The sequence below is a fragment of the Collinsella vaginalis genome, assembly GCF_900176655.1.
In the GTDB taxonomy this organism is placed as follows: domain Bacteria; phylum Actinomycetota; class Coriobacteriia; order Coriobacteriales; family Coriobacteriaceae; genus Collinsella; species Collinsella vaginalis.
The window spans coordinates 330,191-387,650 of sequence record NZ_LT838842.1 but is presented as its reverse complement, the minus strand read 5'-3'; the positions used below and the strand labels follow the sequence as shown (position 1 = coordinate 387,650).

Sequence of the window (57,460 nt, the reverse complement as noted above, 5' to 3'; positions counted from 1 at the left end):
AAGAACGGCGGCGACACCACGAAGCTGTCGGTGGACATCGCGATGCGGCCGGTCGGCTCAAGTGCGGCGACGCCGGCGTCGTTGCCGGCGAGCAGCTCAGGTGAGCCGAACGCGTCCAGGAACACCTCATCGATGATGCGCTTCATCATCTGGCCGCCGGAGCCGTGCCCCAGCAGGACCGTGCTGTCGCTCATGTCTCTCCTTCCGAACCCGTCGGCGCAGGGGCCGCGCGGGTCGATATCAGCGCTCGTGGAACCGGTGGTAGGCGGCGCAACTGCCCTCGCTCGACACCATGCAGGGCCCGACGGCGTGCTCAGGCGTGCAGGTCTTGCCGAACAACGGGCAGTCGTTCGGGGTGATGCGCCCGCGCAGGACGTCGCCGCAGCGGCAGCCGCGCGGCTCGACCGTGGGCTCGACCTCGACGTCGAACCGGCGAACCGCATTGAAGTGCGCGAACTCATCGCGCACGCGAAGCCCGGAGCCCGGAATCTCCCCGAGGCCGCGCCAGGTGGTGTCACAGGGCTCGAAGACCTGGTCAACCAGGGCGCGAGCCACGGCGTTGCCATCGCGCGACACGCCGCGGCGGTACGCGTTCTCGATGCCGGGCTCGTCCGTCACGATCATGCGCACAAGCTCGGCGACGCCCTCGAGAATGTCCACGGGTTCGAAGCCGGTGACGACGCCCGGGGTGTGGAACTCGTCCACCAGGAACCGATAGGGCGGCACGCCCGTGATCGTGGATACGTGCCCGGGGAGGATGAAACCGTCGATGGCCGTCTCGGGGTCGTTGGCGATGGCGCGCAGCGCGGGCCCAGTAGTCTTGTGCGCGCAGTACACGGAGAAGTTCTTCAGATCGCGCTCGGCCGCTTCGAGGATGCAGGCGGCGATGGCCGGCGTGGTGGTCTCGAACCCGACGCCCATGAAAATGACCTCGCGGTCGGGGAGGCCCTCGGCGATGTCGAGCGCATCGAGCGGCGAGTAGACGATGCGGATATCCCGGCCCTCAGCCTTCATCCGCGCGAGCGTGGTGCTCGAGCCGGGAACACGCATCATGTCGCCGAACGTGGTGATCGTGGCGTTCTCAAGTCGAGCGAGGGCGATGGCATGGTCGATGTCGCTGTTAGCGGTCACGCAGACCGGGCACCCGGGGCCGGAGAGTAGGCGCAGACCCGCAGGCATGATCGATCGGAAGCCGTAGCGTCCAATGCTCACTGTATGGGTACCGCAGACCTCCATGAGGTTGATCCGGCGGTCGCCCGCCAGGGTGTGAATGCGCTCGATGAGCTCGCGGGCGAGCGTAGGGCCGCGAAACGCGGAGAAATCGATGGAGCGGGTGGACGCCCCAGGCACGGCAGCCGCGCTCATGCCAGGGCCGCCGCATCGTCCTTGCTGGGGAGCTCGTACACGAGGACATCGGGCATCTCGCGAAGGAGCTCGAGCGTCTCGTGCGCTTCCTCGGGGTCGATGACCTGGATACCGAAACCGGCATGGACGAGCACGTAGTCGCCCACCTGGGCCTCGGGCACGAGACGAAGCGACGCCTCGCGGGTGACGCCGAGCATGTCGACGGTGGCACGGCGGGATGCGTCGATGCTCTGGATCTTACCGGGAACTGCGAGACACATGGATACCCCTCTTCATGGCTTGACCGGAAAGATGGTACCGCTCCGGTGCAATTACGCCAAGGACGGATGGGGCCGTGATACGGGTGTCATGGCGCGGTGCCCGAGGGGTGTTATGGCGCTGGCGTCCGCAGGCAGTGTCCTGAGCGCGGATCGCACCGACCCGATGGCGGCTCGCAGAAGGAGCGTCATCGGGCCGGCGCGCTGGCAGCATGCGGGGGTCGTTTAGAGATCCCGGTAATCGATGAGCTCGAGGTTCGTGCGCTCATCCAACCAGGTGCGCAGGCCGGGGTCGATGAGCGCGTCGACCTCCTTGGTGCGATCGGTGGTGAGCGATGAGTGCTCAAGGATGAACCGGTCGAGGTAGCCGGGGTGGCAGACGAAGATGACCGTCTCACCATCCGCCATATCCCCCACCGTTTGCCGGATGGCCTCGGCGGGCTCGTAGCCGGGCTGCATGGAGTGCATGACCATGCGGACCGAACCCTCACCGCAGGCTATGGTTGCCGTGGGGTCGAACGAGGGCTCGTGGAACCGGAACCCATGGCTCAGGGCGACGTCCTCAATGGCCCGGTTCAGGCTCTCGGACATCACGGCGTGGGCCTCGAAGTAATCGGGTTCGCGACCGACGATCTGGAGGAAGCGCTCGAGCTGCGCTTCCGCCTCGATCACGGCCTCATCGTAGTCTACGAAGTCGAGGCCCTCCTTATACGCCGCGCGGAAGGTGCGGCTGCTCTTGAAGCGGCCCCGCTCGTCGAGCAGGCTTCCCACGCGCTTGGGGTCGGCGCAGGGCTCGCCCAGGCAGACGTTGGTGTGCTGGCCGATTGCGATATCGGCGCCGGCAAGCAGGCTGGCGCCGTGCTCGGCCTCGGGCATATTGGGCATCACACCCACGGAGCGAATGAGCCCCTCGTGCACGGTGCGGGCGATGCCGAGGTCGACCGCATAGGAGTACCCCACATCATCGGCCCTGATCAGCAAACGTTTCATAGTGCGTCCTCCAGACGGTTGGGTGCGTTATCGAGTGCCTTGACCATCTTAGGCCCGAGCCTTTGCAGCCGCCTGAGCGTCAGCCTCGAGCTCCTCGTCGGTGAAACCGAAGAAGTATGTGATGACGGCGGCCGAGACGAAGGCGACGGCGTTGGCGATGATCGCCCACATGATGTTTGTGGAGCCACCGGCGAAGTAGCCGATCAGGCCGAGAATGTTGGTTGCCCCGAGGACGTATACCGTGACATGGAAGATGCCGGCGATGAGCCCACCCAGCGCGCCGCCGATCACCATGCCGGCCATGGTGCGCGGGTATTTGAAGCCGCAGCCGTAGAGCGCGGGCTCGGTCACGCCACCCACGATGCCGGAGAGGGAATATCCGAGGAGGGCACCCTTCTCATCGCGCTCGCGGATGCGCAGGAAGGCGCCGAAAGCCATGCCCCAGGTTGCGAACTGGGCGATGCCACCGGCCACCATGACGGCGGAGTCCGATCCGACGGTGAGGAGCTGAGTGATGCCAAGGGTCAGCAGCACCTGATGCATGCCGGTCATGACCAGGAACTCCCAGAGACCCGCGATGATGACGATGGCAAGGATAGTGACGATGCCGCCTGTGTTGCCGAGGCCGAACATGAAAGCGCCCAGCGCATTACCCAGCACGGAGCCGAGCGGCGCCAGCGCCACAAGCGCGACGGGCACCATGATGAGCATCGTGAGGAAGGGCACGAACACCGTGGAGAGCACGTCGGGGACGATACGCTTGAAGAGGCGCTCGAGCTGCCAGAGGACGGGCATGCACAGTAGGATCGGGAGCACGCTGTTCGCGTAGTTGTTGAGCAGGGCGGGCATGCCGAAGACCGAGGTCGTGGCCGCACCGGTCTCAGCGGCGGCGCTCACGAGCGAGACGAGCTCGGGCGCGAGAAGGACGCCGCCGAGCATCATGCCGAGCTGCGGGGACGCGCCCAGCTGACGAGCGGCCGACCATCCGAGGGTGATGGGGATGAAGTAGAAACCGGCGTTATAGAGCCAGTTGTAGAACAGGTTGTAGACCTCGCTGTCGGTGGCCCAGATGTTCAGCATGTCCGGCCCGGCGATGACCGCGACCGTGCGGAACATCGCGGCGCTGAGCATGATGGGGATCAGCGCGACCATCGACTTCGAAAGGTAATTCAGGATGTTGCGGCCGATGACCTGCGGCGTGAGGGGCTCGCGCGGTCCGTCACCCAGGTCCTCGTCGATGACCCCCTCGCCTGAGACGCCGAGCTTGAGCGCCGCCTCGTAGACCTTCGGGACGTTCTGGCCGATGATGACCTGGTACTGGCCGCCCGACCACTGGGCGCCGAGTACGCCCTTGATGGCTTTCACCTGGTCGTCCTGCGGGATTGACTGGTCTTTGAGGTTCAGGCGCAGGCGCGTCATGCAATGCGTCGCGCTCGCGATGTTGTCCGCGCCGCCCACGGCCGCGAGGACCTCCTCGGCGATTTTCTGGTTGTCTGCCATGACTCCTCCTTCTGCATGGATTCCGGACGTTGGATTTCGCAGCGCGAGGGGCCGGCGCGCGCATCGCGCGGTCCGATCGGTTTGGGCTTCTTGGTTTGAGGGAGGCGGGTAGCCTGCTCGCGGCAAGAAAAAAGCTCCAGACGCACTACGGGCTGAGACGGTCCATGACCGTCTGCAGGCCGGTAATGCCTCTCGGAGCAAGCCGCGAGTAACACCCAACGTGTGCGACAGTTTGTGACAGGCGCGCACCGCGTGCAAGGATGGGTTGAGCGCTTTCGGGTGAGCGGTTGATTTGGCGCGGTGGACGGTAGATGAGGGATGGGGGCGCCACGCCGTATCGTGCGCATCGGCGTCGGCTCCGGCTCCGGAAGCGGGCGGTTCCCTGCGCCATGGCGCGTATCCCAACGATGCTCCTGCAGCAGCGTGTCGAGCGACGCTGGCTGTCCGAGGCGCTGTGCCTACGTCGGCGTGTCGAGTGGCGCAGCCTATCAGAGGTGCTGTTCCACGTGCCGCTGCAGACAGATCCCTAGGGCGTCGACTGCACCGCCACGATCCGGTTGATGTGCATGATCAGGTAGACCAACTCCTCTTCGGAGACGGTGCGTTCGAATGCCTCTTCGATCATGTAGCCCATCTCCGTCGCGCAGGCCGCGATCTCGGGATACTGCTCGGAGAGCGGCCCGAAGAGGCCCGCGTTGCCGGAATCGATCGGCCGGTCGTCCTCAACCCGCTTGAGCAGGTAGCGGATGTGCGTCGCGAATCGGGAGAAGGCGAAGGACCGTCGATCGACGGTGATATTGAAGCGCTCCTCGATGAGGTGGGTGAACCGCTCGAGGAGCTCGTCCTCGGCCTTGCTCGCGGCGTTTTGCCGCTGGCTGGGGGTCACGGCGGCGTTCAGAAGCGAGAGCGCGAAGCCGGTGGCTTCGTTTGCAGGCAGGCGAACGTCGAAGGTCTTCCGGATGCCGCGAACCGCGATCTCACCCAGCCGATATTCAAGGGGGTGCTGCTGCTCGATATCGAAGGAGAGCGGCATGGGGAGGATCAGGTGCTCGCGGGCGCGTTTCAGGGCGAACTGCGTGTGGTCGGCCAAGGTGATAGGGAGGTTGGGGCTGAGATCGTAGGAGAGCTGCTGGGTTGCGAGGTCGGCGAGTTGCGCCGCGAACTCGAGGACGGTGGGGTCGACCTCGTCGATGAGGGCGAGGTACTTGTCATCGATGTCGTAGAAGGTTCGCTGCACGTCGGCGAGGCTGACCTCACGGGGGAGGTCGCCGAACCCAATGCCGCGGCCGAGTGCGATGAGCTGGCGGCCTGCCGCGTCCTCGCAGATAGCTGCATTGTTGTTGATCCGCTTGACCACGCGCACGCTACATTCCTCCCTTCAGCTGGTGCCGAAGATACCACATCGATAGGCGCCGGACGGCGCGCGACGCACCTACTCGCCGGTCCACAAGTGCCCGAGGAAACCTACTTTCGACCGCGCCCTCATGCAGAATGCCCCTGCAACCGTCTCGAGATGACGTTTCTCTGCCGTTCTATGTATGCGCCCAGGTTTGAGAGACGCGACTCGGGGCCTGCAGCCGGCGAGCGGCTCTGAGTCCATTGTGCCGATTAAATCATGGCGTCGATTGAGCGCCGTCACCAAATAGGTCGCGACCCCTTTACGCAAAGATCCGCTGCAATGGCCAAAAACGCCGCGAAACAGTGATCCTGCCCCTCCGCATAGCTCAGCGACAAGGGATCTCGATCCTCGAACGCTGCGATGCGCTTCATATGAATAACCATGGTTGTGCAAATGCGGGGCAGAGGGCGCTGCAGGACGTCGCACATCACTGTTTCGCGGCATTTTTGGCCAGGGGAGCAGAATGCTAGAGCGCGGCAGCCCATGAGGATATTCCTGCGAGGCTCGAGAGGGGCCTGGGCCCACGCAGGGCATCCAGAGCGACCTCAGAATATTCCACGCAGATCGAGAGGGCCCTCCGCCTAGAGGCGGGCACGCGCCACGGCCGCCTGACCGTAGGCGATGCAGCCGTCGTTCACCGGGATGGCGTGGGGCATGAGCACGGTAAGACCGGCATGCTCGAGTGCCGTGGGAACACCCATGGCGAGCATGCGGTTCATGAAAACGCCGCCGGAGAGGGCCACGGTCCTGACCCCCGTCTGCGCGGAGACGAGTTGCGCAACCTCAACGGATGCGCCAGCTACAGCCTGGTGAATGCGCCAGGCGATCTCATCGCAAGAACGACCCTCGGCCAGGTCATCCAGCACTGAGCGAACAATCGGTGCCGGATCGATCTCGATGAGGCGTTCGCCCACATGCTCGCCCACGCGGGCCCGCACGTCTGCAGTCGCTGGATCGTCTCCGGGTAACTCAACCTCAGCGAGGTCAAAGCGATAACGTTTCGAGGTCCCGCTGTCGAGCGCTGAGCCTCGTCCCATGACGTTCATCCAGCGCCAGGCCGCCGCTTCCAGGCGGATCGCAGGCTCTCCCTCGTAGGTGGCCTCCCCGCAGATGCCGGCGAGCGCGGCGAGCGCGTCGAGCAGGCGCCCCATGCTGCTCGTGAGCGGACTGTTGATCTTGCGGTCAACCATGCGCTCGATGATGCCGACGACCCCCTCCCCTAGGTCGCTCGCAAGCGCTGAAGCGCCGGGATGGTCCGCAAGTCCGCAGCCCATAAGCAGGGCAAAGGCGTTGCGGCGGGCGTCGCGCACCGAGGACGCCCCGCCGGGCAGGCGCCAGGGACGCAGCCGTGCGACTCGCTCGAAACCGGTGAGATCGGCCAGGAGCACCTCGCCGCCCCAGACCGTCCCATCGGCGCCCGCGCCCGTGCCGTCAAACGCGAGGCCGATCACCTGTTCCCCGTCCGCGAGCCGCCCGTCCGCGACACCCTCGGCGATCACACTCGCGATGTGTGCGTGATGGTGCTGGACCTCAACCAGGGGCAGCCCATTTGTCATGGCCTCTGCACGGGCCCATTGGCTCGTGAGGTAGCTCGGATGCAGGTCGCAAGCGAGGACGGTGGGCTCGATGGCGAAGAGCTCCGCCAAGCGCCGGCGCGCCTCATGCCAGGCGGCCAGCGTCGCGCCGTTCTCCACATCCCCTATGTGCTGCGATACGAAGCACTGCGTCCCGCGCGTGAGGGCGACGGTGGCCTTCTGCTCCGGGCCGCAGGCGAGGACGCTCGTACCGGCGTCGTCTGACGGTGGCAAGGGGAGGGGCTGCGGCGCGTAGCCACGGGCCCTCCGAACCGGCATAACCTGCACGCCCACCACGCGCACGACCGAGTCGTCGTAGCGGGTGAGGATGGCTCGGTCGTTGCCGAGGAGGGCGTCGGCGATGCCGGGGGCCACCAGGTGCTCCCAAGCGGTCGCATCGTCTATCTCGATCGGCTCCTCGCTGATGTTGCCGCTGGTCATCACCAGGGCGTCGATGCCGCGCGCGCTGGCTGCGGCGAGCAGCAGGTGCTGCAGCGGTGTGTAGGGGAGCATGACGCCGAGCTCGGGCAGGCCCGCGGTCACCGCGGGCGCGATGCGGGGTGCGTCCTGCGGGCACGTTTCCGCCGCGCGCAGCTGCAGCAGGACGATCGGGCGCACCGAGCCCTCGAGGAGCCTGCGCTCCTCAGCGTCCACCTGGCAGATGGAAGCCGCCATGTCCGCGTCGCGCATCATCACGGCGAGGGCCTTGTTGCTCCGGCGCTTCCTGCGGCGCAGCTCGCGCACGGCCCGCTCGTTGCCGGCGTCGCAGGCGAGGTGGAAGCCGCCGAGGCCCTTGATAGCCACGATGCCCCCCGTCGCCAGCAGTGCCACGCACCGCTCGATGATCGCGTCGCTCTCAGCACGGGTGCGCCCCACAGCGGCCACGGCGGACGGGGACGGAACAGCGGATGCCGCGCGCCCGCTGCCCGGGGCGTTGGGGCTGAGAGGAAGGTTCTCCGAGCCTGCGGGGGATGAGGGCTGGTTCTTGGCGCCGGGCTCACGGTTTGCGACCCGCTCCGTATCGGCCGCGTTGGTCACCGGTCGCCCACCTGCGGCGTCGGGCTCCGTCTCGCTGTCAACCGCCTCCGTCCGCTCTCGCCATGTGATGTGCGGCCCGCATTCAAAGCAGGCGTCGGGCTGCGCGTGGAACCGCCGGTCGAGGGGGTCGGCGTACTCGGCAGCGCAGGTGGGGCACATGGGGAAGGCGGCCATGGAGGTCTTCGGCCGATCGTAGGGCAGGTCGTCGATGATGGTGAAGCGCGGACCGCAGTTCGTGCAGTTGATGAACGGGTAGTGGTAGCGTCGATCAGCGGGGTCGAAGAGCTCGCGCAGGCAGTCGGGGCAGGTGGCGATATCCGGGGAGACGAGGGTGGTGTGCGCCGTGTCGTCCGTGGAGGCGACGATGCGGAAGACAGGCGCCGGTTCCTGCACGGTTTCGGCTCCGGGCCCCTCAGTTGCAGCGCCGCATTCGGCGACTCCCTCCGCGCTGCCGTCCGGCTCGCTCGCCGCAGGGCCACCTACCTGGTCTTCTCCTGCGTCGCGGCCCTCCGTTCCTTCGCAAGTCGCGTCTGCCGCGTCCATCCACGCAACGAGGACGCGCTCAATACGCGACGCGGCGGGTGCGTGCGCCGACAGGTCTTCCACGAAGGAATTGATGGCTTCCCTAGCCCCTATGGCCTCGATATGCACGCCATCGCCGGCGTTCAGCACCCATCCGCCCAGGTTGTGGGCCACGGCCTCGCGGTACACGAACGGCCGCATGCCGACGCCTTGGACGACGCCTGTGATGTGGATGCGCGCTCCCGGCATCTGCGGCTACAGCCCCAGGCTGCTCTCGGTGGCGGCGCAGGTGAGCTCGCCGTGGGCCACGCCGCGGAGTCCCAGCAGGCGGTCGGCCAGCTCGTAGACGCGCTCGCCCCGTCCCTTCAGAGCGAGGATCTCCAGGCAGTTGTGGTGGTCGAGGTGCACGTGCATCGTGGAGACGATCTCCGCGGTGTAGTCATGCTGGACCTCGTCGAGCCGACGCGTGAGGTCGCCCGTGTGATGGTCGTAGATCATCGTGAGCGAGCCGATCACCTCGACATCGGGGGTGCGCTGCTGCTCCTTGACGAGGGAGGCGCGGATGAGGTCGCGGATGGCGCCGGAGCGGTTGGCCCCGTCGCCGCGGCGGGCGGTCTGGGCGTCGAAGGCTCGCAGGAGGTCCTCGGGCATGGTGATGGAGAACCGCACCAGGTCACCGCCGGGCGCGGCCCCTGAGGTCCCATCTGGTGCGCCGTCGCCGGGATGCGCCGACATCGCCTACACCAGCTTCACAGAGCCCACGGAGTTATGATCCGCCTCGATGGCGTCGGGGTAGCCGGCGAGCGCCTCGTGGGCTTCATCGAGGGCTGCTATGGCCGCTTCGAGCTTGTCGCCGATGCGCTCCATGTCGTAGTTCTCGGTGGCGTGGAGCAGCAGATGGCTCCACTCATGGGCGAGCTGGATCGTGTCGTCGATCTGGCGAACGCTCATCTCGAGCTGGCCCATGTTCATACCGATGTCATGCATGACGTCCTCCTCGCATCAGGTGGCCGCACAAGGCGGCGCGATGTCGTCAAGTATATGGCAGCGGAAGCAGGGGGGGCAAAGGCAAACCTGGCGTGCGAGCGCACTCGTTTGGCGTACAGCCTCACTCGATTGGCACGCAGTCTCGCCCGTTTGGCGTGCAGGACCGCTCGTCTGGCATGCGGTTTCGCTCGATCCTTCCCGTTTTCTGTCAAAACTTCAATATAATAACCCCTCATTTTGACAGAAAACGGGAAGGATCCTGCTTGCGGGGCGCCTATCCCGCTGTGTCTACGCACAACAAAGGCGCCCCTTGCGAGGCGCCCCGGGAAAGGAAGGCATATTCAATGATCGGCGCCGCGGCCTATGAAACCCGGCGCCGGATGAGCACGTGTTAGAGCTTGGGCTCGATCTCGGCGACGAGGCGGGCCTTGGGCATGGCGCCCACAACGCGGTGGATCTCCTCGCCGTTCTTCAGCAGAACCAGCGTGGGGATGGACATGACGCCGTACTTCATGGCGAGGTCCTGGTTCTCATCCACGTTGCACTTGGCGACCTTGAGGCGGCCGGCGAGATCGTCGGAGATCTCCTCGACGATGGGGGAGACGGTGCGGCAGGGTCCGCACCACGGCGCCCAGAAGTCGACGAGGACCGGCAGGTCCTCCTTGAGCAGTTCATCAAAGTTCGAGGCGGTGACCTCAGTGACGTTGGCCATGGTGTCCTCCAGTAGACGGCTCGCGTAGGCGAGCGGTGTTGCGATCGCTTGCGTTATACCCATGAGATCCCAAAGCTTGCAGAGGGCGGTAGAATGTGGTCCAAACGAGGAGGGGGCACGGTATGTCCATATCTTCCGTAGAACGAAAACGGGCGCTGGCCGATGCCGCCATCGAGGAGGTCCGGTCCCTCGAGAGCCGCGGGGTGGTGATCAGCGGCAACGGGTTCTCGCCAATCCTCCTGGTGAAAGGGGTGTTGAACGAGTCTGAGCGCGGGGGCGGACCTCTGCTTGTCGGCGCCGACGGCGTCGCGCTGCGGGCGGCGCTCGCAGCGATCGGATGGGAGCCTGAGGATTTCTGCGGTCTCTCCTGCGTGTCGGATGAGGGCGACGGGACCGCCGCGCATCCGGGTGAGGGGTTGAGCCCCAAGCTGTTCCGCGAGGCGGTTGAGGCGCTGGACCCCGAGGCAGTGGTGCTTCTCGACGCGGCAGCGGCCGACCTCATGCGTGAGGCCTACGCCGATGACCTAGCGATGGTCGAGGACTTCAACGCGGCGATGCTGCAGCCCGGGATTGTGATCCCGGTGCTCGGCCGTCGTGTGCTCGCGCTCAGCGGATTCGAGGCCGGACTCGATGACCCGCACGAGAAGCAGGTCTCCTGGGCGTATCTGAAGCAGCTTCCACCCCTTGGGTCGCCGGTCTAACGGAGCGCGACCTCTCCGCTCGGCGATGGGAACGACTGCCCTACGATAACGCAGCGCGTGGCCGAGCAACCTTATCGCGCGCGACGGCTCGGGGCCAGGGCTTACCGTAGGATCTTCTCCATGGCCTTGCCACGGGCGAGCTCATCGACGAGTTTATCGAGCTGGCGGACCTTGCGCATGAACGGGTCCTCGATCTCCTCGACCCGCACCCCGCAGATGACCCCGGTGATGAGGTCGGCGCGCGGGTTCATGGCGGGCGCGCCGTCAAAGAATGCGCCATAACTGGGGTCCGACGCGATCATGTCCTCGATGGCCTCCTCGGTGTAGCCGGTCAGCCAGCAGGTGACCTCGTCCACCTCGGCACGCGTGCGGCCGCGGCGCTCGGCCTTCTTGATGAGGAGCCCGTACACGTTCGCGAAGCTCATTTCGGCGACGGATTTGCGTGTCATGCTGTTCCTTTCAGAGAATCTGTCCGCTGCCTGCGGTGTACCCGCTTCTCTCCTTCTGAGACGGGGTTGCATGGAGCCAATCCTGGACGGTGCGATGACCCAGCGGGAGAAAGCCTGCTGCATGGGAGACGGGCGCGCGGACCCGCCCTAGCCGTTGACGAAGGCCGCGGCAACGTCGTTGATAGGGGGGGCAGTCGCGTGGGCCCGCCCCGTCTCCTGATCCGCCTCCCACCCATCGTCTTGTTATAAGACATGACAGGTGTCTTGTCAGTTTGAGGCGACCGTGCCATACTGCGTGCGTTTGCAACAACGTGAGAGGATTGATCATGGAGCATGGGGTCGCGACGGCAGGGGATCGGCTGGAGCGCGGCACGGATCCGCTGGCCCACCTGAAGCGCGCGGTCGAGGAACTCAAAGCCACCCGCGATGCGGTGATCCTCGCCCATTACTACGTCGCGCCCGAGGTCCAGGAGCTCGCGGACTACGTGGGTGACTCCTTCTACCTCGCCAAGCTCGCGAACAGCCTGCCCGCCGAGACCATCGTGCTCGCCGGCGTGGCGTTCATGGGCGAGAGCGCCAAGCTCCTGAACCCGGAGAAAACGGTCCTGCTCCCCGAGCCCGCGGCCGATTGCCCCATGGCCCACATGGTGCAGCGCCGTACCATCGAGGAGGCGCGGGCCGCCTGGGGGAACGACCTAGCTGTCGTCTGCTATGTCAACTCCACGATGGAGGTCAAGAGCTGGAGCGACGTCTGCGTGACCTCGTCCAACGCGGTGAAGATCTGCTCTGAGCTGCCCCAGCGCCACCTGCTGTTCATTCCCGATCGCAACCTCGGCCGCTACGTGGCCGAGCAGCTGCCAGAGAAGCACGTGATCCTGAATAAGGGCTTCTGTCCCCGGCATCAGGCGATCTCGCTGGACGAGCTCATCGACCTCAAGGAGGAGCATCCCGGGGCGCTCATCCTCGCGCACCCCGAGTGCACTGAGGAGGTGCTCTCCGAGGCCGATTTTATCGGATCCACCGCGGGGATCATCAGCTACGCGGAGGCGAGCGAGGCACGCGAGTTCATCATCGTGACGGTGCGCGGGGTCCTGCACGAGCTGGAGCGGAGGTGCGCCGGTCAAGGCAAGCGCTTCTACTTCACGCGCACGGTCCCCACCTGCGTGAATATGGACATGATCACCGTCGAGAGCCTGGTGAGGTGCTTGGACCGAGGCACCGGGGAGGTTGAGGTCGACCTCACGGGCGCGGCACGGGAGCGGGCGCGCGCGGCGCTCGACAGGATGCTCGAGCTCGCGGCCCGCTGAGGTCGGCGCAAGGGAGGAACCATGCATGAGGATCTAGGCTGCGATGTGCTGATCGTCGGTTGCGGGGTGGCGGGGCTCTACGCCGCGCTCAACCTCCCGCGCACCTGCGCGATCACGATGCTCTCCAAGGGAGCGCTTGAGGAATGCGATTCGATGCTCGCCCAGGGCGGGATCTGCGTCCTGCCGGATGACGCCGACTACGACGCCTTCTTCGAGGACACGATGCGCGCGGGCCATTATGAGAACCGGCGGGAGAGCGTCGAGATCATGATCCGCTCGAGCCCCGCGATCATCGCGGACCTCGTGCGCCTGGGCGTGGCGTTTGAGCGCGATGAGAGCGGCGGCCTCGCGTTCACCCGCGAGGGGGCGCATTCGCGGCCGCGGATCTGCTACCACGCCGACACCACGGGGAAAGAGATCACGACGCGCCTCCTCGACGCCGTGCGCGCCTTGCCGAATGTGCGGATTCTCGAGCGCGTGGCCATGGTCGACCTGCTTGTTGCGGGTGGCCGCTGCGGCGGGGCCCTGGTGCGCCTGGTTGCACCGGAGGAGTCCACGCGTACGGCACCTGAACTGCGCGAGGACGCGGGCGCCTGCTTCCGTGTGCGTGCGCTGCGGACGATCCTCGCCTGCGGCGGGATCGGGGGGCTCTACGACCGATCGACCAACTACCCACAGCTCACCGGCGATGCCTGCATGATCGCGGCTGAGCGGGGCGTCGCGCTCGAGCACCTCGACTACGTGCAGATCCATCCCACAGGGCTCTATGGGGAGGGGCCCGGCCGCACCTTCCTGATCTCTGAGAGCTGCCGCGGGGAGGGTGCCATCCTGCTCAACCGAGCCGGCGAGCGCTTCACCGACGAGCTCCAGCCGCGCGACGTGGTCGCCGCCGCCATTCGTGAGCAGATGCGCATCGACGGCACGGACCACGTGAGCCTCTCGTTCGAGCGGGTCGCATCCGAGGTCATCCTGAGCCACTTCGGGACCATCCGCGCCCATTGCCTGGAGGCGCTTGGGCTCGATATTCTCCACGACCCCATCCCGGTGGTGCCCACACAGCACTACTTCATGGGCGGCATCTCCGTCGATGCGGACGGGGCCACGAGTATGCCCGGGCTCTTCGCGGCGGGCGAGACCGCTTGCAACGGCGTGCACGGACGCAACCGCCTGGCGAGCAACAGCCTACTTGAATCCCTGGTCTGGGCCCGGCGGGCGGCATGGCGGATCTCGACAGGAGCATCGCTGCCGCTGCCTCTTCCGTCAGGGAATCACGTTGAACAGGAGTTTGCATGGACCCGGTGACCTTTACCCTCGCAGCCGACGACCTGATCCGCCAGGCCCTGCGCGAGGACATCAGTTTCGAGGATGTCTCCACAGCTGCGGTCTGCCCCGAGCCCCGGTCGGCCACCGTCGAGCTGATCGCAAAGGAGGGCGGCGTCATCGCAGGCCTCGCCGTCTTCGAGCGGACTTTCCAGCTGCTCGACCCCGACGCCCGGTTTGTAGCGACGGTGTCCGATGGGGACGAGGTCGCCGCCGGCGACGTGCTCGGTCGGGTGGCGGGCGACGTCCGCGCTCTGCTCTCCGGGGAGCGCGTCGCCTTGAACTACCTGCAGCGCATGAGCGGGATTGCCACGGCGACGCGGCGGATGGCGCGTGCCCTCGAGGGGACGGGGGCCGTGCTCGTGGACACCCGCAAGACCTGCCCGAACATGCGGATCTTCGAGCGCGAGGCCGTGCGTGCGGGCGGGGGCCGGTCGCACCGGTACAACCTCTCGAGCGCCGTCATGCTGAAAGACAACCACATCGACGCGGCGGGCGGTGTCACGGCGGCCATCCGCGCCGCACGGCAGCACGCGTCCTTCACCTGCACGGTCGAGGTCGAATGCGAGTCGCTCGCGATGGCGCGCGAAGCTGTGGAGGCGGGCGCCGACATCATCATGCTCGACAACATGGATCTCGATGCGATGCGGGCCGCGGTCAAGCTCATCGGCGGCCGGGCGGTCACAGAGGCCTCGGGCAACGTGGACGAGGGGAATGCGCAGGCGATCGCCGAGACCGGGGTGGACGTGATCTCGTCCGGCGCGCTCACCCACTCGGCGGGTATCCTTGACCTATCGTTGAAGCATCTGCGGATGCAGGGTGCGTGAGGAGGCACGGTCGCGATGAAGGGCGTTGAGCGCAGGGCTGCCATTCTGCAGGAGCTGCATGCCGCGAGCGGGCCCGTTTCGGGCAGTGCCCTCGCACGGGCTGTGGGCGTGAGCCGCCAGGTGATCGTGCAGGACATCGCCCTGCTGCGGGCGAACGGCGACGATGTGGTTGCGACGGCCCGCGGCTATGTGCTGCGCGAGGGACCCGGGCCGCGCCTGCCCACGCGGCTCATCAAGGTGCACCACACCACCGACCAGGTGGAGGAGGAGCTCAACTGCATCGTGGACCTCGGTGGCGCCGTGCAGAACGTGATGGTGAACCACCGGGTGTACGGGGCCATCACCGCCGAGCTCGACATCCGCTGCCGGCGCGATGTGGGCCGCTACCTCGCCGACATCAACAGCGGCAAGAGCGTCCCGTTGATGACGGTTACGAGCGGCTACCATTTCCACCGGATCACGGCCGATACCGAGGAGCGCCTGGACGAGATCGAGGAGGCCCTCGATGCCCGCGGATTCCTCGCGGAGGTCCTGCCCTACGAGCGCGACGTGCGATAGGGGGGGGCGCATGGACTGTACCTGTCACTACGATTCCCCGCTCGGCGGCATCACCCTCGCGAGCGACGGCGAGCGCTTGGTCGGGCTCTGGTTCGACGGGCAGAAGTACTTCCCCGAGACCCTTGGAGAGTGGCCCCGCGAGGAGATGCTCCCCGTCTTCGAGGAGACCACCCGCTGGCTCGATATCTATTTCAGCGGGAAGGAGCCTGACTTCACGCCGCCCCTTGCCATGAGGACGACGCCCTTCCGGCAGGCCGTGTGGGAGGTCATGCTGACCATCCCGTTCGGAGAGACGATGACGTATGCGGAGATCGGCCGGGAGGTTGCCCGGCCCCGCGGCCTTGAGCGAATGTCCGCGCAGGCCGTCGGCGGGGCCGTGGGGCATAACGCGATCTCGCTCATCATCCCGTGCCATCGCGTTGTGGGCACGAACGGGAGCCTGACGGGATATGCCGGGGGCATTGAGAAGAAGGTCCGTCTGCTCGAGCTGGAGCGGGCGGACCTTTCGAATCTCTTCGTGCCGAAGCGTGGCACGGCGCTCTAGCGTGGCCACAGCTGCGATGCCGCCCCGCTTATGCTATCTGCGCCGGTGATCTCATCGAGTTCAAGCTCCCTGATGACCCGTGCCAGGCTGCCGCTAACAAAGGCCCGGAAACGTGGTTAATCGAGCTCGGTTGAGATCTGCCACATCATGCCGAACTTGTCCTCGAGGTTGGCGTACGCCGGGCTCCAGAAGGTCTCCTGCAACTCCATGGTGATCTTGCGAGCATCTGCGGACAGGGCCTCGTAGAGCTTCTTCGCCTCGTCGACGCTGTCGACGATGATGGCGGCGGTCATGTTGTAGCCGTGCTCGTACTCGAACTGCGGGTTCTCATCCGAGAGCATGATCCGCTGGTTGCCAACCTTGAGCTGGGCGTTCATAACGAGCTCCTGCTGCTCCGGAGGGCAGTTGGGCATCTTGTCCTTGAACAGGGTCATGTCGATGAGCTCGGCGCCGAGCGCCTCGGTGTAGAACTTCACGGCTTCCTGGCCGTTTCCATCGGTCACCAGGTACAGTTAACGGCTTTGATCATGGGCGCCTCCTTTGTCTGGGGGGTGTGACGTGTGTCGAGATTCCCGAACCCCGTCATACGAGGTTCCCCCTACTGAGTACCCAAAAGGCCGTCAGGTTGCAGGCGTCCGCCGAACCGTATGGGCGAACCGGGCTACGCCTCGAATGTCTTCACTTCGCGCCAGAGCGAGAGGGCAAAGACGATCTCCACGGCGGTCAACGTGCCTGCGACGGCGAACCCGCCGAACAAGTTCCCCAGGATGAGGGAGAGGATGGGGACGATGACCGCGAAGAACTGGTATGACCGCGACTTGTACAGCCATGAAAATGGCAAGAGGTGAGCGCCAAAGACCATCGCGTGCACCATGATCATGCTCTCGGGGGTCGCGTTATATGCCCAGATGACGATCAGCAGGTACAGGACCTGATTCATCGTGAATAGAAATCCGAGATGACCCAATTCATTGTCGTTTGAGAAGATGTTGACGCCGAGCCCCCTCCCTATAAGCCAGGCAAGGGGCATGAGCGGGGCTGAGCAGCAGAATACCAGGAGGTTCTTGAGATCGAGGGGGATGTCCATCGATGCGACGACGGCGATCAAGAGCCAGATGACGGTGGATGCCGCGATAAACGGCAGGCCTTTTTTCTGACGAACGATAATATCGTTTCGTAATTCATCAAGACTCATTATTTAACCTTTCCTATGCTATTTTTCTGCACCAGATAAGCAATATGCATGTAGGTGAAGCGTATCCCACTACTCACCTGTGCATTGTTTGCCTTCTGTAAGCTCCGCCGACCGGTCGGCTTTCGCGTGCCGGCGTGCAGCAAGCGGACCGACGCGGCTACGACCTAGTCAGCAGCGCCACCGTCTCAACGTGCGGGGTGTGTGGAAACATGTCAACCGGCGTGAAGCGCTCCAGGCGGTAGCCGCCCCGCGCCAGCACTGCGAGATCGCGCTCCTGCGTGACCGGGTTGCAGCTGATGTAGACGATACGGCGGGGGCCGAGGGCGATGCCGGATTCAAGGAAAGCCTGCGTGGAGCCGGCGCGTGGCGGATCGAGAACCAGGACGTCGACGTGCTCCTCGTCGGCGGCCGCCCGGCGCAGGTAGGCGGTGGCATCCTCGGCTACGAACGTGGCGCGCTCTTCGAGGCCGTTGATCTCGGCGTTGCGGCGCGCGTCGGTGATGCCCTGGGCGTTGCGCTCCACGCCGATGAGCTGGATATCGACACCGGCCTGATGGACAGCTTGGGCCGCGCAGAGCCCGATGGTGCCGCTGCCGCAGTAGGCATCGAGCAGGACATCGCCCTCCTGCAGGTCCATGTTGTCGATGGCGAGCTGGTAGAGGACCTCGGTCTGGGCGGGGTTGGTCTGGTAGAACGCCCCAGGGGATATCTCGAAGGTGCAGCCGAGCAACCGGTCGCGCATGCGCGGCGGGCCGGCGAGCACGCGGGTCTCAGCACCTAAGATGGCGTTCGTCGCACGCGGGTTCACATTCTGCGCGATCGAGGTGATGCGCGGATCTATGGCGCGTAGGCGCTCGATGAGCGCATGCTGATGAGGGATGTCGCGCTGGGCGGTGACCAGGGTGAGCAGACCCTCGTCGGTGCGCCAGGCCAGACGGAGCACGGCGTATCTCAGGAGGCCGCGGCGGCGGTCCTCGTCATAGGCGGGGATGTGGCAGGCCTCGGCTGCCTCGGTGACCCGCGTGAGGATGTCACGAGCGCCCGGCGCCTCCACGGGGCAGCCGGGGATGTCGATGATTCGGTGCGTCCCCCGTGCGAAGAGGCCGTGCCGCACCGTGCCTTGGGGACCGGGGGCGAACGGCGTTGTCGCTTTGTAGCGGAAGCCGCGCGGGCTCGGGAGCTTGCCGTCGCCCGCAAGGCCGCCCATGCCCACGACGGGATCGATGGTGATGTCCCAGCCGGCGCTCGTGAACAGGGGGCGGAAGAGATCCTCCATGGCCTGCTGCTTGCGGGCGAGTTGCTTGTGATAGGGGAGGCCCAGCTGCTCGCAGCCACCGCAGGCGCGCATGACGGGGCAGGGGCCGTCAGTGCTCATCTGTCGTTTCCTTGGTGTCATGAGGACATTGTAGCGGTTGACGTGCACCGGAGATATGACGGACGCGCTCTCAAACGTTCGCATCCAGGTAATTCGTACGGTCACGTAGCCAATCACCGTCTGCCTGCACACGTTGGGCGAAAAGGCACGGGGGTTCCCTGCTGGGCCAGCTAGGCTGGACCTACCGATATGCCGACTGCCCACACGGGGCCCCTGGTCCGATGCGGGCGCGAAGGAGGTTACCATGGGCGCACCCAAAACCGGCAATGTGAGGAACGTGGTGCTCGTAGGCCAAGGCGGGGTGGGCAAGACCTCGCTCGCGGAGGCCATGCTCCACCTATCCGGCAAGACCGCCCGCCTGGGCGGTCACGACGGCACAAAGCCGACCCTCGACTACGACGTCGAGGAGGTCAAGCGCGAGTTCTCCATCTCAACCGCCATCGCGCCGATCGACTGGAAGACGGTCCGCATCAACGTCCTCGACGCCCCGTGCTACCCCGACTTCATCGGCGACGCCTACGCGGCGATGAGTGTGTCCGAGGCGGCGATCTTCGTGGTCGACGCCGCAGCGGGACCGCAGCCCACCACCGTGAAGCTCTGGTACGCAGCCGAGGACCTGCGCCTCGCACGCTCGGTGTTCATCAACCGCATCGACCGGCCCGACGCCGACTACGATGCCTGCATGGCCCTGCTCCGCGAGCGCTTCGGCATGCGCCTCGGCGCGGTCACCCTGCCTTGGGGCACGGGCGATGACTTCAACGGCATCATCGACATCGTCCGCATGAAGGCGCGTCGCTGCGAGGGCACGAAGCAGACCGAGTTCGAGATCCCCGAGGAGTACCGGGCGCAGGCGGAGGCCGCGCACGAGACCCTGACCGAGCTTGTCGCCGAGGCCGACGACGACCTCATGGAGAAGTACCTCGAGGGCGAGCAGCTCACCCAGGAGGAGATCGAGGGTCTCATGGCCACGGCCATCGCCAAGCGCCTCTTCGTCCCCGTCTTCGTGGGCAGCTGCATCAAGGAGCAGGGCGTCAACTCGCTTATGGACGATATCGCCTCCTACTTCCCCGCGCCCACCGACCACGGCGAGATGCCGCTCATCGACGGCAGCACGCTGAAGATCTCCTCCGAGGACGATCGCCCGGTGGTCTTCGTTTTCAAGACTCTGAACGACCCCGTCCAGGGCCGGCTCTCCTTCATCAAGGTGATCACCGGCACCATCGAGCCCGGGCTCGAGCTCGTGAACGCGCGCACGCGCAAGGGCGATCGCCTCGCGCACCTGAATGTCATGTGCGGCCGCGAGATGACCGAGGTCGGTCACGCGTACGCCGGCGACATCGTGGTGGTTCCCAAGCTCTCCGCCGAGACCGGCGACACGCTCTCTGTGTCCGGCAAGGTCGAGGCCGCTGCCTTCCAGTTCCCGAACTCCCAGTACCGGATCGCCATCGAGGCGGAGAACCGCGGCGATGAGGAGAAGCTGTTCACCTTCATCGACAAGGCATGCCAGGCAGATCCCACGATGCGCATCGAACGCGACGAGGAGACGGGGCAGACCATCATCTCGGCGGTGGGCGAGGCTCAGGTGAGCGTCCTCTTGAGCCGCCTGGAGGACCGCACCAAGGTCGAGGCGCACATCGTGCCGCTCCGCATCCCGTACCGCGAGACGATCCGCCGCGTCGCGAGCGCCCAGGGCCGTCACAAGAAGCAGACGGGTGGCGCCGGGCAGTTCGGCGACTGCTACCTGCGCGTCGAGCCGCTGCTCGACGGCACCGACTACGAGTTCGCCGACGAGGTCGTGGGCGGCCGCATCCCGCGCGCGCTCATCCCCGCGGTCGACCGCGGTGTCCAGGAGACCATGCGCGAGGGCGTCATCGCCGGATACCCGCTCACCGGCATCCGCGTGGCCTGCTACGACGGCTCCTATCACCCCGTGGACTCCAACGAGATGGCCTTCCGCGCTGCCGCGCGCATCGCGCTCAAGAAGGCCTGCGCCGATGCGGATCCGGTGGTGCTCGAGCCCATGCGCGACATCACGGTGACGATTCCCGAGAGCTATGCCGGCGCGGTCATGGGCGACGTCTCGGCTTCACACGGCCGCGTAACCGGCATGGATTCCAACGAGCGCGGCGAGACCGTCGTCAAGGCAACGGTGCCCTATGCCGAGCTCACCGACTACGCCACGCGCCTGCGCTCGCTCACGCGCGGCAACGGCGACTTCGAGATGGAACCGGCTGGTTACGAGCAGGTCCCCTATGACGTTCAGCGGCACCTGGTTGAGTTCTATGAGGAGAGCCGCGCTCAGGGCAGGTAGCCGATTTCGCGCATCCTCCATCTTCATGCGGGTTTCGTGCGCTTCGCGTGTGCGGAACCCGCCGTCTCCTAATCTCTACACCGGGAATGTAGGATTTGGAAATCCTCATCGACACCCCTAGGGACAGGGCCCGGTGCCGTCGCGGAAGTGACTAGGCTGTAAGCAAATGTGACTCGTAGTTCACAATATGCGTGTTACCATAGATAGTTATTCATAGACTAACCCATTGCGATCGGGAGAATGGACGAAGATGGCGCGTACAAACAGCAGGAAGACCTACGACGCGGAGACGCGTCGCCGTGCGGTGAAGGTGCTGGCCTCCGGGTCGGGTCACCGTGCGCTCGCCGGTGCCCTGGGCCTTCCCGAGGCAACGGCGCGTCAGTGGGCCCGGGCTTATGCGGTGGGCGGAGCGTCCGCGGTGATGAACGCGGGGAAGACGCATCGCATCTACCCCTATGAGCTCAAGCTCTCTGTGGTGAAAGACCGTTTCGAGGGCGGGAAGTCCGTCCGCGATGTGATGATCAAGTACGGCGTCCCGAGCGAGTCCTCGGTCAAGACCTGGTGCCGGCAGTACAAGGAACGTGGCGCCGACGCGCTCATCGACCGCCCGCGCGGCCGCAAGCCGAAGAATCGCGCTGTCAGCTGAGCGCACCAAACGAAGCGATACATCTGAAGGGGCCGCGTCCGGGGTGTCATGGACAGCGGCCCCTTGTGCTTCTCGGAACCTTTTCGGTGCGTGCGAATACCCTGCATCTTCAATGATATGATGGGCGATGTTCGCACGGTTACCGAGGAGGATTCCATGCTCAACGCAATTGAGATCAGCCCTGATGTCTGGTGGGTCGGTGGTATCGACTGGAACGAGCGCTCGTTCCACGGCTACGCCACCGAGCGGGGTATCACCTACAACGCCTATCTCATCATGGATGAGAAGGTCACGCTCATCGATACAGCCAAGGCGACGTTTTCCGATGAGTTCATCCAGCGCATCAGCCAGGTGGTTGACCCCTCCAAGATCGAGGTCGTCATCGCCAACCACGTCGAGATGGACCACTCGGGCAGCATCCCGGTGATCCAGAAGTACGCCCCCAACGCCACGATCTACGCGAGCGCCCCGGCCGGCGTGAACGAGCTCCGCGCCCACTTCGGCATCGAGGTCGAGGGCGTGAAGACGGGCGACACCCTCTCGATCGGCAAACGCACGCTCTCCTTCGTTCAGACGCCCATGGTGCACTGGCCCGACAACATGGTCACCTACTGCGCCGAGGACCAGATCCTCTTCTCCAACGACTGCTTCGGCCAGCACTTCGCCACCACCAAGCGCTTCGATGATGAGGTGGACCGCTGCGAGCTCTTCCGCCAGGCCAAGAAGTACTACGCCAACATCGTGCTGCCCTACGGGCCCCAGGCGCAGAACGCCCTGAAGGCCGTCGCCGGCCTGGACATCCGCCTGATCGCCCCGAGCCACGGGTGCATCTGGCGCAGCTACATCGCCGACATCATCGAGAAGTACCAGGCGTGGACCACGTACCAGCTTGAGGAGAAGGCCGTCATCGCCTTCGACTCCATGTGGCACTCCACCGAGCACATGGCCCGCGAGATCACCGACGCCTTCATCGCCGAGGGCATCCCGGCCACGCTCTACGACATCAAGGCGACCGAGTCCTCCGACATGATCCTCGAGATGATGGACGCGCGTTACATCGCCGTGGGCTCGCCGACCTTGAACTCCAACATGCTGCCCACCGTCGCCGGCTTCCTCGCCTACATGCGCGGCCTCATGCCCCGCAACCCCGAGCGCATCGGTCTGGCCTTCGGCAGCTACGGTTGGGCGCCGCTCGGCCCCAAGCAGGTGTACGAGGCGCTCGAGACCTGCAAGTTCAATCTCCCCGAACCGGTCATCACGCAGCAGTGGATCCCCGATGAGGCGAAGCTCACCGAGCTGCAGGAGACCGTCCGCCGTGTGATCGAGCAGAACAGGCAGGCGTAAGGTCCCAGCTCACCGCTTGGCGAATCGAATCTCACAGGGGTGGCCGGGCGGCCACCCCTTTTTGCAAACCGCGCCCAAATTCCCCTAGCCGACGTGGGGCGAGCGTGCGATAGCTGGGTGAAGAGGGCTGCAGCCCGCAGATATGGTGGTGGGGCGCGGATAGGCGTGGGCCCGGCGCGCGAGCTTTTTGCCTGCCCGCCACCCGAGGTGTCCGCGCCCCGTGATACCATCCATAAATGCATCACAAACGGCCGGTGCGTACAGAGGGGTATTTATGGCCATAATAGGAATGTTGATCGCCGTGCCTTTGGTCGCGGCGGCGCTGTTGCTCGTCGCGCGGGATGATTCCCAGCGCGATCCGATCGCCATCGTGGCGGCGATCATCATCGCCATGCTCGCAGCGCTCACCGCGGTGACTTACCTGAACGCGCCGGCGTTCTTCGAGGTCCCCGTATCCGTCGCTGAGTTGGGCACCTACGCTGCCGCCATCATCGATGTGCTGCTCGGCTTCATCATCCTGAGTTACGCGATCCGCTACCGCAACGCCTGGGCCCTGGGCCTCGGCGCCGTCCAGCTCGCCACAGCGATCTGGTGCGGCGTGCTCGCCTTCGAGTCGACCGAGCACGGCGCGACGCCGCTCTACATCGACAACCTCTCGGTGATCATGGTTCTCATCGTGGGTGTCGTGGGCAGCCTGATCTGCGTCTACGCTCTCGGCTACATGAAGGACTTCCAGGCCCACCAGGGTGAGGGCGCCCCCGATCGCCGTCATCAGTTCATGGCGCTCATGTTCCTGTTCCTCTCGGCCATGTTCATCATCGTCCTCTCCGACAACATGGACTGGATGCTCGCCGGCTGGGAGATCACCACGGTCTGCTCCTTCCTGATGATCGGCTACGCGCAGAACGAGGAGTCCAAGAAGAGCGCCCTGCTGCAGATCAACCTCAACATGATCGGCGGTATCGCCTTCCATGTGGCCATCATCCTCATGCACGGCGCCGGCGTCCCGCTGTCCCTCTCCGCGCTGCCCGCGTTCGCTGCCATCGTCGGCACGGAGCGACTCGTGCTGCCGCTCATGCTGCTCGCGGTGGCCGGTCTCGTGAAGGCCGCGCAGATGCCCTTCCACTCCTGGCTGCTCGGAGCCATGGTGGCCCCCACCCCCACCAGCGCCCTGCTGCACTCCTCGACGATGGTCAAGGCCGGCGTCTTCCTCCTTGTGAAGCTCGCCCCGCTCTTCCTCATGGTCCCCGTCGCCTCGCTCATGGTGGTCTTCATCGGCGGCGTGACCTTCCTGCTTTGCAGCTTCATGGCGATCTCCCAGAGCAACGCCAAACGCGTGCTCGCCTACTCCACGATCGCCAACCTCGGCCTCATCTCCGCATGCGCCGGCGTGGGCACCCCGCCCGCCGTCTGGGCCGCGGTCTTCCTCATCATCTTCCACACGGTATCCAAGTCCCTGCTCTTCCTCTGCGTGGGAACCGTCGAGCACCGCATCGGGAGCCGCAACATCGAGGACATGGACGGCCTCTTCAGCCGCCTGCCGCGCCTCACGCGCTTCATGATGCTCGGCATCATGGGCATGTTCGTGGCGCCCTTCGGCATGCTGATCTCGAAGTGGGCCACGCTGGTCTCCTTCGCTGAGACGGGCAACGCCCCCTTCCTCGTCATGCTCGCCTTCGGATCGGCCGCGACCTTCTTCTTCTGGGCCAAGTGGCTCGGCAAACTCGCGGGCGTGCCGCAGCGCGCTGAGAACGAGGAGGGCGGCGTGCATCGCACCGAGTGGGCGGCCATCGGCTCCGTGGCCGTGCTCCTGCTGCTCAGCTGCGTGGCCCTGCCCCTGCTCTCACAGGGTGTGGTCGGACCTTACCTCGCGGGCGTCTACGCCGAGGCACCGAGCCTCATCGATATCGACAACCTGGTCATCATGGTCGTCATCGTGGTCTTCATCGCCATCGTGCTGCTCACACCCTGGGGTCGCGCGACCAAGAAGAAGCGCGTTGAGGTCTACCTGGGCGGTCAGTGCACCGATCCCGATACCCGTCGCTACCACGGTTCAATGGGTCGTACGATGACCTCCTCCAAGCGCAACTGGTACATGGAGGACATCTTCGGCGAGCCCCTGATCACGCGCATCGGCGTGATCATCAGCTCGGCTGTGCTTTTCGTGGCCTTTGCCGTCAGCCTTATGCTGAGCCCGGCGCTGCTCTCGGTCCCGATGCTCTTCAGCGAGCGTAACGTGCTGCTCGTGGGGCCCGGCCTCCCCGGCATCCTGATCGGCATCGTGTGCTTCGCGATCGCGGCTCCCATCATCGGCTGCCTCCTCGACGGTCTCGACCGCAAGCTCTCGGCGCGCATGCAGGGTCGCGTGGGCCCGCGCCTGCTGCAGCCCTACTACGACGTGCGCAAGCTGCTCCAGAAGGAGCAGGCGAGCGTGAACGCCGTGGATGAGGCCTACATCACCTGCGCCCTCATCTCCTGCACGGTGGCCGGTGGCATGTTCGTCTCCGGTTCCAACCTGCTCATGTGCGTCTTCCTGGTCACTTTGGCGACGCTCTTCGTGGTCATCGCGGCCTACTCGGCCCGCTCGCCCTTCGCCGACACCGGCGCCGATCGCGAGTGCCTGCAGGTCATGAGCTACGAGCCCATGCTGCTGATCATGACCATGGGATTCTTCGCCGCCACGCAGTCCTTCGACGTGGTCCAGCTCACCCGCCTGCCCGCGCCCATCGTGACGGTCCTGCCGCCGATCTTCGCGGGCCTGCTGTTCATCCTCACGATCAAGCTTCGGAAATCCCCGTTCGACCTCTCCTACAGCCACCATGCGCATCAGGAGCTCGTCAAGGGCATCACCACCGAGATGAGCGGCCGCACCCTCGCCAAGGTGGAGATCATGCACTGGTGTGAGAGCGTGCTCTTCCTCATGTGGGTCGGCATGTTCTTCATCTGGGACAGCCCCCTCTCCGGCGTGGTCGCGCTCGTCGTGGTCGCCGCTGTGTGGTTCTTCGAGATTTGGATCGATAACAACTTCGCGCGTGTGAAGTGGCAGACCTGCCTGAAGCTGGCCTGGCTCGTGGCGCTGGTGGCGGGTCTTGTGAACCTGTCATATGTGCTCCTCACGCCGTTCATCTAAGGAGGTGCCGACCGTGGGATACTCTTCCAAGTCACCCTGGCTGATCCATTACGACGGATCGAGCTGCAACGGATGCGACATCGAGGTGCTCGACGCCCTCACCCCGCTCTATGACATCGAGCGCTTCGGGATCATCAACACCGGCAACCCCAAGCATGCCGATATCTTTCTGGTCACCGGTTCGGTGAACCACCAGAACATCGGCGTGGTCCAGCACATCTACGAGCAGATGCTCGAGCCGAAGGTGGTCGTCGCCTGCGGTGTCTGCGCGTGCACGGGCGGTGTGTTTCGCGACTGCTACAACGTGCTCGGCGGCGTGGACAAGGCCATCCCGGTGGATGTCTACGCGCCCGGCTGCGCCATTAGGCCCGAGTCCATCATCGACGCGGTGCTCGAGGGCGTGAAGGTGCTCGATGCGAAGGCCGATCGCATGCGCCGCGGCCTGCCCGCGGTGGACCCTGAGACCGCGCCCGCGGTTTCCGGCTCCGAGGCCGGTGCGTCGGCCGCTGTGAACCTCGCCGCAAAGGAGGCGACCAACTAGATGTACACCACCTCATTTGAAGAGCTGCCCCTGACCGAGTTGCTGGTCCGCGTGCAGACCCTCAAGCACGAGGGCATCCGCTTCGTGCAGCTCTGCGCCGAGAAGGGCTCGGATGACGCGCTGGACCTGCTCTACACCTTCTATGATGAGCAGCGCGACGAGGCGCTCAATTACATCGTCCCCCTCGCCGAGGGCGACGTTGTCCCGTCCATCCAGGAGCTGTACTTCTCCTCGTTCACCTTTGAGAACGAGACGCACGATCTGTTCGGCGTCCCGTTCGCGAACATGAAGCTCGACTTCGGCGGGCACTTCTTCAACGTGGCCACCGACGCCCCGATGACGATCCTCTCGCCGGAGCAGAAGGCCGCGCGCGACAAGGCCGCCAAGCTTGAGGCGGCGAAGAAGGCCAAGGCCGTCAAGGAGGCCCAGGCGGCCCGTGAGGCGGTCGAGGACTCTTCTGCCGAGCGCGCGCTCACCACCTCCGCCGCCGAGGCCGACGCCGCGGCAGTGGCCGAGGTTGACAAGCTCGCGCCCCGCGCCGCCAAGGTCGATGCTCCGGCCGATCCCGCACCCGCCGCGCCCGCAGCAGCCGATGCGTCACCTGCTGCGGATGACCGCGCTGCCAAGATGGCCGCGAAGATCGCCGCCATGGATCCTGAGAAAGCCGCCCGCGCCCGTGCCGCGCTTGCCGCCAAGGGTATCGTGCTCCCGGACGCCGCCGATACGAAGGAGGGCGAGTAGCAGCATGTCTAACCGCACCGTCATTCCGTTCGGGCCTCAGCACCCCGTGCTTCCCGAGCCCGTCCACCTTGACCTCATCGTCGAGGACGAGCACGTTATCGAAGCCATCCCGCAGATCGGTTTCGTGCACCGCGGTCTCGAGAAGCTCGTCGAGAAGCGCGATTTCAACCAGTTCGTCTACGTGGCCGAGCGCATCTGCGGCATCTGCAGCTTCGGGCACGGTTGGGGCTACGCTGAGGCGACCGAGCGCATGCTCGGGCTCGAGATCCCAAAGCGCGCCTCGTACCTCCGCGTCATCCTGCAGGAGCTCTCGCGCATCCACTCGCACTTGCTGTGGCTCGGTCTCCTCGCCGACGGCTTCGGCTTCGAGAGCCTCTTCAACCACTGCTGGCGCCTGCGCGAGACGATCCTCGACATCTTCCAGGAGACCTGCGGCGGCCGCATCATCCTGTCCATCACCATGGTGGGCGGCATGACGCACGATATCGACGACGCCCTCCTGCGCCGCGCCTGCGAGAAGCTCGACGATCTCGAGCGCGAGTACCACACCATCGTGAACACGATGCTGAACGACGACTCCGTTCGCAGCCGCCTGTGCGGCGTGGGCACCATCAACTACGAGGAGGCGCTCAGCCTCTCGATGGTGGGCCCGTTCGCCAAGGGCTCGGGCGTGACCCACGACATGCGCACCACGGGATTCAGCGCGTACGGTGACCTCGAGCATTTCGAGCCCATCGTCTCGACGGAGGGCGACTGCTACGCCCGCTGCAAGGTGCGGTGTGAGGAGATCTACCAGGCCATCGCCATCATCAAGGAGCTCGTGGCGAAGATCCCGCACGACGGCGTCGGTCAGGCCCCGGGTCCCAAGGTGAAGCCCGAGAAGGATGCCCGCGCGCACGTGCTCATCGAGCAGCCGCGCGGCGAGGCGTTCTACTACGTGCGCGGCAACGGGACGAAGTTCCTGGATCGGTTCCGTTTGCGGACGCCGACCTCGCAGAACCTCGGCGGCATGACGAAAGCGCTCCAGGGCGTTGACGTGGCCGATGTGCCGATGATCATCTTGACCATCGACCCGTGCATCAGCTGCGCGGAAAGGTAGGGACCATGGGCGGATTCAAACTGGGGAAGATGACGCTGCGCTCGCTCATCAGCAAGCCCGCGACGGTGCGCTACCCGTATGAGAAGCGCGAGCTGTACCCTGCGATGCGCGGGCACCTGGTGAACGATATCGACGCCTGCATCCTGTGCGGGATGTGCGCGAAGGTCTGCCCGGCCGACGCGTTGACCGTCGATCGCAAGGCGGGCGATTGGACGATCAACCCGTACAAGTGCGTGCAGTGCGCGAATTGCGTGCGGGCGTGCCCGAAGAGCTCGCTCACCATGGAGCGGGAGGCCACGACGGTCGCGAGCAGCATGTCGACGCTCACGATGCACAAGGACATGCCGGCCAAGCCGGCCCGGCCGGCCGCCGGTGAGCGACCCGCTCGCAAGCTGACTCCCGAGCAGGAGGCCAAGGCCGCGGCGATCCGCGCGGCGAAGGCTGCGAAAGCTGCGAAAGAGCAGGCCGCGTCGCAGCAGGCTGAGGGAGGCGCCGAGTAGGCGGTTGCATATCTGACGGCATTGGCCGGCCGTTTCAACCGCGGTGCCGTCTGCCAGCCGTCTTACCCTGGCGTCATCGACCAGCATCTCAACCGGGCCCGGAGCACGAGACTGCACCGAGCCCGGTTTTTCAGCTGATCTCTTCCAGCGGGCTTTCAGGAAGTTCAAAACGCTCAATTGGGTCTTTGAGGCGTTGCAGATAGCTGAGATCGACGGCCCTGGTCAAAACGCTCAACTTCTTGGGCAAATTTAGGGGGTCATAAAATAAATTACCACCCTCTTTCATGCTAAGCTAGGCCTTCAGCGCCAAAACGACCATATTGAGTTATGCAAATCGAGACTGCTGCACTCAACGACATGTCAGATTTGCCCAAGAAGTTGAGGATTTTGACCAGTTCTGCGAATCATCGCGTGCCATATGTCGGACGACCATATCGGGACGCATCCCTATCGGCCCGATTGCAGAACCGGGTCTCAGTGCATGTCGGCTGCAAGGGCCGTGGCCATCAAATGCGCGGGATAAGAGCAAAACGTCATCTCGAGGCGCTCCCAAGGGCATTTTGCCAGGAATCGCAGGCGAAAGTAGGTTTTCGGGGCCATGTTTTCGGGGCCATGTGACCCGCGGCCGGCGCCGTGCGGGCCGAAAGGTTGGTGGGCGGGCGTTGTGTGAGCGCGCGGACTGGCGGGTGCGCGCATCGGGTGTTCAGGTGGACCGGCTGCGCAGGATGGTGCCCGGGCGGGCCGGCTGCACAGGATGGGAGCAAAACGTCATCTCGAGGTGCTCCCAAGGGCATTCTGCCTGGAGGCGCAGGCGAAAGTAGGTTTTCGGCCCCGTTTGAACCGTCGGCACACATCGATGCGGGTCGGCACGCGGGTTAACCGAAATAAAGCCTGCGCAGACATGGAAATGCCGATGGAGCCCGTGACCCGGCCTGCAGCATAACTTATACTACACAGTGTCGCTAAAACAGAATCAGAGGGGGGATCTCATGTCTGAAGCGCCAGCATCACCTGCGAAGGTGTACTTCACCAACCTGCGCACCCATGGCCGCGAGAGTCAGCTTGACAAGCTCAAGCGCCTCATCCGCCGCGCCGGCATCGACCAGATCGATTTCGAGAACAAGTTCGTCGCCATCAAGATCCACTTCGGAGAGCTCGGGAACCTCGCTTTCCTGCGCTCCAACTACGCCCGCGCCGTCGCCGACGTGGTCAAGGAGCTCGGCGGCAAGCCCTTCCTCACTGACTGCAACACGCTCTACGTGGGCAGTCGCAAGAACGCGCTCGAGCATATCGACTGCGCGTATCAGAACGGCTTCACGCCTTACGCCACCGGCTGCCATGTCATCATAGCCGACGGCCTCAAAGGCACCGACGAGACCCTGGTGTCGGTGAAGAACGGCGAGTACGTGCAGGAGGCGAAGATCGGCCACGCCCTGATGGACGCCGATGTCGTCATCAGCCTGACGCACTTCAAGGGTCATGAGGGCGCCGGGTTCGGCGGCGCCATGAAGAACCTCGGCATGGGCGGCGGCAGCCGCGCCGGCAAGATGGAGCAGCACGCCTCCGGCAAGCCAAGCGTCACCACGGAGAAGTGCATCGGCTGCCGTGCCTGCGAGCGCATCTGCGCGCACGGTGCCATCAGCTTCGAGGGGACGCGCGAGCGCGAGCTCGCGAACGGCACAACGCGTGAGATCCACGTTGCCGAGATCGACCACGATCGCTGCGTCGGCTGCGGCCGCTGCATCGGCGTGTGCAACCAGGACGCCATCGCCGCAGACTACGGCGCGGCGGCCGAGGTGCTCAACTACAAGATCGCCGAGTACACGCAGGCCATCGTCCAGGATCGCCCGAACTTCCATATCTCGCTGGCGATTGACGTCAGCCCCAACTGCGACTGCCACAGCGAGAACGACACGCCCATCGTGCCCGATGTGGGCATGTTCGCGAGCTTCGACCCGGTTGCCATCGACCAGGCCTGCGCTGATGCGGTGATGGCCCAGGATACGCTACCCGACACCGAGCTCACCGAGAGCCGCGCGCGTCTTGAGGAGGCGGGCGCCCTCGATGAGGAGCACGCGCACGACCACTTCTACGTGACGCACCCGGACACCGCCTGGCAGGCGATGGTCGAGCACGGCGAGAAGATCGGCCTCGGTACGCGCGAGTACGAGCTGGTCGAGGTCCGCTAGGCGGAGCCTGACATACGGTGCCGTCGACGGCTGGGATCCGGGTGCGAGCTCGGGTCCCAGCCGTTTCGCGCTGCGATTGGCCCAAGGTGGCGGAGCCCGTTGCTCAAGCGCGGCGGCCCGCAGGGACGCCGGCCCGCGAAGAGGAGGGCCCGGCCTGCTGGGCGTGGAACGGTGCGGCCCCTCTCGCCCCCTTACGGCCTTACGGCGAAGCGACGTGACCGTGCCCGGCGAGCGTGGGCCTCTTTTACCGCCCGCGCCACCAGGCCACGGCGATCTGCGTGCGGTTGCTGAGCCCCATTTTGGTGAGGATGGAGCTGACCCGGTTGCGTACGGTCCCCTCGCTGATGTAGGCGAGGGAGGCGATCTCGTGGTTGTCGAGGCCATCCGCGATGAGGCGCGCAACCTCGTACTCGCGTTCCGTCAGCCCGAGGAAAGCGGCGGGCCGTGCGGCTGGCTCATCCGCCCGGGGGTCTCGCGGGAGGGCGGTCGTACGCAGGTGCTCGGAGAGCTCCTCCTGCTCGATGCGGAGGTCGATCACGCGTTGCTGCAGATCGTCGCGCATGCGGTTGGTGAGGACGCGCTGAGCGTGGAGCCGGTTGGTGCGCAGGGAAAGCAGAAGGGCGAGGGCCATGAGCATGGCGGTGACGCCCCAGGCCACAGGCTGGTCGGCGCCGTGGACAACATGAGCCACGAGGGCGAGCGGCGCTGCGGTCGAGGCCATCCACCAACGCGGGCCGTCATGGACGCCGCGCGCGAGCTCGTAGGCGGCGAGGGGAAGGAGCGCCTCGCTGCTCGGGACGATCAGGGTGAGCACGCAGTATACGATAGGGACGCAGCTGCGCCAGGGGGCCGGGGCCACCTCGGACGCAGCGGTCATGATGATCGCGCAAAGTGCCGACGATACCGCCCAGGCAGAGGGGAGGGCGCCCGCCGCGAAAGGGGTGCCCGCATCGGCGCCGAGCAAGACGACCAGGCAGCAGATGAAAATGAGAGAGATGTCGGCGACGCGTTCCATAGCGGCAGTGTAGCAAAGCAGATGCAGAGGACGCCTGCCGCCGGCGCGTCCGTTCGGCGAAGGGGCCGCAGCGGGGGAGCCGCCGGGGAAGACGCCCCCTTGCATGCAGAAGACAGCCGCCCCGGCGCCTCAGGCGGTGCACCATCCCTGCTTGAAGGCAGGCGCCGCAAGGGTGAGCGCGCCGCCGGGTGAGCGCACGGCCGTTTCGCGGCCTGCGATCACGTCCCTGACCATCGACTCAAAATACGCCTCTGACCTGCCTATACTATACTGGTGACATTTATCACTAGCGTCTTGTGACCGCATTCCCACATGATGGGGCCGTATCGCGTCAGATGGTCACCCGACTGTCGACGCACCGCCTCGAATCCCTGTAGGAGGAGTGCATGGACATCGTCTCTGTGACCGGAGTCGTCAAACGCTACGACGATCTGCTCGCGCTCGACCACTTCGATCTGCATATCAAGCAAGGCGAGATCTTCGGTTTGCTTGGACCAAACGGATCGGGTAAGACCACGGCCATCAACTGCATGCTCTCGCTTTTGAACTTCGATCGGGGATCCATCGCCCTGTTCGACGAGGCCATGTCGGCCACGCGCTACGACCTCAAACGGAGGATCGGCGTCGTGCCCCAGCAGATGGCCGTCTTCGACACGCTCACGGTGCGCGAGAACATCGACTACTTCTGCTCTCTGTACGTGAACGATTGCGCGACACGCCGCACGATGGTGGAGGAGACCATCGAGTTCGTGGACCTTGGAGAGTTCGCGAAGTTCCGGCCGAAGAAGCTTTCCGGTGGCCTGGTGCGCCGCCTCAACATCGCCTGCGGTATCGCGCACCGCCCCGAGCTCATCTTCTTCGACGAGCCGACGGTAGCCGTGGACCCCCAGAGCCGCAACGCCATCCTCGCCGGCATCGAGCGCCTGCGCGACGAGGGGGCCACCGTGGTCTACACGAGCCACTACATGGAGGAGATCGAGCAGATCTGCGACCGCGTCATGATCATGGACCATGGGCGTGTGCTGGCGCAGGGCACCTGCGACGAGCTCAAGCGCGGCATCAAGACGGGCGAGCGCATCGTTGTGGAGATCGAGGGCGAGCTCCCCGCCCGTGAGCTCGATCGCCTGCGGGTCCTGCCCCATGTGCTCAGCGTGGCGCTGGAAGGCCGTCTGCTTTCCGTCGTATGCGAGGCGAGCGGCCACAACCTCACGGACGTGCTCGCGGCGCTCCGCGCGGCCGGCGTGCCCCTGGGGCGGATCACCTGCGCGCCACCCACGCTGAACGACGTGTTCCTCGAGATCACCGGCCGCGAGCTGCGGGATTAGGAGGCGGGCATGTGGAGCACCTTCAAGGTCACGGTGAAGGGGGCGGTGCGGACGCCGAGCATCGTCATCTGGACGCTCGTGTTCCCCCTCGTCATGACCACGATTTTCAGCGTCATGTTCAAACCGCTTCGGACCCAGGAGACGAGCCGTTCGGTGGCGGTTGCCGTGGTCTCCGACGACGCCTGGTCGGGTAGCAATTTCGCCCAGGTGGTCGATACGCTCAGCACGCAGGACACCCCGCTCCTCGACCTGCATGAGGTGGACAGCGAGGCTGAGGCGCGAGACCTGATCAAATCCGGCGAGGTCGACGGGGCCTATCTCGTTGACGAGGCGGGTGACCCGCGCGTGTTGCTCGCGCCTGCCGACTCACCGGCCCATGCCGGCGAGGACATCTCCTATGAGGTCAACCGCACCATCATCGAGTCAGTCGCCTCGAGCTTCCTGCAGAACAAAGAGCTGCTGATGAGCATCGCGGCCGAGAATCCGGCTTTGCTGGCGGATCCCGCAGCAGTCTCCCATGCCCTATCCCAGGGCGTCGGGGTACAGAAGATCTCCCTCACGCGCTCCCAGCCAGACCAGACCGTGCGCTACTTCTACGCGTTCCTCGGCATGGCATCGCTGTTTGCCGCGCAGGTTGCCGAGGGCATGGTCTATCGCCTGCAGCCCACTGCTTCGGCACTGGGAGCGAGGCAGAGCATCGCGGGCACGAGCCGTCTGCGCCTGCTGATCCCGGTGGTCGCGGCGTGCTGGACGGTATCGACGGCGTTCCTCGGTGTGGGCTTCGGTTACATGTGCGTGGCGGGGGACGTCGACTTCTCGGGCCGCATAGGCGTCTGCCTGGTCAGCATCGCCGTATGCTCCCTGTTCTCGTCGTGCTTGGGGGCCTGCATCGGCGCGCTGCCCGTGAAGGGGGGCGCCGACGCGCGGTCGGGCCTGCTCACGGTCGCTACCTGCCTGCTCGCGCTGTTCGCCGGCGTCTACGGTACCCCCGCGATGATACTGAGCGACACGATCACCCAGGCGTTTCCCGCCGCCTCGTGGATCAACCCCGTGAGCCTCATGCGCGATGTGTTCTACAGCATCTACTACTACGACAGCTTATCGCCGTTTTTCCTGCGGCTTTCGGTCTGCATAGGACTCGCTGCGGTCTTCTTCACCATCGCGGTGGCGCTCTTTAGGAGGCAGAGCTATGACCATCTCTAAGTATGTGCTGCGCATCGCCAGCCGTCATCCGCTTTACCTGCTCATCTACGTGGGGTTCGTGTCGCTTCTCGGCGTGCTCATGATCGGGACGCCTGCAGATGGGGGCACCTCTGCGGGGGATGCGACGCAGCCCGCGGCGTACCGGGCCCGCGTCGCCGTGGTCGATCGCGACGGGTCCGCGCTCTCCCGCGCGCTCAAGACATACCTGAAGGAGACGGACACGGTCATCGAGATCGAAGACGAGTCATATGCCCTGCAGGACGCGCTTGCGACCGAATGGGTCAACGCCGTGATCATCGTACCCGAGGGCTTCTCCGAAGACCTCATCCGCGCCGCGCGGTCGGGCGGGGAGCTGCCCGATCTCGAGGTTGCCGCCGGCGGCGACATGCAGGCCTCGGCCCTCCTCGGCGAACGGGCGCGGCGCTGGGCATCGCTCGCTGCGGCTGACGCGGTGCTCGATCGCGACGCCTCCGAGGATGCGGTTGCCGAGGCCGTTCAGAGCGCCGCTGCCGAGACCGTGAGTTCGGAGATCGTGCGCACGGAGGGGCAAGAGGTCGGGCGGGGGAGGGTCATCGCCTATCTCCGCTTCGGCTCATATACGGTGACCTGTTCAATCGCGGTCGTCGTGGGCGTGGTGCTCACTGAGTTCTCGGAGCATGAGGTGCGGCGACGCCAGCTCGCGTCCCCGGTGAGCACCTGGGGCCATGCAGCGCAGGTGCTCGCGGGTTGCGCGGTGCTCACCCTGCTTGTCTGCCTGTGGGTCTTCGGCGTGGGGATCGTCGCTGCGGGGGCGGAGTCGTTGCTCGAGGCCATCCCCCTGCAGCTCCTGCTGGCGTTTGCGGTGCTCGCGGCGTTCGCCTTGGTGCCGTTCTCGCTGGCGTTCCTCCTCGCTCAACTGGGATTCCGCGAGGAGGCCCTGAATGCCATCGCGAACCTCGGAGCCATAGTCATGTCGTTCTTGGGCGGTTCGTGGATCTCGCTCTCGCTGCTCGGGGAGTCGGTCCAGGCGATCGCCCGGTTCTCGCCCACGTACTGGATGTCGGACGCCGTCGCGGCCGTCCTCGAGCCCACCGAGCTCACACAGGAGGCGCTCACGACAGCAGGCGTCGACATCGCGATCATCCTGCTGTTCGCAGCCGCCTGTGCATCAGCCGGCTTCGCGATCGCCCGCGCCCGACGGACGGCGTAGCCGAGGTCTTCAGCGCCAGAGGTCAGGGCGCCGCATGCCGAGGTCTGTGGTATGCGGCGCCCGTTGCCCGTTCTGCCTATTTATGCACGCGCTTCTATCGGTCACCTTCAAGCCGCAGTAGTTCCAAGCCTGCGGGAGTGAGCTGGTATGTAGGCGGGCGAGCGGCAATCTTCTGAACGATGCCGTCCTGTTCAAGTTGCGAAATGGTCTTACGTGCGGTTGGTGTGCTCACATGAAGGTATGAGGCTAGCTCGGCAAGACGCGTCTCACGAAACGCTCCAAACAAGTGAATTTGCGCGGCAAAAAAAAGTGCATCGCATGCTCGTGTGGACATAACGGCGCTGAGCTCGTCAATGCGTGTGTGCAGCCTTTCCAACAATGCACGTTTTTGTTCTAGGTCTGCGATCAGTCCTTCCTGAGCTTGCGTGATCATGTCAAGCACCGCGAGTACGAAATGCGTGCCCTCTGCAGCGTTGAGAGGCCGCTCCGTAACATCAAATGCCTTGTAATATGCGCTCTTATTCTCAGCGATCGTGCGTGAAAGAGACAAGGCGGTGGGTTGGGATAGCGGGCGGCTCAAATGAAGCGCAAGCAGGTATCTGCCTGTACGGCCGTTTCCGTCATAGAAGGGATGAATGTATTCAAATAGAAAATGACAGAGCGCGGCTGAGTAGAGCTCGGGGATGCTCTCATCGCGAGAAAGTGTGAGCCACTGCTCCATCATCGGTTCGATTGCGTTTGGCAGCACGCCTGAGTGAACCGTATGTCCCATGTGATTTATGATCTTTACCGGCCCCGTTCGAAAGGTCGACGCGCCAAGGAGATCGTTGGGCGCAAGGGTACCAGCGACGACAGCATCGTAGATTGACCTGATGTCTGCTAACGATGATGGTGGTTGGGGGTTATCCTCAAGCTGCAGGTACAGGTGCGCAAATTCAACGAACGGAATATGCTGGTCATCTTTGTGCGCTTCGAGTGCAGCCTCGACCTCTCTTCGGGTGCTGTGCACGCCCTCGATTCCATTGCTGTAGACAACCTCATCCAACACCAGAGATCGCATAAATGCGCTGAGCGCGATGACCGGCAACGCGTGCCAGAGGGCAGAGACGCGACGCTCACGGCGAAGTATCTGCTCCGATGCAAGGGAGAGTTCATGCGGTATGGCAAGAAACAGCTCTCCATTCTCGAGAGCGATGCCCGTTCGGAAGGTCGATTCGTGATTGAGACGCTCAATTTTGCGTCGCTCATGGTCGGCAAATCGGTCTGATGAGGAATCTGAGTAGAACAGTTTCTCAAGTGTCGAGTATTGGGGCATAGGAACCTCCTTCGAAGCGTCTCAAGGCTCTTACATCAAGACGTCCACAGTACTCTAACAGTAAATGTTGGTAATTTCTTTCTGTTACAATAATAAAGCATTTGCTAAAAGAAAAAAATAACCTATTTCTTTCTCTTAGGTAACATAAATCGGCAATGAAGAGAATCAACAGTGCGTTTTGGGCCCCGGATCACGGCGAGGGCGAGTGCACGTAGGGGGTCATCTGCCAGTTGGTTTTCATGCCGAATGTCGGCACAGCGTCGCGTTATATTCAAACCAAGCGAAGCATCCTAGGCCGAAGCCGCCAACGAGGATCGCGGCATCTTCCAGGTGGAGTGTTTGCATAATCTGACCTATTGCGCCTCCTGCCCCGTCCTTTACGTGCAGCGTCTCTACCTTCTGATATAGTATGCGAAAGCGTTTTCAGGAGGCGGAACCGCGCGTATGCCAGATTCAGGTGACAGTCCCGAGCCGCAGGACGATCCTGCGGCCACCCCTGTTGCAGAGCACGCACCCGCCACACGGGCCTGCGGCGAGCGTCCGCGTGGGCTTCCGAGCTATACCGTCGGCGAGGAGATCGCCAACTCCGTCACCCACGGCGTCGGCGCGTTGCTCGCCATCGCCGCGCTGGTGCTCCTCATCGTCAAGGCGGTCTTCGACGGCGCCCACCCCGCATCCTTGGCCTCGGCCATCGTCTTCGGCGTGACGCTCATCTTGGAGTACACGGCCTCCACCCTCTACCACGCCATCCAGGTCCCTGCGGCAAAGCATGTCTTCCGCACCATCGACCACAGCTGCATCTACCTGCTCATCGCCGGGAGCTACACCCCCTTCCTGCTGGTCACCCTTGGGGACGCCGGTGGCCTTCCGATGCTCCTCCTCATCTGGGGGCTCGCCGTGGGCGGGATCCTCTTCGAGCTGATCGGCCGTGAGCGCCAGCCGCGCTGGGTCACGATCCTGATCTACCTGGGCATGGGCTGGCTCGTCGTCTTCTGCCTGCCCCAGCTCATCGCCCGTCTCGACCTCGCCGCCCTGGTGCTGCTCGCAGCCGGCGGCCTCTGCTACACCGCCGGCACGGCGTTCTACCTCATGAAGTGCATCCGCTACATGCACAGCGTCTGGCATCTCTGGGTGCTCGCCGGCAGTGCCTGCCAGTTCCTGGCGGTGATCCTGTTCGTGATCTGATGAGCTGCCAGGCCGGTCCCCTCCGGCATCCGCCCCTTTCCACCCCTATTTGGGAGGTATGAACACGTCCCCATGGACATAGCGATCTCCATCATTGCGACCTTGCTCCTCACGGTGCTCAACGGCTACTTCTCCATGAGCGAGATGGCCCTGACCACCGCCAAGCGCGCCGAGCTCGAGCAGGATGTCGAGGAGGGCGACAGCCGCGCCGCCATCGCGCTTGAGCTCGCGAGCGACTCGACCGACTTCCTGGCGACCATCCAGGTGGCCATCACGCTCGTCGGCTTCTTCTCGGCCACCGTCTCCGCAAGCACCCTCTCCACGCCGCTCGCAACCTGGCTGTCGAGCTTCGGCATCGACGTCCTCACCGCCTCGGCCCCCATCGCGGCCCCGGTGATCATCACGCTCATCGTCTCCTACCTCTCGATCGTCATCGGCGAGCTCGTGCCCAAGCGCATCGGGCTCTCCGACGCGACCGGCATGGCGAAGTCCGTGGCCGGCCCGATCTCCACCTTCCGCAAGCTCGCGCGCCCCCTCGTCTGGCTCACGCAGTCGAGCGCGAACGGCCTCTCACGGCTCCTTGGCATCAAGAGCGCCGATGATCGGCAGAACGTCTCCGAGGAGGAGATCAAATACATGATCAACGAGCAGGACAGCCTGCTCGACGAGGAGAAGCGCATCATCCACGAGGTCTTCGACCTGGGTGACGCGGTGGCTCGCGAGGTCATGATGCCGCGCGTGGACGTGCAGATGGTGGAGGACACCGAGCTCGTCAAGGACGTCCTCCAGCTCATGCTCAAGACCGGCTACAGCCGCGTGCCCGTCTACCATGAGGACCCTGACAGCGTGGTGGGCATTGCTCACATCAAGGACCTCATGCGGCTGAGCTTTGAGGACGGCGTCGACACGGAGAAGGCGGTGGGGGAGTGCGTGCGCGACGCCACCTTCGTGCCCGATACCAAGGACATCCTGCCGCTCCTCTCCGAGATGCAGACCGCCCATGAGCAGATCGTGGTGGTGGTGGACGAGTACGGCGGCACCGCCGGCATCATCACCGTCGAGGATATCGTCGAGGAGATCGTCGGCGAGATCGAGGACGAGTTCGACCCCGACAACAAGTACCTCACGCGCCTGTCCCGCCGCGAATGGCTGGCAGATGGACGTTTCCGCTGCGACGATGCGCAGGAGCTCGGCTGGCCCATCGAGGAGAGCGACGACTACGAGACGATCGCCGGATGGATCCTCGAGCTCTCGGACTCGGTGCCCGACATCGGCGAGGTCTTCGAGGTGGAGGGGTACAAGTTCAAGGTGCAGTCCATGCGCGGGCAGCGCATCTCGCTCATACGCGTGACGGCGCCCGAGGCCCCGGCGGCGGATCCTGATGCCAGTGACCCGAAAGATGAGGCGGAACAGGAGCCGGTCGCGTAACATGGACGTGTAGCTACGGAAGGATCGATATGGCAGAGCTGTTCAACATCATGAAGATCACGGTGGGCCCCAAGAAGCTCACGGCGCGCATTCTCGTGAACCCGGGGATGCCGACGCGCACCTCGGAGGACATTGAGGCCACCGCGCGCGTGTACTATCTTGCCCCGGCGATCGCACAGCATGCCTGTCTGGGCGATGCCGGCGAGCATTTCCAGGACTGCATGGGCGACACCGAGATCGTGCATCTGCTCGAGCACCTCACCGTGGAGATCATGAGCCAGACCGGGCTCGCGGGTGACGTGGTCTCGGGCCGCACCTTGCCGGTGCCCGCCGACGACCGGCTCTTCGATCTGGAGCTCTCCTGCCCGGACGATGCGCTCACCGTTGGAGCCATCTCCTCGGCGGTGTTCATGATGCAGTGGGCGTTTTTGAACGGCGACCAGCCCGCGCCCGATTTCAACGGCACGGTCGAGGCTCTGCGCCATCTCGCGCTGAGCCTGCGAGGTGAGGCTCCGGCTGCACGCGAGGACGCGCCCGACGAGGCGGATCGCGAGGATGACGTCCCGGGTGATGTTGAGGCCGACGGCCCCATCGACACGGAGGGCGCTGCGGTGCCTGAGCACGAGGCGGCTGAGGATGCGGTGTTCGGCGGGGCCGCGGAGGAGTAGGCCGTTGCCGCGGAGCGGGTTGCTTCTTCATGCAGATCAGCTCTTTGGTGGTTGGCGGCGGCCACTTTGCATTTTCTTGAGCTATGCATAGGACAATCTCGGCCCTCTCAGCACTGATATAAAAACACCAGGTCAACCATGATGCATTTTTGGGAGCTATGAACAGGCGGGTTCATAGCTCCGTCAATCTTGGCGAGAATTTATGCATAGCTCAAAGAAATGCAATTCTGATCTACCGCCAACGAGGCGCCGCTATCGCGAGAATCGAATCTCCGGATTAGCGCGCTTGACTATCTGCTGCATCTCCTCGAGCTGACCGATGATGCGGCTTGCGTCCGCGCCCGAGCTGATCAGGTCGTCGAGATAACGGAGCACCCGTCCATCCGCCGCCTCGATCATGAGGCTCGGGCTGCTGAAGAGCGCGAGCCGCGGATAGATGCGGATGAGCCCGCTGAAGGGCAGCGTCAGGTCGGTTTCCGCGCCATCATCTGGCTTCAATCGATAGCGGAAGCGCAGCGCACAGGCCGTCATCTCTGCATCCACTGGAGCGCCACGCCGATCATCGCCGATGAAGAGCACCCCTGCTGAACTCCAGAGGATCTTGCCCGCCGCAGTTGGTGCATCCATGCGCGCCCCCTTGCCGTGTGGGTGATGGCCATGGTCCTGAGGATAGCGCAGCGCGCCCGCTTCGCCTATGAGGCCGTGCGCTGTTTGAGCGCTGAGCAGGGCGTGCCGTGTGCGAGGGCGTCTGCGGGTATAATGAACCTCAATCTGTTGAATTCCACCGAGGAGGACATCATGGGTAAGGGTCTTGCATTCGTCGCCGGTGCCGCGCTCGGCGCCGCCGCCGGTACGGTGATCGGCGTGCTTCTGGCCCCGCGCTCCGGTGCGGAGACGCGCGCTATGGCCGCCGATATGGCCAATGACGCCTGGGATTCCGCGCGCGACATGTACGAGCAGGGCGTGGACACCGCCCGCTCTGCCGCGAACGATTTCGGCCCGCTCGTGGACGCCAAGACCGATGAGCTCCGCGCCAAGGTCGACCTCGCCCGTGAGCGCATGGACCAGCTCCGCGAGCAGCTGAACGACGCCATCGCCGGCGGCAACGTCACGCCCGCCGCCGACGTGGTGGTCGAGGGCCCGCAGGAGGCCGCGGACGGCTCCGAGGCCCCCTCTGAGGCGTAATGCGCGTCGGAGATTTCCAGGGAACCAAGGTCTACCGCGAGCTCCCCGAGCAGAAGCGCCAGCGCCGCGACGGCTCCGAGCGCGGGCCCAAGCGCATGGGCAAGGTCCACTTCCCGGTGTTCTCGCCTGATGGCCGCCGCCTCGTGGGCTTCATGGTGAGTCCGCCGGATGTTCTCGGCATGATCAAGCAGCCCGATCGCTTCGTCGCGTACGACGCCATCAGGGTGGCCGACGGCCGCCTGGTGTCCCCTGATCGCAAAGACGCCTACGACGCGCCCGCGGCCAAGCGGCTCGGCCTCTCGCTGGATGAGTGCCTGATCTGGACCGGCATGGACGTCGTCACCGCTTCGGGCGCGTCTATGGGTTACTGCGCCGACGCCGACTGCAACCCCAAGACGGGCGATGTCCGGACCTTCTCGGTGACGGCGAGCTCCGCTGCCTCAACGCTCCTCGGCAACGTGGAGGTGCCCGTGTCCCTGCTCAAGGGGTACCGCGCGGGCACCATGATCGTTGCAGACGAGGCTCGCGCGATCGGGTACTCGGGCGGTGCGGCGGCCAAGGCCGCGGAGGCATCGGTTCGCGTGGGCACCGAGGTCAAAAAGGGCGCCAAGGCCCTCGACGAGCACGGTTCGCGGGCGGTGGACGCCGGAAGCCGCGCCCTCGGCCGCCAGCTGGGCCGCGCCAAGGGCATGCTCGGCGCCTTCGCCGACGAGTACAAGAAGGCCTCAGGGTCATCGAAGCCAAAGANCGGCCGCTCCGGACGCGGCTCCCGGCGCCCGCGTCGCAATTCGCGCCGCCCGTACGCGGTCATCGCGGTGGCTTGCGCCTTCCTCGTGTTTTTGGCGAGCATCCTCTGGTACGCCAACCGCGGTGTCGACATCACGCTCAACGGGTCCACGGTATCCGTGCGCATCAACTCAAGCATCGAGGGCTTGATCGAGAGTCAGTCCCTCGACCTCAAGCCGGGCCGCCTGCTCGCAGTTGACGACACCGTGCTCGACAAGACGGGCGGCGAACCGTTTGCCGTCACCCTGAACGGGAACGAGGTTGATCTCAGCCAGGTGGCATCGACGCAGCTCAGCGCTGGGGATGAGGTGACCATCGAAAGCGGGGCGGACACCTACGAGCCCCATCAGGTGCAGGCGACCGAGATCGCACCCACGCTCACGGTCAAGGGGTCCGGTGCCATCCAGTTCGTCGAGACCTGGGGTGTTCCCGGCCGCCAGGAGGTGTGGACGGGAGAGCAATCCGGTATCACCAAGGATCGCGGTGTGGTCAAGGAGGCGGTGAACAGCGTCGTTGTGGCGAAGAACGCCTCGCCGAGTGGGAACCGAAAGCTCGTGGCCCTCACCTTCAACAATGCGCCGAGCGCGCGAACGACGGAGATCCTGCAGGTGCTGGCCGATAAAGGCGTGAAGGCGACCTTCTTCGTCCGGGGGGATAACGCGGCGGCAAATGCAGCCTCCGTCAAGGCCATCGTCGAGGCGGGTCACCAGATCGGCTCTGCTGGCGCGACTGCGGTGGATACGACGACGCTCACCGGCGAGGATCTGCGCAGCCAGCTCAGCCAGGGGTTCGATGCCATCAAACAGGCCGGCGGGGGAGAAACGGCGCTGTTCAGGCCGTCATCGAACGAGTTCACGGCCGAGAACTGGGCTGCGGCAATGGATCTCGTGGGTGCGGTGGTGACATCGAATCTGAACTCCGGCGACTGGACGCTGCCGGGCGCCGACACCGTGGTGAACACGGTGGTCAATGGGGTGTCAAACGGAGACATCATTCTCCTGACCGACACGGATGAGACCGCCGCGCAGGCCCTCGAGGCGCTGCCGCGCATCATCGACGGTCTTAAGGCAGCCGGGTATGAGCTTGTAACAATCTCGGATCTCATCGCTTCAGATGAGGATCTTGCTGGTAAGGTACCGCTTTCGAGCGTCGAGATGCCCGAGGGCGCCTCGCTGCCTCAGGTGACGAAAGAGTCAGGCGATTCTACGTCCGGATGACGGGGTACCCTCCTAGGATGGGAAGGGTCGGTCTATACGGTCGTTCAAGAGATTGATTCCGTGCTCATACGGGTGGGATTGCAATGAGTCAGCGTAAGCGTGTAGAGATTGGCAGGGCGACCGACCTTCATTTTGGGGCGGGGCATAGCCGGCTGCGTCCGGGATCTTCCAGGGTCGGGCGGCGCCTGTCGGGGGGTGGGCCGGCATCCGTCCCACCGGATATGGGTGCGTCGCCTGCGACCGGCTCGCACGGAGCCGACTCCGCGCACCGCGCGGCCGCTACCGCTAAAGCCGTGGGGGCGTCGGCCCGCGGGGTCAAACATGTGACGCTGCGCCACGCGCCCGGCTATCGCATGGAAGGCGGCCTCAGCGCCCGGGCAACGAAGGTCGCCCTCGGCGTTGCCGTGTCCTCGGTGGCGCTGATTGCCATATTCGGGTGCTGGTGGTTTCTCTGGCGTTCGGTGAGTTTCACCGTGAACGACCAGACGGTCACGGTGCGTGTGGGCTCAAACCTCGTTGACACGCTCAAAGACGGCGATTTCTACGGGGCGAAAGCCGGGCGGCTGCTCTCGCTCTCGGGAAACGTGCTCGATGAGGCCGGTGGCACGCGCTACACGGTGTCGATCGACGGCAAGGAGGTCCCCGCGGACGAGGCGGAGCGGATGGATGTGCCTGAGGGTGCCACGGTCACCGTCAGCGATGGCGTTGACGTGACGGAGGACCACACCGAGGAGACCGTCGACGCCGCCCCCACGATCGAGATGCAGGGGACCGGCGCGGTCCGGTACGTGAGCCAGCAGGGCAAAGCCGGCAAGAAGGTGGTGTGGACGGGCGAGACCTCGGGCGAGGTCGTCGACCACGAGGTGCTTGAGGAGCCGGTGAACATGGTCGTCACCGGGAGGAACCTCAAGCCGACCGATGGCAAGAAGTACATCGCCCTCACCTTCGACGACGGCCCGAGCGCCTACACGCCGCAGATCCTCGACATCCTGAAGGAGAAGGGCGTGAAGGCGACCTTCTACAACCTGGGGGCGCAGGCGATCGCGTACCCCGAGTACGCCAAGCGCGTGGTTGCCGAGGGGCATGAGCTGGCGAGTCACACCAACAAGCATCAGTACCTGCCCAAACTTGATCGCGATGCCCTGCGTGAGGAGATCAATTCGGCCGCCGAGAACATCAATCAGGCCACAGGCGTGAAGCCGCAGATGATCCGCGCGCCCTACGGCGCCTTCGATGATGTCAACTGGCTCAATGCGGGTGACCTGATCAGCTGCAATGTGCTGTGGAACATCGACACCGAGGATTGGAGGCGCCCCGGTGCGCAGGCGATCACCAACGCCGTGCTCAAGGGTGCTTACAACGGGGCCATCGTGCTGATGCATGACGGGGGCGGCGACCGCACGCAGGACGTGGAGGCGCTACCCGGCATCATCGACGGGCTGCGGGTCACCGGCTTTGAGCCGGTGACCGTGCAGGAGCTGATGCGACTCGACGGCAGCATCCCGGATGACGTGGTCAACGGCACGGCAGGCCAGTAGGGTAGCGGCGCGGCTCCATATCGATCTGCGGGCCCTCCTAATGTGCGACGGCGCCCATCTCAGCGCGCGCATCTATCCGCCCGCACCTATCTCGGCGTATATGTACCTACCCGCACCCATCCGGGAACGCTCTAAACTGGGGCGCCCATTCCGGCGCCCGTCCATTCGGCCTATATCCATCCGGGGAACGCCCAGCTTCATCTGAGGATGCGTTCATCCAGGTGCGCGCCTGCCCGGCCTCTGTCTAGCTGAGCGCGCACATGCTCATTCAGGAGCACGTCAATCTGAATGTGCGTCCCGCGGGAGCGTGCGCCCTGTGAAGATGATCCGTCCGCCCGCGCGAGGGCGCCCATTCAGGCTTTACGTTTGCGCTTATTTCGTCGAGGCTGCTTTGAGGGGCTCTGGCCCGCCCGTCTTTTTCTCCCTGTGAGCTGTTCTGTTAGGTAAGGGCAAGATCGCGCAGGGCCATTTGTCAGATCGGCTCAAATTCCCCCAGGTAGGATGCCTTATACCGAGTCGTCCTGCAGCGGAGGGATATCCATGGACCATCACGAACCAGACCTTGGTGCGGTGCGTTTCAACACCACCGTGCAGTCCATCCGGACGATGGGATCCAGCCCGATCATTTGCGGTGAATCGGCCTGGCGCTACCACGCCACCCCGCCGTTGCTCCGCAGCGCGGCTCTACCACCAGATACGGCCCCAGACTTCTCTGCACTCCGCACCAACGCACGCGAAGCAGACCGACTGGTGCACGCCCACCTCCTCACTGATCTCAAGGGGATTCCGCTTCCCGTCGTTGCCTGCTCGGGCCCTGCAAATGATAGGCATAGAAGTCACACCGTGGCTCCGTGTAGATGCCCTGGCTGGCTTACAGCTGATGACACCGTGCTCACGGCATCAGGCTTGCGTATTTTGAATCCTCGGGCAGCACTTGCGGACATGTCGTCTCGACTTAACTGGGTCCATCTAGCGTTGCGCATGATGGAGGCTTTCGGTTTGTATGCGATACATGTCGAGACCGAACGATCTCGTATGACGCTGAACTGCCTGCTTGCGGAGCAGGTGCTAACCCAAGATGGGCAGCGTGCCCGGCCCGATCATATTCGAGAGTTCTGCGACGCGCATGGTAAAACGGTGTCATTTCTAGACCGCCGAGGTTGCGAGGTGCCCTGGGAGCTCGGGTTCGACCGGTTTGGAAATCCAACTGAACATTGGAAGAGGGCTCCCCTTCTTACCATGGATGATTTGATGGAGATGAGCGAGCGCCTGCGGGGATGGCGCGGCTCGAAAACGTTTCGCGACGCGCTCACCTGTGCGTGTCCGGGCTCAGGATCAATTCTTGAATCAAAATTGCTCCTGCTCATGTGCGCGCCCACGCGCCTTGGGGGAGAGGGGTGGCCGCGTCCGCTATTGAACGCTCGCCTCGACTTCACTGTGGAGCAGCGTTCCCTCGGCGTCGGCCACTATTGTGTTTGCGACCAGCTTTGGAAGCGCCAGCAAGTGGTTGTTGAGGCCAACGGAATGGCATTTCACGCAGATAAACAGGGGTTTATTCTGGCTTCCGGCAGGGCGGCTGCTCTTCAGCACGCCGGCTACACCGTGATAGACGTGTCATATGGTCAAGTTTCCAAGCTCGAGGCGTTTGACCTTATGGTTCATACACTTGCAAAAGCTCTCGGACTGCCCCTGCGCAAACGGACGGCCGCCTTCCTTGCACGCCGGCAGAAACTTCACCAGCTGCTTTTTCACAGGCACGCCAGAACCCACACCAAACCGTTTTCATCAACATACGTAAGTCAGGCGCAGAGAAGACGCGACCTCGTGGAGGGGGCATTCGCGTGTGTCTGCACTCGCGCCGGTTCGCTCAGAGACCTCCCATTTGAAGCTGGCCCGTGCCGCCTGCCCTGCAAAGAAGCCGCCCGCCCGCAACGAAAACCCGGGCACCAGGCTCCTTGAGCGGGGCAGCGCGTAAGGGCTGCGCAAAGGGGCCTGGAAAAAACGTCCCCGCTACCAGCTTTGATGCTATAGTGTTCGCGACAGCAGGCCATGTGCCTGATGCTGTCATGTCGATACGCAGGGCTAAGAGAGAGGCTGCAGTGAAACCCAAACCCCGACCACACAGTCGCTAGACCCTGCGGGTGCCCTTCGCGGTGCGCGCCGGGGTCGTGCGCACACGTTCTGTATATGAAACCCGAGAGGGAGCACCATGAACTACTTTTCCGAGCTGCTCGGCCTTCCCGTCATTGACTCCACTGGCCAGAAGATTGGCGTCGTCAATGACCTCGGCATCGCGACCGGCGAGGTCTTCCCGCATGTCACGTCGCTCGCGTTCCGAGGTCCCGGCAAGACGCCCTTCATGATCAGCTGGCGGAAATACGTCGACCATGTCGATGACAATAAAGTCGTGCTGAACGGTCCCGCCACCGACATCCGCTTTTCCTACCTGCAGCCCGACGAGGTTCTCCTCGCGCGGGACATCATGAACAAGCAGATCGTGGACACACAGGGCCTGAAGGTCGTGCGCGTGAACGATATCAAGCTCTCAAGCTCCGGCGAGAACCAGCTCCGCCTGCTGGGCGCCGAGGTGGGCGCCCGCGGCCTGCTGCGCGCGATCAGCCCGCTCCTCGAGCGCGTCGTGGCCCGCATCGCCCGTGCCCTCGGCCACCCCCTGTCCGAGGACATCATCGCATGGAGCTACATGGACCTGCTCGAGCGGAGCATCAAGCAGATCAAGTTGTCCGTCTCCCACAAGACCCTGGGCGAGCTCCACCCGGCGGACATCGCCGACATCATCGAGAAGCTCGATCCGCGGCTGCGCGGCCAGGTCTTCGCGCAGCTCGACACCGCTCAAGCGGCCGAGGCGATCTCGGAGTTCGACGACGAGGACATCCGCTCCGAGATGCTCGAGGGCCTCTCCGACACCGACGCCTCGTCGATGCTCGCGCTCATGGATCCTGACGACGCCGCCGAGATCATCGACGAGCTCGATTACGAGAAGGCTGAGAAGCTGCTCCGCCTCATGGGGGTCAAGGAGGAGAAGGCCATTCGAACCCTGCTCGGCTATGCCGAGGACACGGCAGGCCGTATCATGACCTCCGAGTTCGTTGCTCTGCCGGCGACGGCGACCGTGGCCGACGCCGTCGAGGCGATCCGCGAGCTCGACGACGATTTCGAGAGCATCTACTACGTGTACACCACTGATTCGTCGGGTGCGCTCACCGGCGTGCTCTCCCTGCGCGCGCTCATCGTCGCCGAGAACACGCAGCGCCTGCGCGACCTCGCCTTCAAAGATGTGGTCTGGGTCGCCCCTGACCTCGATCAGGAGGAGGTCGCCGAGGAGATGGCCAAGTACGACCTCGCGGCCATCCCCGTATGCGACGAGAACCAGCACATCCTCGGCATCGTCACGGTCGACGACGCCATGGATGTCATGACCGAGGAGCACGCTGAGGACCTGAAGATCGCCGGTGTCGGCGCGGGTGATAACACCACCGGGGAGAGCGCGCACGCGATCACCTGGTTCGCTCAGCGTCAGTTCTGGCTGATCATCTGGGCCGCCGCCTGCGCTTGTATCGCCGCGGTGCTCGGGCACCTGCGCCCGGGCGAGCTGCTGTTCATCTATCCGATGGCCTTCATGCCGGTCAGCCTTCTCTCGGCGGCCCGCATGGTCTCCTTTGTGAAGAACTACTTCCTCGAGTACGTTCATCCCGATGACGACACCAAACCCTTCCTGGGCTTTGCCGTGCAGAACACCCTTATGGGCATCGCACTCGCCGCGGTGGTGTACCTGTGCGCCCAGCTTGTCAGCGCGTTCGCCTTCCGCGATCCCGCGAGTGTCGCGGCCCAGGCTTTCCACTGGTGTGCGCTCATCGCAGCGGCCGTCACGCTCATGAGCTTCCTGACGGCGGTCTTCTACCTCAAGGTCCTCTTCTGGCGCGATGACCATGATCTCGAGACCTCGGGCACTGCGCTCTCGCTCACAGCCACCACGGTGGCCGCGGTCCTGTTCTCCGTCGCATCGACCTCAGCGCTGCTGGCGCTGGCCGGCGCATAGGAGTGTGCGCTCATGAAGAAGGAGACCAAACGCAAGCTGACGATCGGCGCGGTGCTCGGCGCGATGGGCCCCGGTCTGCTCGCGGCGCTCTCGGGCAATGATGCCGGCGGTATCGCCACCTATTCCAGCGCGGGCGCGAACTACGGGTACGGGATGCTCTGGATGCTGCCCGTCATGACCGTGCTGCTCATCGTCACGCAGGAGACGGCCGCCCGGTGCGGCTGCGTGACCGGCAAGGGCTTCGCCTCGCTCATCCGCGAGAAGTTTGGCGTGCGGCGCAGCGCCATCGCCATGGCCGCCCTGCTCGTGGCCAATATCGCGGTGACGATCTCGGAGTTCGCAGGCATCGCGAGCGGCCTCGCCCTGTTCGGCGTGCCGGCGACGGTGTCGGTGCCGCTCGCGGCGATCCTCATCTGGATGCTCACCATGTCGGGCAGCTTTCGCCGCATCGAGAAGATCCTTCTGGTCATCAGCAGCGTCTTCGTGGCCTATGTGGTGGCCGCCTTCCTCGCGGGTCCCGATTGGGGTGCGGTCGGTCGCGCCACGATCACCCCGGGGATCCAGGCCGATCCGAGTTACATATCGCTGGTGGTGGCTACGATCGGCACCACGATCGCGCCATGGATGATCTTCCTCGCGCAGAGCAACGTGGTCGATAAGAACGCCGACGCCGACGACCTCGTCCTGCAGCGCATCGACGCCATCTCGGGAGCGGTCCTCGCGGATATCGTCGCCTGGTTCATCATCGTCACGACGGGCACGGTGCTGTTCCCGGCAGGGGTCCATATCTCCGACGCAGCCGACGCCGCCATGGCGCTGGAGCCCATCGCGGGGCAGTTCTCAACGGTGCTCTTCTCGGCCGGCCTCGTTGCGGCGAGCTTCCTTGCGGCCTGCGTCCTGCCCGGGGTGACTTCGAGCGCGGTCTGCGAGGCCTTCGGCTGGGAGCGCGGCGCGGACCGCAGCTGGGGCGAGGCCCCGATCTACCGCGGAATCATCACGGCGATCATCGTCGTGTCGACGGTGCTCGTGATCCTCCCCGGGGTCAACTTGTTCCAGATACTAATGGGCTCGCAGGTCATCAACGGTGTCCTGCTGCCCGTGCTCCTCGTGTTCCAGGTGCTCATCGCCCAGGACGGTCACATCATGGGCGTGAACCGCAACGGCCGCGTCTGGAACATCCTCACCTGGGTCACCATCGTGGTGATCACGGCGCTCACCGTGGTGATGTTCGCCCTTCAGGCGATGGGATACTAACAACACCTTCAAGATGGGCTTCTCAAAGGAATGAGGGGCCAGGTGCCCGAGCTCTCCGGGCGCCTGAGGTGAGGTGTTGAAAAACGGGCCGCATCACAACCGGTGCAGCCCGTTTCGCGCTTACTTTCGGCGATTCCGCAACCAGTACAGGCCGGCGCCGAGGCCGCAGGTCGCGGCGAGGATAAGAATGAATCCGACGTTGCCCAAGGTCTCACGCCTCCATGATCTGCCCGAGCAGGCCGCTGGCCTCCTCGACGAAGGCGTCCTCGGTCTCGGCGGCGTGTTCGGAGCCCCACCAGTTCAGGAGCAGGCGCACCGTCCCACCGGCGGCGAACTCGGCTGCGCTGCTCTCTTGGGGGTTCTCAGCCGGGTCGATGCCGTTGCGCTCGCGCAGAGCGTCCGCCACCGCATCGCAGATGACGCTCGACATCGTGCCGAACATTGAGCTGTTCAGGATGTTGTCCATCAGGCTGCCGTTGCGGAGCAGGATACCGGTCAGGCGATGCAGGATCTCGTGGCGCTCGGCGGCGAAGTCCCGCTCGCTCCGGTCGGCGGGGAGCGGCCCGAGATCGAGGATCGTCGCCCGTAAGCTGTCTATGTAGAAGGCGAAGAAATCGTTCTTATCTCGGAAGTGCTTGTAGAACGTCGTGCGCCGGATCATCGCCTCATCGCAGAGTGCGGCGACGCTGATCTTCTCGTACGGGGAGCGCGAGAGGAGTTCAGTAAATGCGCTGTTTAGGGCGCGGTACGTTTTCTGAATTCGCAGATCCATGGGACCCCCTCCTTGTTTAAAAACAGAAACCACAGCGGTTTAATTATCTCAGGGAGACACTCGTTCGGCAATGTAAATTACGAGAGCTCATGCTCCGTTTCCGAGGGTAATCCGCGATCGGGCGGGTTGGGGCCGTGAGCGGGGGTATACTGGGCGTACATGGACGCGCTGAGCCGGAGCGCGCCGATCAAGAGATTGGATTGCATGATGATCCCTATCATCGTCGGTATCGTCATCGTGGTAGCCATCATCGGCGCCGTCGCGGGCATCTACAACAACATGGTGACGTTGCGCAATCGCATCGACAACGCATGGCAGAACATCGACACGCAGCTTCAGCGTCGTAATGACCTTATTCCCAATCTCGTGGAAACCGTGAAGGGCTACGCGTCTCACGAGAAGCAGACGCTGGACGCGGTCATCCGCGCCCGCAACTCCGCAGTATCCGCCTCCACGCCTGAGCAGAAGATGGAGGCGAACGACGTCCTGACCGGCGCCCTTCGCCAGCTCTTCGCCGTGGCCGAGGCCTACCCCGAGCTCAAGGCAAACGCCAACTTCAGCCAGCTCCAGGGAACACTCGAGGACACGGAGAACAAGGTGAGCTACGCGCGGCAGAGCTACAACGACTGCGTGCTCAACTACAACAACGCCATCCAGACCTTCCCGAGCAACATCTTCGCGGGAATCTTCCAGTTCAAGGAGCGCTCGGGCTTCGAGGCGTCCGAGGCGGCCCGAACGGCGCCTCAGGTCAAGTTTTAAGCCCCCCCGCTTGCCCGGGCGGTGGCCCGGAGGAGGGCGTATCGCTTGGGTAGTGAGAGAACCAAGGTCGGGCACACGCCCGCGCGCCCTGAGCAAGCAGGAACGCGCGGGCGATTTTGTTTTTGAGGGATTGATCGTGAAGGCAACGAAAAAGCAACGTTATATTCCGGCGCTCGACGGCATCCGCGCCATAGCGGTCATCGCGGTCGTGCTGTACCACGTGAACGTGCCCTGGATGCGCGGGGGGCTGCTCGGCGTCACGATGTTCTTCGTGATCTCGGGCTTCATCATCACGCGCCTGCTGCTCAACGAGATCGCCAGAACGCGCCGCATCGATTTCAAGGGATTCTACCTGCGGCGCGCGCGTCGCCTCTTACCCGCGATCTTCGTCGTCGTTCTGGTTACTATCGTGCTCTGCGCCCTGTTCAACCAGGTGATGCTCACGAAGATGCGTCCCGACATCCTGCCGAGCATCCTCTTCTTCAACAACTGGTGGCAGATCATCAACGACGTGTCGTATTTCAACGCCCTGGGCGACCCGTCGCCGCTCACCCACTTCTGGTCGCTCGCCATCGAGGAGCAGTTCTACCTGATTTGGCCCCCGCTGCTCATGGGACTCTACCAGATGGGCGTCGGCCATCGCGGGATGAGGCGCGCCGTACTCGTGACCGCCGTCGCATCCGCTGTGGCGATGGCGCTGCTCTACAACCCCGCCACCGATCCGAGTCGGCTCTACTACGGCACGGACACCCGCTCATTCTCCCTGCTCCTAGGGGCGTGGCTCGCCTTCTTCCCGCCGCGTCTCATCGATGGGGCCCGTGGGGCGGCGGGCCGTGCGATGGACATCGGCGGTGTCATCGGCCTTGCGGGCCTGGTGGCGTTGTTCATCTTCAGCAACGGCTACACCTCCTTCCCGTATCGCGGTGGCATGGCGCTTTGCACGGTGCTGACCGCCCTGGTGATCGTCGGCGCCGTCCGTCGCGGCGGCGTGCTCGAGCGCGGGCTCAGCGCGGCACCGCTCAGGTGGGTCGGTACGCGATCTTACGGTATCTACCTGTGGCACTACCCGATCCTCCTGCTCCTGAACCCGTCGAGCGATGTGAGCGCCAAGCCCTGGTGGGCGATGCCGCTGCAGCTTGCCCTCGTGCTCGCGGTGGCCGAGCTCTCGTACCGGTTCATCGAGACGCCGTTCAGGCACGGGGCGTTCGAGAAGTTCATCGCCGTGGTTCGCGGGGGCGGACCCGAGGGCGAGGTCCCGCAGGTTGAGAAGCGAAAGGCGCAGCGCCCTGCGTCCAGTGCGCTGCCCCCGGAGCGCCCCCAGGCGCTCGCCGCGCTTCGGGGCGGTTTTGACCGGGCACGGATGAGCGCTGCGAAGAAGACAGCGCCCCTGAGCGCGTGGATCGCAAAGCGGATGCCGGGAGGCGAGGCGGGCGCCCTGCGTCGCCTCGGCCCAGGACGCGTCGTTGCGGCTGGCAGCTTCGTCGTCCTTCTCATCGCGGCCGGGGTGGCGCTCGCGGTGGTTCCTGAGACCTCGGCGTTAAGCCGCGAGGGTGCGGCCGCTCTCCAGGAGGGCGCCGCCCCGGATACCGGGCAAGGCGGTCAGGCGTATGCCGCGGACGCGTACGACGTCCTGATGATCGGCGATTCCGTCTCGGTGCGCACCGTGCCCTACTTCGAGCAGGCGTTCCCCAACGGCAAGATCGACGCCCAGGTGAGCCGCCAGTTCGGGGCGGGCACGGAGCTCCTCAAGGAGTATGTCGACCAGGGCCGGGTGGGCGGCGTCGTGGTGATCGCGCTCGGCACGAACGGCCTGGTCACCGGTGAGCAGATCGATCAGCTGATGAGCGTGGTCGGCGATAAACGTACCGTTGCCCTCGTCACCACGAGGAGCCCCCGCGGATGGGTGGACGACACCAACGCCGCGCTCCGGGATGCCGCGGCCCGCTACCAGAATGTGCGGCTCGTCGACTGGCATGCATACAGCGAGGGCAAGAACGACGTCTTCGACGGGGATGGCACGCATCTGAACGAGTCGGGCGCGGAGCAATATATCGGTCTGATCAAAGATGCGATCTGGGACGTGCTGCCGCTGCGCATGGGCGAGGGCTGGACCGACCCCGTGCCCGCCTCCGCCCAGCAGCTCCTCGACGGGACGTCGGCGGCGGTGGGCGATAGGCTGGTGCAGGAGGCCGATGCGTCGTTGAGCCGTTCGAAGGACGGCTCATAGGAGGGGCTCGATGGCCATGGCGTTCTCGCGGCAGAGGCGGTGCGGGGCGCCGCTGCCGCTTCGGCGGTCGCGGAGATGCCGATGATCCGCGTGCGGTGATGGTATGATTAGGCGCGATGGAGAGATGGCAGAGCGGTTGAATGCGGCGGTCTTGAAAACCGTTAGGCGCGTGAGCGTCTCGGGGGTTCGAATCCCCCTCTCTCCGCCATATTTTGGCGACCGTGCCTCTCAACACCGTATTCATAGACCCGTCCGGGTACCGCTGCAGGCCTTACCGGCCTGTTGGGGGGCGGACAATTCCACTGAGGAGCCGCGATGGCTGATATGCGCGAGAGGGATGAGCGGTTCATGCGCGAGGCGCTCGCCGAAGCCCGGGCCGCTGCCGCGGTGGGGGAGGTCCCGATCGGCGCCGTGGTGGTCTGTGGCGATACGGTGATCACGCGGGCGCACAACCGTCGCGAGCTTGATGCCGACCCGTCGGCGCATGCGGAGTTCTCAGCTCTGACGGCGGCAAGCCGCGCGCTCGGCCGCTGGCGCCTCCCTGATTGCACCGTGTATGTCACGCTTGAGCCGTGCGCGATGTGCGCCGGCCTCATGGTGAACGCCCGCATCGGCCGATGCGTGTACGGGGCGGCCGATCCCAAGGCAGGGGTGCTCGGCTCCCTGTACCGGCTGCATGGCGACGCCCGTTTGAATCACCGGTTCCCGGTTGTCGCCGGGGTGCTCGGCGAGGAGTGTGCGGCGGAGCTGCGGGAGTTCTTCCGTGCGCGTCGAGACAGGATGGCGCCGATGACCGAGGTAGATGCCGAGCACGCCGCTGCGCGCGCGGAGGCCCATCGAGAGGAAACGGGCGAGCTGGACTGCGATGGTGCGGTTGCCAGCAGCCCGGATATGCGCCCTGCCCCGTGCGTCCTCATCGCGGCGGACTCGTTCAAGGGATCGGTTACGAGCGCCCAGGTGGGCGCCTGGATCTCCGAGGGGATCCGCGGAACGGCACCGGACGCTGTGGTTTCCTGCCTGCCGATCGCCGATNTCGCGATCGTCGGCGGGCGCGGCGTCGAGCTCGGTGACGTGTACCGCGTTGGTGTGGACCTCGTCATCCCGGCCGTACGCGAGCCCATGCAGCTCGAGCGGGCCCTCACGCCGGAGGAGACGCGCGTGAACCTCCGCTGCGCCGGGGAGTCAGCGATCCGGGCGTACCTGCTCAATCGCTGACCTGTGGACGCGGATCGCGTGATCGGTGGCGGAAACGTGCTGGCGGCGCGCTGGCGAGCGATGGGGCGTTTCAGAGCTCATGCGGCCCATGGTGTAGCGCATTCTTCCTCCCAGATATCGGGAGATGCTTCGGCCGTGGAGAACATCGTGGCGACCATGCGGTGCTCTCCTTCGGATAACGGAGATGTTCCCAGCGCATGACGGTCAGCAAGGACTCCGCGGCGCTCTCCCCGGATGGCGGGAGATGTGCTGCTCAGTTACGGTCCTCGACGTGCGGCGGCGGACAGGGTATCATGAGGAACGCGCCTCGCGCGCTCAATGGGTTCGGATGACGATATGTTCCGAATCTGGTCAGGTCCGGAAGGAAGCAGCCATAAGGAGCCTCTGACGGGCATCCGTTCCCATTGAGCGCACGGGGCTTTTTCATGGCGCTCGAACTTCATTGCCGTCGCCCTCGATTTTCACGACCTGTGCCCCTGGCCTGTGATCCTTCGATTCCCGGGTCCTGTCCTTGAACTCTGCAGCCTGCGAGGCTCTGCTTCACGTGTCATCTTGAGCACGGCCTCTGGCTCCGCGAGGCCCCTGGAGCGCGATCCCCTGGGCCCGCGGGATCTCCTGAGCGCGAGCCTTTGCCTGCGGGCATTGGTATGCGGGACCAAAGCGTTGTTGGTTGGCTCCCCCGCGTGTTTTGGTCGGCTTCGTTTTGCGTTTTCTCGAATTGTGCATAGATTTCGCCCGCAATAGGCCGAGGTATGACCTGCCCTATGCAGAACTCAAGAAAATGCACCATGTCTGAACTGGTCATTTAAAGTCGCTACTTATTGTCTCGCCGTCGGCCTATGCATAGCTCAAAGAAATGCAAATCCGCTTGCGGCTGTATCCGTGTCAACCTGTCTCGGGCTTATGGGGGATGGGATCGCCCGCGCCAGCCGCGCGTCCGCATGGCAACACGCTCATGCCAACGCCCGCTCGCTGCAATTCTCACAGCTCCGCAAACAGGCAACCCTCCTAACCCTGCGGTATCATGGGCCGGAATGCATCCGAGACCAGCGGACCGGGGGTCAAGGGCCATATGATCGAGATCTTGAGGCGCTTCGGGGGGCCGTTTCGGCGCAACCTGCTGATCGGCCCGGCGTGCAAGCTGATCGAGGTCGTCTTCGATCTGCTCACCCCGCTGGTGATCGCGCGGATGATCGACGAGGGCATCGGCCAGCGCGATCTCACGGTCGTCATGCGCTACGGCGCCGTCCTGCTCGGTATGGCCGTCATCGGCATGGGATTCGCCCTGATCTGCCAAAAGATGGCGTCGCTCGCCTCTCAGGGCATCGGCACCGAGGTCCGCCGAAGCCTCTACGCCCGCATCAACGCGTTCGCCTACACGGAGATCGATCGGTTCGGCACCCCCTCGCTCATCACGCGCATCACCAACGACGTGAACCAACTGCAGCTCGCGGTGGCCCTTGCCATCCGCCAGCTCATCCGTTGGCCTTTCCTGGCCGTAGGATCCATGATCGCCGCCCTGCTCATCGACCCTGTGCTCGGTTTGGTGTTTATCGTCACCGCGCCGCTCATCGGTGCCGTGTTCTGCTGGGTGATGTCGCGTGCGGTCCCGCTCTTCCGGCGCATCCAGGGCATGCTCGACCGCATCGGCCTCCTCACACGCGAGAGCCTCTCCGGCGCCCGCGTGATCCGGGCCCTCGTGCGCGAGGACCACGAGCGCGCGCGGTTCCGTGAGGCTGCTGACGGCCAGGCGCGCCTCTCCATCGTCGTGGGCCGTCTGAACTCCCTGCTCAACCCCGCCACGTTCCTCGTGATGAACCTCGGTGTCTGCGTGATCCTCTGGCAGGGTGGCATCGCCGTCGACACGGGGCGGCTCACCCAGGGCGATGTGGTCGCCTTCGTCAACTACATGACGCAGACCCTGCTCTCGGTGGTGTACGTCGCGAACCTGGTCATCGTCTTCACCCGTGCGAGCGCGAGCGCGACGCGCGTCATCGAGGT

At 64.7% G+C, this 57,460-nt stretch carries 50 protein-coding genes, 1 tRNA gene and 1 other RNA gene (2 of these 52 cut by a window edge); 33 read left to right on the top strand and 19 right to left on the bottom strand.

The genetic code is table 11. The features are described from left to right. From hypE to trxA, 10 genes are all read right to left on the bottom strand, one after another. A protein-coding gene (gene hypE / locus CAP13_RS01630; protein ID WP_085829925.1) for a hydrogenase expression/formation protein HypE crosses the window boundary here: on the bottom strand, positions 1-194 show its beginning. The gene continues 832 nt to the left of window position 1, outside the view; the window shows 194 of its 1,026 coding nt (coding positions 1-194); the start codon lies at positions 192-194; the stop codon falls past the left edge of the window. 46 nt (positions 195-240) lie between these two features. Beyond that, positions 241-1,365: a hydrogenase formation protein HypD gene (gene hypD / locus CAP13_RS01625; protein ID WP_085829924.1), complete on the bottom strand. Its 1,125-nt coding sequence runs from the start codon at positions 1,363-1,365 to the stop codon at positions 241-243. Next, positions 1,362-1,625 (bottom strand): HypC/HybG/HupF family hydrogenase formation chaperone, encoded by a 264-nt coding sequence (locus CAP13_RS01620; RefSeq protein WP_085829923.1) that lies wholly within the window; start codon positions 1,623-1,625, stop codon positions 1,362-1,364. The genes hypD and CAP13_RS01620 overlap by 4 nt, the downstream gene beginning before the upstream one ends. Positions 1,626-1,847: 222 nt before the next feature. Next, positions 1,848-2,612: a ChbG/HpnK family deacetylase gene (locus tag CAP13_RS01615; RefSeq protein WP_085829922.1), complete on the bottom strand. Its 765-nt coding sequence runs from the start codon at positions 2,610-2,612 to the stop codon at positions 1,848-1,850. Positions 2,613-2,660: 48 nt separating this feature from the next. Beyond that, positions 2,661-4,112, bottom strand: a complete 1,452-nt coding sequence (locus CAP13_RS01610) for a PTS transporter subunit EIIC (RefSeq protein ID WP_085829921.1) — start codon at positions 4,110-4,112, stop codon at positions 2,661-2,663. A gap of 526 nt (positions 4,113-4,638) precedes the next feature. Beyond that, on the bottom strand, positions 4,639-5,475 hold the full coding sequence (locus tag CAP13_RS01605; protein WP_085829920.1) for a PRD domain-containing protein: 837 nt from the start codon (positions 5,473-5,475) through the stop codon (positions 4,639-4,641). Positions 5,476-6,092: 617 nt separating this feature from the next. Next, the gene (hypF, locus tag CAP13_RS01600; protein WP_085829919.1) at positions 6,093-8,894 is read right to left on the bottom strand and encodes a carbamoyltransferase HypF; all 2,802 of its coding nucleotides are present in this window, start codon (positions 8,892-8,894) and stop codon (positions 6,093-6,095) included. A gap of 6 nt (positions 8,895-8,900) precedes the next feature. After that, on the bottom strand, positions 8,901-9,380 hold the full coding sequence (gene nikR, locus CAP13_RS01595) for a nickel-responsive transcriptional regulator NikR (protein WP_085829918.1): 480 nt from the start codon (positions 9,378-9,380) through the stop codon (positions 8,901-8,903). Between the two features lie 3 nt (positions 9,381-9,383). Next, a complete protein-coding gene (locus CAP13_RS01590; RefSeq protein WP_085829917.1) occupies positions 9,384-9,632 on the bottom strand; it encodes a hypothetical protein in 249 nt (82 codons plus the stop codon). Positions 9,633-10,023: 391 nt separating this feature from the next. Continuing rightward, positions 10,024-10,344 (bottom strand): thioredoxin, encoded by a 321-nt coding sequence (gene trxA, locus CAP13_RS01585; RefSeq protein ID WP_085829916.1) that lies wholly within the window; start codon positions 10,342-10,344, stop codon positions 10,024-10,026. A gap of 122 nt (positions 10,345-10,466) precedes the next feature. On the opposite strand from trxA, the gene CAP13_RS01580 reads away from it, so the two are divergent. Further along, complete coding sequence (locus CAP13_RS01580) at positions 10,467-11,045, top strand: hypothetical protein (protein ID WP_085829915.1); 579 nt, start codon at positions 10,467-10,469, stop codon at positions 11,043-11,045. Positions 11,046-11,146: 101 nt separating this feature from the next. Here CAP13_RS01580 and CAP13_RS01575 read toward each other — a convergent pair whose 3' ends face one another. Further along, positions 11,147-11,494, bottom strand: a complete 348-nt coding sequence (locus CAP13_RS01575) for a DUF2200 domain-containing protein (protein ID WP_085829914.1) — start codon at positions 11,492-11,494, stop codon at positions 11,147-11,149. 326 nt (positions 11,495-11,820) lie between these two features. Between CAP13_RS01575 and nadA the strand changes: the two genes are divergently transcribed. The 5 genes from nadA to CAP13_RS01555 are packed head-to-tail and all read left to right on the top strand — an operon-like array spanning position 11,821 to position 16,050. Continuing rightward, a complete protein-coding gene (gene nadA / locus CAP13_RS01570) occupies positions 11,821-12,801 on the top strand; it encodes a quinolinate synthase NadA (protein ID WP_085829913.1) in 981 nt (326 codons plus the stop codon). A 21-nt stretch (positions 12,802-12,822) separates the two neighbouring features. Further along, on the top strand, positions 12,823-14,103 hold the full coding sequence (locus CAP13_RS01565; protein ID WP_085829912.1) for an L-aspartate oxidase: 1,281 nt from the start codon (positions 12,823-12,825) through the stop codon (positions 14,101-14,103). Continuing rightward, complete coding sequence (nadC, locus tag CAP13_RS09520) at positions 14,091-14,948, top strand: carboxylating nicotinate-nucleotide diphosphorylase (protein ID WP_097677657.1); 858 nt, start codon at positions 14,091-14,093, stop codon at positions 14,946-14,948. Before CAP13_RS01565 ends, nadC begins: the two co-directional genes overlap by 13 nt. Positions 14,949-14,963: 15 nt before the next feature. Further along, positions 14,964-15,506 (top strand): transcription repressor NadR, encoded by a 543-nt coding sequence (locus tag CAP13_RS09515; RefSeq protein ID WP_097677656.1) that lies wholly within the window; start codon positions 14,964-14,966, stop codon positions 15,504-15,506. A 10-nt stretch (positions 15,507-15,516) separates the two neighbouring features. Beyond that, the gene (locus CAP13_RS01555; protein WP_085829911.1) at positions 15,517-16,050 is read left to right on the top strand and encodes a methylated-DNA--[protein]-cysteine S-methyltransferase; all 534 of its coding nucleotides are present in this window, start codon (positions 15,517-15,519) and stop codon (positions 16,048-16,050) included. A gap of 116 nt (positions 16,051-16,166) precedes the next feature. Here the strand turns inward: CAP13_RS01555 and CAP13_RS01550 are convergent, their stop codons facing one another. The 3 genes from CAP13_RS01550 to rlmD form a co-directional block, all read right to left on the bottom strand. Next, positions 16,167-16,553 (bottom strand): VOC family protein, encoded by a 387-nt coding sequence (locus CAP13_RS01550; protein ID WP_218775282.1) that lies wholly within the window; start codon positions 16,551-16,553, stop codon positions 16,167-16,169. 158 nt (positions 16,554-16,711) lie between these two features. Beyond that, a complete protein-coding gene (locus CAP13_RS01545; protein ID WP_085829909.1) occupies positions 16,712-17,245 on the bottom strand; it encodes a DUF7010 family protein in 534 nt (177 codons plus the stop codon). 157 nt (positions 17,246-17,402) lie between these two features. Beyond that, positions 17,403-18,620: a 23S rRNA (uracil(1939)-C(5))-methyltransferase RlmD gene (gene rlmD, locus CAP13_RS01540; RefSeq protein WP_245798854.1), complete on the bottom strand. Its 1,218-nt coding sequence runs from the start codon at positions 18,618-18,620 to the stop codon at positions 17,403-17,405. Between the two features lie 244 nt (positions 18,621-18,864). Between rlmD and CAP13_RS01535 the strand changes: the two genes are divergently transcribed. The 8 genes from CAP13_RS01535 (at position 18,865) to CAP13_RS01500 (ending at position 28,932) form a co-directional block, all read left to right on the top strand. Beyond that, entirely contained in the window at positions 18,865-20,931 is a 2,067-nt protein-coding gene (locus CAP13_RS01535) for an elongation factor G (protein WP_085829908.1), read from the top strand. Between the two features lie 250 nt (positions 20,932-21,181). After that, a complete protein-coding gene (locus CAP13_RS01530) occupies positions 21,182-21,577 on the top strand; it encodes a helix-turn-helix domain-containing protein (protein WP_085829907.1) in 396 nt (131 codons plus the stop codon). Between the two features lie 156 nt (positions 21,578-21,733). Next, a complete protein-coding gene (locus CAP13_RS01525) occupies positions 21,734-22,921 on the top strand; it encodes an FprA family A-type flavoprotein (RefSeq protein WP_085829906.1) in 1,188 nt (395 codons plus the stop codon). Positions 22,922-23,195: 274 nt separating this feature from the next. Further along, positions 23,196-26,051 (top strand): proton-conducting transporter transmembrane domain-containing protein, encoded by a 2,856-nt coding sequence (locus CAP13_RS01520; RefSeq protein ID WP_085829905.1) that lies wholly within the window; start codon positions 23,196-23,198, stop codon positions 26,049-26,051. A gap of 4 nt (positions 26,052-26,055) precedes the next feature. Beyond that, the gene (locus CAP13_RS01515; protein ID WP_245798853.1) at positions 26,056-26,592 is read left to right on the top strand and encodes an NADH-quinone oxidoreductase subunit B family protein; all 537 of its coding nucleotides are present in this window, start codon (positions 26,056-26,058) and stop codon (positions 26,590-26,592) included. After that, positions 26,593-27,333: an NADH-quinone oxidoreductase subunit C gene (locus CAP13_RS01510; RefSeq protein WP_085829903.1), complete on the top strand. Its 741-nt coding sequence runs from the start codon at positions 26,593-26,595 to the stop codon at positions 27,331-27,333. A 4-nt stretch (positions 27,334-27,337) separates the two neighbouring features. Continuing rightward, positions 27,338-28,432 (top strand): hydrogenase large subunit, encoded by a 1,095-nt coding sequence (locus tag CAP13_RS01505; protein WP_085829902.1) that lies wholly within the window; start codon positions 27,338-27,340, stop codon positions 28,430-28,432. 5 nt (positions 28,433-28,437) lie between these two features. Then, a complete protein-coding gene (locus CAP13_RS01500) occupies positions 28,438-28,932 on the top strand; it encodes a 4Fe-4S binding protein (protein ID WP_085829901.1) in 495 nt (164 codons plus the stop codon). Between the two features lie 130 nt (positions 28,933-29,062). Here CAP13_RS01500 and CAP13_RS09805 read toward each other — a convergent pair whose 3' ends face one another. Next, positions 29,063-29,218, bottom strand: coding sequence for a hypothetical protein (locus tag CAP13_RS09805; protein WP_179184875.1), 156 nt, complete (start codon positions 29,216-29,218; stop codon positions 29,063-29,065). Between the two features lie 703 nt (positions 29,219-29,921). On the opposite strand from CAP13_RS09805, the gene CAP13_RS01495 reads away from it, so the two are divergent. After that, complete coding sequence (locus tag CAP13_RS01495) at positions 29,922-31,121, top strand: DUF362 domain-containing protein (RefSeq protein ID WP_085829900.1); 1,200 nt, start codon at positions 29,922-29,924, stop codon at positions 31,119-31,121. Between the two features lie 244 nt (positions 31,122-31,365). Here CAP13_RS01495 and CAP13_RS10365 read toward each other — a convergent pair whose 3' ends face one another. Further along, on the bottom strand, positions 31,366-32,136 hold the full coding sequence (locus CAP13_RS10365) for a helix-turn-helix transcriptional regulator (protein WP_281248971.1): 771 nt from the start codon (positions 32,134-32,136) through the stop codon (positions 31,366-31,368). 386 nt (positions 32,137-32,522) lie between these two features. Here CAP13_RS10365 and CAP13_RS01485 point away from each other — a divergent pair, with 386 nt between their 5' ends. Genes CAP13_RS01485 through CAP13_RS01475 form a run of 3 tightly spaced genes read left to right on the top strand, consistent with a single transcriptional unit; the run spans position 32,523 to position 35,853 of the window. Further along, on the top strand, positions 32,523-33,461 hold the full coding sequence (locus CAP13_RS01485) for an ABC transporter ATP-binding protein (RefSeq protein WP_085829899.1): 939 nt from the start codon (positions 32,523-32,525) through the stop codon (positions 33,459-33,461). A gap of 9 nt (positions 33,462-33,470) precedes the next feature. Beyond that, positions 33,471-34,664 (top strand): ABC transporter permease, encoded by a 1,194-nt coding sequence (locus tag CAP13_RS01480; RefSeq protein ID WP_085829898.1) that lies wholly within the window; start codon positions 33,471-33,473, stop codon positions 34,662-34,664. Then, entirely contained in the window at positions 34,651-35,853 is a 1,203-nt protein-coding gene (locus tag CAP13_RS01475) for an ABC transporter permease (RefSeq protein WP_085829897.1), read from the top strand. Before CAP13_RS01480 ends, CAP13_RS01475 begins: the two co-directional genes overlap by 14 nt. A gap of 94 nt (positions 35,854-35,947) precedes the next feature. On the opposite strand, the gene CAP13_RS01470 is transcribed toward CAP13_RS01475, so the two are convergent. Then, complete coding sequence (locus tag CAP13_RS01470; protein WP_085829896.1) at positions 35,948-37,168, bottom strand: Fic family protein; 1,221 nt, start codon at positions 37,166-37,168, stop codon at positions 35,948-35,950. Between the two features lie 444 nt (positions 37,169-37,612). On the opposite strand from CAP13_RS01470, the gene trhA reads away from it, so the two are divergent. From trhA to CAP13_RS01455, 3 genes are all read left to right on the top strand, one after another. Further along, complete coding sequence (trhA, locus tag CAP13_RS01465) at positions 37,613-38,353, top strand: PAQR family membrane homeostasis protein TrhA (protein WP_085829895.1); 741 nt, start codon at positions 37,613-37,615, stop codon at positions 38,351-38,353. Positions 38,354-38,425: 72 nt separating this feature from the next. Continuing rightward, the gene (locus tag CAP13_RS01460; RefSeq protein ID WP_085829894.1) at positions 38,426-39,781 is read left to right on the top strand and encodes a hemolysin family protein; all 1,356 of its coding nucleotides are present in this window, start codon (positions 38,426-38,428) and stop codon (positions 39,779-39,781) included. 29 nt (positions 39,782-39,810) lie between these two features. Then, the gene (locus CAP13_RS01455; RefSeq protein WP_085829893.1) at positions 39,811-40,449 is read left to right on the top strand and encodes a hypothetical protein; all 639 of its coding nucleotides are present in this window, start codon (positions 39,811-39,813) and stop codon (positions 40,447-40,449) included. 252 nt (positions 40,450-40,701) lie between these two features. Here the strand turns inward: CAP13_RS01455 and CAP13_RS01450 are convergent, their stop codons facing one another. Continuing rightward, positions 40,702-41,076 carry a hypothetical protein gene (locus CAP13_RS01450; RefSeq protein ID WP_085829892.1) on the bottom strand — a complete coding sequence of 125 codons (375 nt, stop codon included), beginning with the start codon at positions 41,074-41,076 and terminating at the stop codon, positions 40,702-40,704. 171 nt (positions 41,077-41,247) lie between these two features. Between CAP13_RS01450 and CAP13_RS01445 the strand changes: the two genes are divergently transcribed. From CAP13_RS01445 to CAP13_RS01420, 6 genes are all read left to right on the top strand, one after another. Next, positions 41,248-41,634, top strand: a complete 387-nt coding sequence (locus CAP13_RS01445) for a YtxH domain-containing protein (protein ID WP_085829891.1) — start codon at positions 41,248-41,250, stop codon at positions 41,632-41,634. Further along, positions 41,634-43,637, top strand: coding sequence for a polysaccharide deacetylase family protein (locus tag CAP13_RS01440; RefSeq protein WP_085829890.1), 2,004 nt, complete (start codon positions 41,634-41,636; stop codon positions 43,635-43,637). The genes CAP13_RS01445 and CAP13_RS01440 overlap by 1 nt, the downstream gene beginning before the upstream one ends. Positions 43,638-43,858: 221 nt before the next feature. Further along, complete coding sequence (locus CAP13_RS01435; protein WP_218775281.1) at positions 43,859-45,175, top strand: polysaccharide deacetylase family protein; 1,317 nt, start codon at positions 43,859-43,861, stop codon at positions 45,173-45,175. A gap of 981 nt (positions 45,176-46,156) precedes the next feature. Continuing rightward, a complete protein-coding gene (locus CAP13_RS01430; protein ID WP_179184873.1) occupies positions 46,157-47,134 on the top strand; it encodes a hypothetical protein in 978 nt (325 codons plus the stop codon). Positions 47,135-47,384: 250 nt separating this feature from the next. Next, entirely contained in the window at positions 47,385-49,232 is a 1,848-nt protein-coding gene (locus tag CAP13_RS01425) for a magnesium transporter (RefSeq protein ID WP_085829887.1), read from the top strand. Between the two features lie 12 nt (positions 49,233-49,244). Beyond that, positions 49,245-50,486: an Nramp family divalent metal transporter gene (locus CAP13_RS01420; RefSeq protein ID WP_085829886.1), complete on the top strand. Its 1,242-nt coding sequence runs from the start codon at positions 49,245-49,247 to the stop codon at positions 50,484-50,486. Positions 50,487-50,697: 211 nt separating this feature from the next. Here the strand turns inward: CAP13_RS01420 and CAP13_RS01415 are convergent, their stop codons facing one another. Continuing rightward, positions 50,698-51,258 carry a TetR/AcrR family transcriptional regulator gene (locus CAP13_RS01415; RefSeq protein ID WP_085829885.1) on the bottom strand — a complete coding sequence of 187 codons (561 nt, stop codon included), beginning with the start codon at positions 51,256-51,258 and terminating at the stop codon, positions 50,698-50,700. 207 nt (positions 51,259-51,465) lie between these two features. Here CAP13_RS01415 and CAP13_RS01410 point away from each other — a divergent pair, with 207 nt between their 5' ends. The 6 genes from CAP13_RS01410 to CAP13_RS01385 all read left to right on the top strand — a co-directional run. Continuing rightward, the gene (locus tag CAP13_RS01410; protein ID WP_179184880.1) at positions 51,466-52,017 is read left to right on the top strand and encodes a LemA family protein; all 552 of its coding nucleotides are present in this window, start codon (positions 51,466-51,468) and stop codon (positions 52,015-52,017) included. 136 nt (positions 52,018-52,153) lie between these two features. Then, positions 52,154-54,244 carry an acyltransferase family protein gene (locus tag CAP13_RS01405; protein WP_245798852.1) on the top strand — a complete coding sequence of 697 codons (2,091 nt, stop codon included), beginning with the start codon at positions 52,154-52,156 and terminating at the stop codon, positions 54,242-54,244. Between the two features lie 118 nt (positions 54,245-54,362). Beyond that, positions 54,363-54,452, top strand: a tRNA-Ser gene (locus tag CAP13_RS01400). 107 nt (positions 54,453-54,559) lie between these two features. Next, positions 54,560-55,459: a tRNA adenosine(34) deaminase TadA gene (tadA, locus tag CAP13_RS01395; RefSeq protein WP_085829882.1), complete on the top strand. Its 900-nt coding sequence runs from the start codon at positions 54,560-54,562 to the stop codon at positions 55,457-55,459. 316 nt (positions 55,460-55,775) lie between these two features. Further along, positions 55,776-55,869: signal recognition particle sRNA small type (gene ffs / locus CAP13_RS01390), an RNA gene on the top strand. A gap of 662 nt (positions 55,870-56,531) precedes the next feature. Next, positions 56,532-57,460, top strand: partial view of an ABC transporter ATP-binding protein gene (locus CAP13_RS01385; RefSeq protein WP_085829881.1) — the 5' portion only. The gene runs 847 nt beyond the window's last position; the window shows 929 of its 1,776 coding nt (coding positions 1-929); it begins with the start codon at positions 56,532-56,534; its stop codon lies off the right edge, out of view.

What these genes read in the sequence shown, in the direction of transcription:
- hypD (WP_085829924.1), bottom strand. Translation starts at nt 1,365, where the DNA reads ATGAGCGCGGCTGCCGTGCCTGGGGCGTCCACCCGCTCCATCGATTTC.
- CAP13_RS01620 (WP_085829923.1), bottom strand. Translation starts at nt 1,625, where the DNA reads ATGTGTCTCGCAGTTCCCGGTAAGATCCAGAGCATCGACGCATCCCGC.
- CAP13_RS01615 (WP_085829922.1), bottom strand. Translation starts at nt 2,612, where the DNA reads ATGAAACGTTTGCTGATCAGGGCCGATGATGTGGGGTACTCCTATGCG.
- CAP13_RS01610 (WP_085829921.1), bottom strand. Translation starts at nt 4,112, where the DNA reads ATGGCAGACAACCAGAAAATCGCCGAGGAGGTCCTCGCGGCCGTGGGC.
- hypF (WP_085829919.1), bottom strand. Translation starts at nt 8,894, where the DNA reads ATGCCGGGAGCGCGCATCCACATCACAGGCGTCGTCCAAGGCGTCGGC.
- nikR (WP_085829918.1), bottom strand. Translation starts at nt 9,380, where the DNA reads ATGTCGGCGCATCCCGGCGACGGCGCACCAGATGGGACCTCAGGGGCC.
- CAP13_RS01590 (WP_085829917.1), bottom strand. Translation starts at nt 9,632, where the DNA reads ATGCATGACATCGGTATGAACATGGGCCAGCTCGAGATGAGCGTTCGC.
- trxA (WP_085829916.1), bottom strand. Translation starts at nt 10,344, where the DNA reads ATGGCCAACGTCACTGAGGTCACCGCCTCGAACTTTGATGAACTGCTC.
- CAP13_RS01580 (WP_085829915.1), top strand. Translation starts at nt 10,467, where the DNA reads ATGTCCATATCTTCCGTAGAACGAAAACGGGCGCTGGCCGATGCCGCC.
- CAP13_RS01575 (WP_085829914.1), bottom strand. Translation starts at nt 11,494, where the DNA reads ATGACACGCAAATCCGTCGCCGAAATGAGCTTCGCGAACGTGTACGGG.
- nadA (WP_085829913.1), top strand. Translation starts at nt 11,821, where the DNA reads ATGGAGCATGGGGTCGCGACGGCAGGGGATCGGCTGGAGCGCGGCACG.
- CAP13_RS01565 (WP_085829912.1), top strand. Translation starts at nt 12,823, where the DNA reads ATGCATGAGGATCTAGGCTGCGATGTGCTGATCGTCGGTTGCGGGGTG.
- nadC (WP_097677657.1), top strand. Translation starts at nt 14,091, where the DNA reads ATGGACCCGGTGACCTTTACCCTCGCAGCCGACGACCTGATCCGCCAG.
- CAP13_RS09515 (WP_097677656.1), top strand. Translation starts at nt 14,964, where the DNA reads ATGAAGGGCGTTGAGCGCAGGGCTGCCATTCTGCAGGAGCTGCATGCC.
- CAP13_RS01555 (WP_085829911.1), top strand. Translation starts at nt 15,517, where the DNA reads ATGGACTGTACCTGTCACTACGATTCCCCGCTCGGCGGCATCACCCTC.
- CAP13_RS01545 (WP_085829909.1), bottom strand. Translation starts at nt 17,245, where the DNA reads ATGAGTCTTGATGAATTACGAAACGATATTATCGTTCGTCAGAAAAAA.
- rlmD (WP_245798854.1), bottom strand. Translation starts at nt 18,620, where the DNA reads ATGAGCACTGACGGCCCCTGCCCCGTCATGCGCGCCTGCGGTGGCTGC.
- CAP13_RS01535 (WP_085829908.1), top strand. Translation starts at nt 18,865, where the DNA reads ATGGGCGCACCCAAAACCGGCAATGTGAGGAACGTGGTGCTCGTAGGC.
- CAP13_RS01530 (WP_085829907.1), top strand. Translation starts at nt 21,182, where the DNA reads ATGGCGCGTACAAACAGCAGGAAGACCTACGACGCGGAGACGCGTCGC.
- CAP13_RS01525 (WP_085829906.1), top strand. Translation starts at nt 21,734, where the DNA reads ATGCTCAACGCAATTGAGATCAGCCCTGATGTCTGGTGGGTCGGTGGT.
- CAP13_RS01520 (WP_085829905.1), top strand. Translation starts at nt 23,196, where the DNA reads ATGGCCATAATAGGAATGTTGATCGCCGTGCCTTTGGTCGCGGCGGCG.
- CAP13_RS01510 (WP_085829903.1), top strand. Translation starts at nt 26,593, where the DNA reads ATGTACACCACCTCATTTGAAGAGCTGCCCCTGACCGAGTTGCTGGTC.
- CAP13_RS01505 (WP_085829902.1), top strand. Translation starts at nt 27,338, where the DNA reads ATGTCTAACCGCACCGTCATTCCGTTCGGGCCTCAGCACCCCGTGCTT.
- CAP13_RS01500 (WP_085829901.1), top strand. Translation starts at nt 28,438, where the DNA reads ATGGGCGGATTCAAACTGGGGAAGATGACGCTGCGCTCGCTCATCAGC.
- CAP13_RS09805 (WP_179184875.1), bottom strand. Translation starts at nt 29,218, where the DNA reads ATGAAAGAGGGTGGTAATTTATTTTATGACCCCCTAAATTTGCCCAAG.
- CAP13_RS01495 (WP_085829900.1), top strand. Translation starts at nt 29,922, where the DNA reads ATGTCTGAAGCGCCAGCATCACCTGCGAAGGTGTACTTCACCAACCTG.
- CAP13_RS10365 (WP_281248971.1), bottom strand. Translation starts at nt 32,136, where the DNA reads ATGGAACGCGTCGCCGACATCTCTCTCATTTTCATCTGCTGCCTGGTC.
- CAP13_RS01485 (WP_085829899.1), top strand. Translation starts at nt 32,523, where the DNA reads ATGGACATCGTCTCTGTGACCGGAGTCGTCAAACGCTACGACGATCTG.
- CAP13_RS01480 (WP_085829898.1), top strand. Translation starts at nt 33,471, where the DNA reads ATGTGGAGCACCTTCAAGGTCACGGTGAAGGGGGCGGTGCGGACGCCG.
- CAP13_RS01475 (WP_085829897.1), top strand. Translation starts at nt 34,651, where the DNA reads ATGACCATCTCTAAGTATGTGCTGCGCATCGCCAGCCGTCATCCGCTT.
- CAP13_RS01470 (WP_085829896.1), bottom strand. Translation starts at nt 37,168, where the DNA reads ATGCCCCAATACTCGACACTTGAGAAACTGTTCTACTCAGATTCCTCA.
- trhA (WP_085829895.1), top strand. Translation starts at nt 37,613, where the DNA reads ATGCCAGATTCAGGTGACAGTCCCGAGCCGCAGGACGATCCTGCGGCC.
- CAP13_RS01460 (WP_085829894.1), top strand. Translation starts at nt 38,426, where the DNA reads ATGGACATAGCGATCTCCATCATTGCGACCTTGCTCCTCACGGTGCTC.
- CAP13_RS01455 (WP_085829893.1), top strand. Translation starts at nt 39,811, where the DNA reads ATGGCAGAGCTGTTCAACATCATGAAGATCACGGTGGGCCCCAAGAAG.
- CAP13_RS01450 (WP_085829892.1), bottom strand. Translation starts at nt 41,076, where the DNA reads ATGGATGCACCAACTGCGGCGGGCAAGATCCTCTGGAGTTCAGCAGGG.
- CAP13_RS01445 (WP_085829891.1), top strand. Translation starts at nt 41,248, where the DNA reads ATGGGTAAGGGTCTTGCATTCGTCGCCGGTGCCGCGCTCGGCGCCGCC.
- CAP13_RS01435 (WP_218775281.1), top strand. Translation starts at nt 43,859, where the DNA reads ATGGGTGCGTCGCCTGCGACCGGCTCGCACGGAGCCGACTCCGCGCAC.
- CAP13_RS01430 (WP_179184873.1), top strand. Translation starts at nt 46,157, where the DNA reads ATGATGGAGGCTTTCGGTTTGTATGCGATACATGTCGAGACCGAACGA.
- CAP13_RS01425 (WP_085829887.1), top strand. Translation starts at nt 47,385, where the DNA reads ATGAACTACTTTTCCGAGCTGCTCGGCCTTCCCGTCATTGACTCCACT.
- CAP13_RS01420 (WP_085829886.1), top strand. Translation starts at nt 49,245, where the DNA reads ATGAAGAAGGAGACCAAACGCAAGCTGACGATCGGCGCGGTGCTCGGC.
- CAP13_RS01415 (WP_085829885.1), bottom strand. Translation starts at nt 51,258, where the DNA reads ATGGATCTGCGAATTCAGAAAACGTACCGCGCCCTAAACAGCGCATTT.
- CAP13_RS01410 (WP_179184880.1), top strand. Translation starts at nt 51,466, where the DNA reads ATGATCCCTATCATCGTCGGTATCGTCATCGTGGTAGCCATCATCGGC.